The organism is Actinoplanes sp. NPDC023714, from assembly GCF_040639855.1.
Taxonomy (GTDB): domain Bacteria; phylum Actinomycetota; class Actinomycetes; order Mycobacteriales; family Micromonosporaceae; genus Actinoplanes.
Genome location: NZ_JBFAAR010000007.1, coordinates 1 through 57,671, shown reverse-complemented (window position 1 = coordinate 57,671; position 57,671 = coordinate 1). Strand labels below are relative to the sequence as shown.

Here is a 57,671-nt window from a genome sequence, read left to right as displayed (position 1 = left end):
GGCCAGCCTCATCGTCACCGAGCTGGTGGCGAACGCGGTCGACCACGCGCACACCATGATGGCGCTGCGGATCTCGCTGCGCAGCCGGTACCTGAACCTCGCGGTCCGCGACGGCCTCACCGATCCGCCGAAGCCGGAAGGGCCCGACCAGCCGCCGTCGGAGCGCGGCCGCGGACTGCTGCTGGTCGGCTCGGTCGCGTACTCATGGGGGTGGGTCCCCTCCGAGCACGGCAAGGTGGTCTGGGCGTCGCTGCGCCGCTGATTCTCACCAGTCGCGCTTTTTTCGCCGGTCGTGCTTTTCGACAGGGCGGGTGTGCGTCAGTTGCGCTTCAGGACATTCTCCAGGCCGGAGACCGCCAAGATCCGGGCAACGTACGGCTGGCAGCCGCTCACGCAGAACTCGACGCCCTTCACGCTCGCCGCCTGCACGGCGTCGACGAGCACCGACACACCGGCCGCGTCGACGAGCGGAACCCCCGCGAAGTCGACCACGACCGCCCCGGAACCGGCCCCGACCGCGTGCCGCAACCCCACCCGCAGCCGCTCGGCGGTGTCCCGGTCGACCTCGCCGCGGACCCGCACCACGAGCGCCGCGCCGTCCCGGTCCGTCGTCACCTGCATGCCGTTGTGCGCGGGGCGGTCGGCGCCCTCCCAGCGCGGCGGCGTGTCGCTGAGCATCGCCTCGCGCAGCCAGGACAGCGCCCGGCTGAGCAGCCGCGACACGTGCATCTGCGAGATGCCCAGCTCGGCGGCGATCTCCGCCTGGGTCCGGTTGCCGTAGAACCGCATGGCCAGCATCCGGCGCTCCCGGGCCGGCAGCCGCAGCAGCAGATCGGTCACGGTCAGTTTGTCGGTGACCGACTCCAGCTCGTCGTCCACCTCGCCGATCAGGTCGCCGAACTCCATCAGCCCGTCACCGGCGACCGGGGCGTTCAGCGAGGCCGGGGCGTACCCGGCGGCGGACTCGACGGCCTCCAGCACCGCGGCCTCGCTCACACCGAGCCGCTCGGCCAGCTCGGCCGTGGTCGGCGTGCGGGCCAGCGCGCTGGTCAGCACCATCGAGGCGTGCCCGACCTCGAGGCTGAGGTCCTGCACCCGGCGCGGCACGTGGACGCCCCACGTGCGGTCCCGGAAATGCCGCTTCAGCTCACCCGAAATGGTGATCACCGCGTAGGCCGTGAAGGAGCCGCGCTCGGGGTCGTACCGGTCGATCGCCTTCACCAGGCCGAGCCGGGCCACCTGCTCGAGATCCTCGAGGTACTCGCCCCGGCCCCGATATCGGCGGGCGAGCCGGCCGGCGAACGGCAGGCAGTAGCGGATCAGATCCTCGCGCAGCGCGTCGAGGGCGGCCGGGCCCGCTGCGGAACGTCGTTCCGCGAACGCCGCGGCGGCCGCGTCGAGATCCTCGAGGACGTTGTCAGCCGGCTCGCCGGCTACGTGGTGCGACGGCATGTCGAGCCCTTCCACGACCGGTTCGGTGCCCTCATCGGCATGGCGGTTGTCAACCGCACGCTAGTGCCCGGTACCTCCCTCCCCCAAACACCGTCATCCTGCGGCGCGCCTCGCGTCGTCCCCGCCGCCGTCCCCGCCGTCATCCCCACCGTCATCCCTGGCGGTTCCGGCGTGACGGCAGTCCGGAGGGGGCGGCGGCCGGGTCGTCGAGGGGGTTCGGCGTGCCTTGGCCCTGCTCCTGGCCTGGGCCTCGGCCCTGCTCCTGGCCTGCGCCTCGGCCCTGCTCCTGGCCTGCGCCTCGGCCCTGCTCCTGGCCCGTGCCCCGGCCTTGCTCCTGGCCGGCGGCTTGGGCCGTGGCGGGCGGCGCCGGGCGGGCGGCGCGGCCGGGCAGGCCGGACGGGGTGTCGTCCTGGTTCACCGGCGGGCCGGCGTCGGCGGGTTGCGGGCTCGCCGGCGCCGCGCTCGGCGGGTTGTGCTGGCCCATGTCGGGGGCCTGGAGCGGCGGGCGGGCGGCCGGGTTGTGCTGGCCCATGTCCGGAGCCTGCAGGGGCGGGCGCTTCCGGGCGGTGCCGGGCGAGCCGTTCGTGCCGGCGTTCTGCCCGAGGCCGCCGCCCGTGCTCTGCGCCAGGCCACCGCCGACGTTCTGCCCCAGGCCGCCGGCGTTCTGCCCGAGGCCGCCGCCGGTGTTGGCGCCGGGGCCGGCGTTCGTGCCGGTGCGGCCGATCGCGGGTGACTGGTTCTGGCCCATGTCGGGGGCCTGGAGAAGGGGGCGCTTCGGGGTGGCCTGGTTCTGGCCCTGCGAGGGGGTGGGGAGGCCGGAGGCCTCGGGGGCGGCGTTCGGCAGGCCTGATGCTGCCGTGGTGGCCGGAATGCCGGGAATGCCAGAAGCCGCAGGGATGGCCGGCGTGCCGGGGAGGCCAGCCTGCGCGCCTGGGAGGCCGGGTGCGCTGTGGGGCGTCGGGGTGGCGGGAAGGCCGGTGGTTCCGGAGATGGTCGGAAGTCCCGGAAGGACGGCCGGCGCGGAGGGCTGCTGGGCGGCACCGGTGATGGCGGCGGCGGAAGGCAGGAAGTCGGCCGGTTCGGCGGCCGGGGTGGTCGGGGCGGCCGGGGCGGCGGAATGGGTGCGAGCTTCGGTGGGGAGGCCGCGGGGTTCCGCCGGCAGGCCTATGCCGGGCTGGCCGGCGGGCGGGGTGGCGGCGGCGGGACGGGCCGAGCGGGGGAACCGCGGGGCGTCGAGAGGGCTGTTCTGCTGGCTGTAGAGCGGCGGCTGCTTCATCAGCTCGTCGAGGTCGTCGAGGGCTGGGGCGGCGGCCGGAGGGTTGCCGAAGGTCGGCTGCGGGGCCGGCGGGGCCGGCGCGGCCGGGATCGGGGCCGGCGCGGCCGGGATCGGGGCCGGCGCGGCCGGGATCGGGGCCGGCGCGGCCGGGATCGGGGCCGCCTGGATCGGAGCGGCATGGATCGGGGCGGCCTGGATCGGGGCGGCTTCGGGTGCCGGCTGGGCGAAGGGTGCGCTCGCCGGCTGCTGACCCAGGGGGGTGGCTGGCGGCTGCTGGCCGAAAGGAGCGGCTGCGGGCGGCTGGCCGAAGGAGGCCACTGCGGGCGGGCGGGTGAAGGCGGGGCTCGGCTCGGGATCGCCCAGCAGCATCGACGAGGGCCGGCTTATGGGCGGCGGGGCGGCTTCCGGCGAGGTGGGCTCGGGAGTGACGTCAGAGGTGGGAGCGACGCCTGGCATGGGAGGAGTCAGGCCTGACGAGGGAGGCTGCGGCGGCATGGGTGCCAGGCCCGAGGTGGGAGCCTGCGGCGGCATCGGAGCCAGGCCGGGCATGGGTGTCCCGGTCGGGACTCGGGGCAGGGAGAGGCCTGCGCTGAAGTGGCCTCCTGCCGTGGCCGGGCCCGCCGCTCCAGGAGCGGGTGCCTCGGCGGCCTGCGAGGACCGCGGGACCGCCGCCTGCGAGGGCTGCGGGACCGCCGCCTGCGGGGGCTGCGGGGCCGCCGCCTGCGGAGACCGCGGGGCCGCCGCCTGCTGGGCGGGGTGGGTCACGACCGTGCCGGAGGGTTCCACGTCGGCCAGGGACGGGCCGGGGAAGGGCTGGGCGGGCGGCGACTGCGGGCCGACGGCCGGGAACGGGTTGTCTGGCGGAGCCGCATGGCCCTGTTTGACGGTGGGGTGCGGGGCCTGGTCGCTCACCGGGGGCCAGGGGAGGTCGGGGGCGGTGCTTCCCCTCGTACCCAGGGAAGCGGAACCGTCTCCCGCAGCCGGTGTTCCGAAGGTCAGCGCCGCAGGCTGCTGGCCTGCGCCCGGGCCCGGATGCCATGGGGGTGTCGCCGGGTCCGGGACCGGCGGGACGATGCCGGTGGCGGATTCGGGCGGCGGCCAGGCGGCGGGTGAGGCCGGGGACGGGTGCTCTGGCGTGGGTGCGGGGATCTCCCAGGGCGGCACCACCGCGGCCGGGGAAGGGGTGGGCGAGGAAAGGGCGGGTGCGGCGAGCGCTGATGGGGTGGGTGCGGGCTGGGCGTGCTGCGGCTCGTGGGTCGGGCGGCTCGCGTCCAGGAGGCCGTCGGTCTCGGCCAGGCCCGCTGCCGCCAGGACCTCGGTGGCGGACTGGGCGATCCGGCAGGGCAGGCGCTCGCCGCAGGCCGGGCATGCGGTCGCGCCGGGGGCGCCGGTGTGCGCCTCGACCATCTCGCGCGCGGTCCGTGCCAGCACGCTCTCCGGTTTCACGTACGCGTCAGTCGCCGCCACTGGTCTCCGCCCCCCACGGGCCGGATACGCGCGGCCCTGTTCCAGTTCACCCCGGCGGGCGTACCGGGAGGGCGGGTTTCCGCAGATCGGCGCAAATCACAGCGAATGACGCGCGACAGGCGGTATGCAGAGGTGATACGGACCCGGCTATTCACTCACGGTGCCGATCCACGTTCTCTCCGTAACATGAAGACATATCCAGGAGGTGACCCCCCATGGACGACACCGAACTGCACCGTGAGCGAATCCTCCGGCACGTCAGCCCCATCATCACCGGCCGTTTCCTCGGCTTCCAGGCCTCGTACACCCGCGAGGTGAAGGTGGGGAAAGCCCTCGCGATCGCCGTCTTCGTGGCGGCCGGGATCGCCCAGATGATCGGCTCGCTGCTGCGGATGAAGCCCGCCCGGCGCTCCCTCAAGGAACTCCGCAAGGGCCCGGAGTTCCTGGTGACCCCGGTGCGGCTGCGCGACGACCTCGGGCAGACCTACGAGATCGAGATGCACGGGCAGCTGCCGCAGTCGGCGCTGCACCGCGGCGATCTCGTGCAGGTGCGCACCCAGCCGCAGGCCGATCCGACCCTGCCGGTGAAGCTGATGCAGGTGGTGAACCTGACGACGATGCAGCCGCTCACCCCGCGCATCCCCACCCGCTGGTCGCACCTCGGCCCGGCCATGCTGCTCCAGGCCGCCGCCGGCGCGGCGATCTTCGGCATGGTGCTGGCGATCGTCCTCAGGTGAGAACCGTGTCCTGATCGGGTAACGCTCCGCCCATGCACTCCGCGTCAACGTCAGCGAACACCTTGGCCATCTGGCGACAATGCACGGCCTTCATGATGAGTACGGCGATAGACAGCCGTCATCATGAATTCAAAGCCGTCGACGGCTGAAGGGTGGTGCGCTGTGGGCGAGAAAGTCGACCAGACCGAATTCTCCCGTGAGGACCGGACCCGCTACCGGCAGAAGATCCGCCGAAGTCTCGACGTGTTCGCGACGATGCTGCGCGAGGCACGCTTCGAGTTCGAACGCCCCCTCACCGGAATGGAGATCGAGCTCAACCTGATCGACGACAACGCCGATCCGGCGATGCGCAACGCCGAGGTTCTGGGCGCCATCGCCGACCCCGATTTCCAGACCGAGCTGGGCCAGTTCAACATCGAGATCAATCTGCCGCCGCGGCGGCTCGCCGGCGACGACTTCGCCGAGCTGGAGAAGGGTCTGCGGGCCAGCCTCAACCAGGCCGAGCGGCGCGCCCGGGCGGCCGGCGCGCACATGGTCACCATCGGGATCCTGCCGACGCTGCGGCGCGAGCACCTCACCGGCGAGGCGCTCACCACGAACCCGCGCTACCAGCTGCTCAACGAGCAGATCTTCGCGGCCCGGGGTGAGGACCTGGACATCCGCATCGACGGCGTGGACCGGCTGGCGGTCAGCACCGACACGATCGCGCCCGAGGCGGCGTGCACGAGCACCCAGTTCCACCTCCAGGTCAGTCCGGCGCAGTTCGCGGCGTACTGGAACGCGGCGCAGGCGATCGCCGGGGTGCAGCTCGCGCTCGGGGCGAACTCGCCGCTGCTGCTGGGCCGGGAGCTGTGGCGGGAGACCCGCATCCCGCTGTTCGAACAGGCCACCGACACCCGTTCGGAAGAGATTCAAGCCCAGGGGGTACGCCCTCGCGTCTGGTTCGGTGAACGCTGGATCACCAGCGTCTTCGACCTGTTCGAGGAGAACGTCCGCTACTTCCCGGCCCTCCTGCCGATCTGCGACATCGACGATCCGGCCGACATCCTGGAACGCGGCGAGATCCCCGAGCTCAGCGAGCTGCGGCTGCACAACGGCACGGTCTACCGGTGGAACCGGCCGATCTACGCGGTGGTCAACGGCCGCCCGCACCTGCGGGTGGAGAACCGGGTGCTGCCGGCCGGCCCGACGGTCGCCGACACCATGGCGAACGCCGCGTTCTACTACGGGCTGACCCGGACGCTCGCCGAGGCGGAACGCCCGCTCTGGACGCAGATGAGCTTCCGGGCCGCCGAGGAGAACTTCCACAACTGTGCCCGGCACGGCATCGACGCGAGCGTCTTCTGGCCCGGGCACGGCACGCTGCCGGTGACCGAGCTCGTGCTGCGCCGGCTGCTGCCGCAGGCCTCCGAAGGGCTGGACCGGTGGGGCGTCAACCCGGCGCAGCGGGACCGGCTCCTCGGCATCATCGAGCAGCGCTGCCTCAAGCACCGCAACGGCGCCTCCTGGCAGGTCGACACGCTGCACGGCCTCGAGGCGCAGGGCCACGACCGGCAGCGCGCCCTGCACGAGATGCTGGGCCGCTATCTGCCGCTCATGCACGAGAACATCCCCGTCCACGAGTGGCCGGTGACTAAGTAGCGGCCGGGTCCCGGCGGATCCACTCGCGGATCCGCCGGGCTGCCGCGCTCTCCCGGAGCCGGCGGAGGGTGAGCACCGGCCCGCCCTCCCGGGTCACTGTCACCAGGCTCGCGCCGGTCACCACGGTCAGCGCGCCGAGCATCGCCAGGTCGGCGGCCCGGACACCGGTCGAGGGAAGATCGCCGCTGCCACCGTCGTGGTCTCCGTCGCTGCCGTCGTCACTGCCGTCGTCTCCGCCATCGCCGCCGTCGTCTTCCCCGTCGTCACCGTCGTCGCTGTCCGCCGCGGCCATCCGCAGCGGCACCGAGACGGTGTTGTCGTCGGTGTAGCCGTCCACGTCGGTCGTGCTGACGGTGACCTTCATCGGGTAGACGCCGGCCTTCGGGGCCGTGCCGACCTTCAGCTTGATCCAGAGCTGGCTGCCGGACTCGGCGGCCGAGTCCGGCGCGTCGCAGACCACCGCGTTCGCGGCCTCGCCGGTAGCGGCCGCGCAGGTGGCCGCCACCATCTCGGCGAGCGCCGCCGTGCTGACCTCGGCGTCCGGGTCGATCAGCAGATCGGCGCCGGTCACGGTGACGCCGGCCGGCGGCACGATGGTGAACTGGACGTCCTGAGCCGTCTCGGTGCCGCTGTTGCCGTAGTCGACCACGACGCTGAGCACGCCGCCGGCCGGCGCGGTGACCGTGCCGCCGGTGTAGTCGAGGTCCAGGTCCACGTCGTACCGGCCGACGGTCATGTCCGGCACCGCGATGTCGTCCCCGCCGCCGCAGGCCAGGTCGAAGGCGGGTTCGCTGCGGGTGCCGGCGAGCGCCTGGTCGAGGCAGCCGCCGGTGAGCACGCTGCCCGGCTCGGCCCCGGGGTCGACCACGAGCGGCAGCGCGATCCGCGCGGTGCCGCCGGCCCGGAGGGAGACGGTGCACCGGACGGTCCGGCCGGTGGACCCCCCGGCACAGCCGGCGGGCAGCGTGCCGTGCGTGGTGCCGGCCGGGAGGACCACGGTGACCGGGTACGGGTCGGCCGCGTCCGGCCCGGCGTTGTGGAGCGTGATCGGCAGGACGGTGGTCTGCGCCTTGGCCGGCTTGAGGATCGACGGCGCGCCGAGGGCGACGCTCACGGCGTACCCGGAGGCGGTGGTGCTCGTCCCGGCCAGCAGGCCGGCCGCCGTGAGCACGTCGGCCGGCTGATCCGGGTCGGCCAGGGTGATCCCGGTGGCCCGCCAGGCGGCGGTGGCCGGGGCGGACGCGGCGACGCTCACGGCCAGCCGCAGGGTGCGTGCGGTCCGGGCGGCCAGATCGACCCCGGTGCAGGTGACCGCGTCCGCGGCGATCGGGCAGGCGGTGCCGTCCAGGGTCGCGCCGGTCACCGTGAAGCCGGCCGGCAGCGCCGTGAGCGGGACGGTGAGGGTCAGCCCGGTGAACGGCGTGGTCGCCGAGATCACCACGCTCGCGGTGCCGCTGCCGCCCGCCGCGATGGTCGCGCCGGTGAGGCTGATCGTGCCGTTCGCGCGCAGCGGCAGGTCCACGGTCGCCGGGTCGATCGCCACGTCGCCGGCGCCGCCGCAGGTGGTGTCGCCGTCGGCCGAGACGCAGCCGCCGTCCAGCCGGGCGCCCGGGGAGAGGCCGGCGTCCACCACGACCGGGAAGGTCCAGGTGACGGCGCCGCCGGGGTCCAGCGCGTACCGGCAGGAGAGCAGCCTGCTCGTCGACGGCGTGCAGTCCTGCGCGGCCGGCCCGCTGAGCGGCCCGAACGTGCTGTTCGCCGGGGCGGCCACGGCGACCGTGCCGTTCGGGGCGCTGGACGGCCCGGCGTTCGTGCCCTGCACCGTGAGCGTCCTGGTCTCGCCGGGTGTCACGGTGCCGCCGAGACCGCTGGCCCGCCAGGTCAGCGCGGACTCGCGAGGTCCCGCCACGATCAGCGGGGCGGCCCCGGCGGTGCTGTCCCCGGCGAGCGCCACGGTGACCGCCGACGGCGACCAGGCCGCGCCGGGGGCGAGGGTCCCGGCCAGCGCCACGGTGACCGCGACGTCGGTGTTCTGCCCGGCCGCAAGGATCACCCCGGTGCAGGTCACCGCGCTCGCGTCGCGGGTGCAGGCCGCCCCGGCCGGGCCGGTCACGCCGGTGACGGTCATCCCGGAGGGCAGCCCGGAGAGCGGGACGGTCACGGTCGTGCCGGTCAGCGTGACGGTGCTGGTGATCCGGACCAGGCCGGCGCCGCTGCGGCCCGGCGTGACCGTCGCGGGCGCCCCGCCCACCGTGACCCGCTCGGCGAGCGAGAGCGCCAGCAGCAGGAGCGGGATCGTCACGTCGGTGCCGGTGTCGCAGACGCCGTCGGTGTTCACGTCCACGCAGCCGCCGGTGATCGGGGTCCGCGGGTCGGCCGAGCCGGACACCAGGAACGGCAGCGGGATCTGCGTACGGGCGTTGCCGTTCACGTCGACGGCGCAGGTCATCCTGGCGCCGGCCGAGGAGACCGCGCAGGACGAGCCGGTGGTCGCGGCCGGCGTCGTGAACGTCGTGCCGGCCGGGGCCAGGAACGTGTACGGCACGGCGCGGGCCGCGGAGCTGCCGGTGTTCGTGACGGTCGCCGTCATCGTCCCGGCGTCGCCCGGCCGCAGCGCGCCGGCGGCCGGCACCGCCACGGCCACGGTGAGCGCCGTGTCGGCCGCCCCGACGCTCGCGACGCTGAGCGTGCGGGCCGTCTGGTCGCCGCCGTGGGTGACCGTCGCGGTCGGCGTCCAGGTGTCCCCCGGGGTCGCCGTGCCGGCCACCGCCGCGTTGAGCGTCACGGCCGCGGCGCCGCCGGTACGGACGTCGACGCCGGTGCAGCTGACCGTCCCGGTGGAGACCGTGCACGCGCCGCCGGCGACCTGGGCCTGCGCGATCGTCATGCCGGCCGGCAGGGTGCCGAGCGGGATGCTGACGGCGAGCCCGGTGCGGGCCGCCTTGGTGGCCTCCACCTGCACCGCGATCGTGCCGGTGCGCCCGGGCCGGATCACCGGCGGGTCCGCCGTGATCTTCACGTTCTGGGTGAGTGTCGGGGTCAGGTGGATGCCGGGCAGCGGGGTGTCGCCGCTGCCGCAGGCGCCGTCCCGGGAGGTGTCGATGCAGCCGCCGGTCAGCTCGGTGTCCGGGTCGGCGTTCGCCGGCACCAGCACCGGCACCACCCACGTCAGCGCGGGCGCGCCGGCCCCGAGCCGGACCGCGCAGTCGAGCTGGGTGGCGCCGACCCGGACGCAGTCGTCCTTCGCCGGGCTGTCCAGCTCGCCGATCGTGGTGCCGGCCGGCGCCTTGATCCGGGTGACCGTGCCGGCCGCGTCGGAGGGGCCGCCGTTGGTCACGCCGATCGTCATGGCCGCGGTGCCGCCGGAGGCCACCGTGCCGTCCGGCAGGACCGGGGCGAACCGCAGGTCGGACACCGGCGTCCCGGTACGCGCGAGCACCCCGGTGGCGGCCGAGGTGTCCCCCGCCGAGCTGGTCACGGTGACCGGCGACGGCGTCCAGGTCACCCCGGCGGCCAGCGAGGAGGCGGCCCGTACGCCGACCGTCACGAGGTCGACGGTGGCCTGCGGCACGCTGACCCCGGTGCAGACGATCGTCCCGGTCAGCGTGCAGGTGGACCCGGCCGGCCCGGTCGCGCTCGTCACGGTGAGGCCGGCCGGGATGCCGGCCAGCGGGATCGTCACGGTGAGCCCGGTCAGCAGCCGGTCGGCGGTCAGCCGCACCACGCCGGTGGCGGTGTCCCCCGGCGTGACCGCCGCGGCGGTCAGCGCGATCGCGGCCTGGCTGCTGAACGGCTTGCCCAGCCGGAACGTCGCGAGCCCGGCGTCGGCCGGGTCGCAGACGCCGTCGAACCCGGCGTCCACGCAGCCGCCGGCGCCGATCGCGGCGCCCGGCGCGGTGTTGGCCGGCACGTCCAGCGGCAGCCGGAACAGCCGGGCCTCGACGCCGAGGTCGGCCACGCAGGTGACCAGCGTGGCCGAGGCCTTGACGCACCAGGTCGAGGCGGGCGCGTCGAGCGTGCCGAACGTCGTGCCGGTCGGCGCGCGGAACGCCGCCCGGGCGCCGGGCATGGCCGACGGCCCCGGGTTGGTCATGGTCACCCGCAGCACGGCGGTGCCGCCGGGCAGGACGGTGCCGTCGGCCGGCATGACGACCGAGACCGCCAGGCCGGTGCCGTTGTCGGCGGCGGCCACCTCGGCGATCCGCTGCCGGATCGTCGCGCTCTCGGCGCCCCGCTCCAGCCTGATCGCCGGGGTCCAGACGCTGCCCGGCGCGGCGTCCGGGGCGGCCGCGACGGTCAGGTTCAGGGTGGCGTTGCCGCCGCCCGCGATGTCCACGTCGGAGCAGGTCACGACGTCGCCGCTGATCGTGCACGCGGCGCCGCCGACGTCCGCGCCGGTGATCGCGAGCCCGGGCGGGCGCCCGGTGCCGTCGATGGTGAGCACCATGTCGTCGCGGGTCACGCCGGCGGCCAGCTGCAGGGTCGCGGTGCCGGTGCGGCCCGGCGTGATCGGCGCGCCGGTGGCCGCGCCGGCCGTGACCGCGCTGCCGAGCGGCGTGCGCAGGGTGAAGCCGGGGATCGTCACGTCGGTGCCGGCGTCGCACCGGCCGTCGCCGCCGAGGTCGACGCAGCCGTCGCCGATCCCGCCGGTGGGCGCCGGATCCGGGATCACGATCGGGACGGTGAGCGGCGCCGAGCCGCCGGGCGCCACGGTCACGGTGCAGCTCAGGGCGGTCGTGGAGAGCGGCGTGCAGCCCGCCGGCAGCCCGGCGGCGGGGAACGTCGAGCCGGTCGGCGCGAACACGGTGACCGGAACGTTCGTGGCGGTGCCGCTGCCGGTCGCGGTGATCGTCGCGGTGATCGAGGTGGTGGTGCCGGGCAGCACCGTGTCGGTGGCCGGCACGACCGCTGTCGCGCCGAGCGTGTAGAGCGGGGCGCCGGTGCGGGCCAGTACGCCGCCACCGCCGACCCGGTCGTCGGCGTTCCTCGCGACCAGCGCGCCGGCCAGGCTCCACACCTGGTCGGCGGGGGTGCCGCCGGCCACCGTGACCGGGATGTCGAGGGTCACCCGGTACGGGCTGCCGCCGCTCAGCCGTACGCCGGTGCAGGTGATCGCGGTGGCGTCCGCGGTGCAGGAGCCGGCCTGGTCGAGGGTGGGCGTGCCGGTCGTCATCGAGGCCGGCTTCGCGCCGAGCGGCACCGTCACGGTCAGCGGGTCGGCGAGCGCCCGGGTCGACTCGATCACGACCTGGGCGGTGCCGGTGGACGCCGGCGACACGGTGGCCGGCACGGTCCGGACGCTGACCAGCCGGTCGAACGGCGTGGCCACGGTGATCGGCCCGATCAGGGTGTCCTCCGGCGTCTGGCAGCGGCCGTCGTCGTCGAGGTCGACGCAGCCGCCGGTGATCGGCCGGCCGGGCACCGCGCTGCCGTTCACGATCAGCGGGAACGCGATCGGTCCCAGGGTCCCGCCGGCGGCCACGGTGGCGGTGCAGGCGAGCCGGTCGGTGCCGAGGACCACCCGGCAGTTCGCCGGCGGGGTGCCGAAGCCCGCGCCGGCCGGCGGGATCATCTGGTACGCGACCGCGGTGGCGTCGGAGTCGCCGCCGTTCGTGAGGGTCACGGCGACGTCGCCGGAGCGGCCCGGCTCGATCGACGCGGGCACTGTCACGCCGGGCGCCAGCCGGACGTCGGCCGCCCCGATCACGGCGAGCCGCCGCGTCCCGGCGATGGTGTCGGTGCCGTTCCCGGCCGTCACCACCGGCTCCCAGACGGCGCCCGGGGCGGCCGAGGCCGTGGCGGTGAGCGGCAGGGTGATCGTCTTCGTGGCGCCCGCGGTCACGTCGATCCCGGTGCACTCGATCGGGTCGGTGCCGGTGCAGGTGGCCCCGGCCGGCGTGCCGGCGGTGAGGCCGGCCGGGAGGCCCCCGGTCGGGATGCTCACCGTGATGCCGGTGAGGCCGGCCCGCTCGGCCGTGACGGTGACCGTGGCGTCGCCGGAGCGGCCCGGGACCACGGTGGCCCGGCCGCCGGTGAGCGTGACGGTCCGGTCGAACGGCACCTTCAGCGTGATGTCCGGGATGGCCCGGTCGCCGGCCCCGCAGCCGGCCACGCCGTCCAGGTCGACGCAGCCGCCGCCGAGCGGGGTGAACGGGTCGGCGCCGGCCGGGACCACGAGCGGGAGGGTGAGCGCGCCGGTGGTCGCGCCGGCGGCGAGCGGCATCGTGCAGGTGACCAGGGTGTCGCCGGTACGCGCGCAGTTCGCCGGCATGGTGACGCCGAACGTGGTGCCGGCCGGCGCGCCGACCGTGAAGACGGCCGGGTTCGCGTCGGACGGCCCGCTGTTGGTGACCGTGACCGCGACGCCGGTGGAGCTGTTCAGGGTGACCGTCCCGGCGCCCGGCACGGTGACGGCGCCGGTCAGGACGCTGCGCGGCGCGCCGACCACGGCCAGGTCGCCGGACTCGGTCGCCGTCTCGGTGGAGGTGGCCGCCGTCAGCCCGGTCGCGGTCCAGGTGCCGGCCACGCCGCCGGCGGCCGACCGGACCCGCAGGGTGACCGCGATCGGCGTGCCGGGGGCGGGCACCGCGACGTTGCTGCAGACCACCGGCGGCCCGAGCACGCAGGTGGCGCCGCCGGGCGCGCTCGCCGCGATCACCGAGACGCCGGCGGGCAGCCCGGTCGCGGGCACGGTCACGGTCAGGTTCGGCTCGACGGCGCTCGACCCGATGGTGATCCGCGCGTCGTCCTGCTCGCCGGGCACGATCCGCGCCGGGCTGGTGGTGATGGTGAGCCGCTGCTGGAGCGGGGTGCCGACGGTGATGCCGGGCAGCGCCTTGTCCACGGTCACGGTGCAGCTGCTCGTCGCGTCGAGGTCCACGCAGCCGCCGGTGATCGCCTTGCCGGGCAGCACGTTCAGACCGATCTTCACGGGGAAGGCGAGGCTCGCCGAGGCGCCGACCGCGAGGTCGACCGCGCAGGTGGCCCTCGTGGCGTCCACGGCGAGGTCGCACGCCGCGTCGGTGGACGGGTCCAGGGCGCCGAACGTGGTGCCGGGCGGCGCGATCACGGTGATCGGCCGGCCGGTGGCCACCGACGGCCCGCTGTTGGTCAGGGTGACGGTGAGGGTGCCACCCCCGCCGGGCAGCGCGACCAGGCCGGTCAGCGCGACAGTGGTGTCCAGCGTCGACTGCGCCGGCGCGACCCGGGCCAGCTCCTGGTTCGCCGCCAGGGACTGCCCGCCGGCGGCGACCGTGATGCCGGTGGCGCTCCACCGGTCGCCGGGGTTCGCCGTCGCGGCCGCGGCCACGGTGATCCGCACGTCCGCGGTGGTGCCGGCCGGGATGCCGATCCCGGTGCACTCGACCCGGTTCGGGCCGGTCAGCACGGCGCAGCTCGAGCCGTTCGGCCCGGTCGCGTTGGTCACCGTGACGCCGGCCGGCAGCGCCGTGGCCGGGATCGTGACGGTCACGGCGGTCAGGTCGTTGTGGGTCGCGGCCACGTGCAGGGTCGCCGTCGCGGTCCGGCCGGGCACCACGTCGGCGCGGTCCGCGGTGACGCCGGCCTGGCGGGCGAACGGCACCCGCAGGTCGATGTCCGGGATCGGCCGGTCGGCGGCGCCGCAGCCGGGGATGCCGTTCACGTCCACGCAGCCGTCGGTCACCGGCGCGTCCGGGTCGGCGTTCGCGGAGATCACCAGCGGGATCGTGAGGTCGCCGGTCGACGCGTACCGGGCGAGGTTCTTCCCGCAGGTCAGCAGCGCCGCCGTGGTGACCTGGCAGACGTCCGAGGCCGGCGGGCTCAGTGCGCCGAACGAGGCGCCGGCCGGCGCGGTCACGTCGAACACCGCCGGGCTCGCCGCCGACGGTCCCTGGTTGGTGACGTTCACGGTGATCGACGTGGGATCGCCCGGCTCGACGGTGCCGGCGGCCGGCCCGGAGGCCGTCGCGGTCAGCGTGTGGTCGACGGTGCCGGTGCCGGCCACCGGCCCGGTTGCGGCGGCCGTCTCGCCGCCGGTCGCGATCGTGACGATCGGCGTCCACACCACGCCGGCGAGCGCGCCCGGGTCGGCGACGACCTGGATCGCGACGTCCTTCGGCGTGTTCCCGGCGAGGCTGATGTTCGCGCAGGTGATGGCGGCGGCGCCGATCGTGCACGGGGTGCCGTTCACCGCGGCGCCGGCGACCGTGAACGCGGCCGGCATCAGGTTCGTCGGGATCGTCGCGGTCACGCCGGTCTCGGCCTTGGCGGACCGCAGGGTGACCCGGCCGGTGCCGGTGTTGCCCGGGGTGATCACGGCCGCGCCGAAGGTCGTGGTGAGCCGGGTGGCGAGCGGGCTGCGCAGCACGATGTCCGGCAGCTTCGCGTCGCCGGCGCCGGAGCAGGCCGCATCGCCGTCGAGGCTCACGCACCCGCCGGTGACCGGGTCGTCCGGGTTCGCCAGCACCGAGACGGTCAGGGGCAGGGTGAGCGCCACCGGCGCGGCGCCGGCCGCGATGTCCACCGTGCAGGTGAGCCGGGTGTTCAGCACCGACGAGGCACAGGTCGCGCCGGACGGGGTCCCGAAGACCGTGCCGGGCGGCGCCACCACCGTGAACGTGCTCTGCCGCGCGTCGGACGGGCCCTGGTTGTAGACGTTCGCCGTGATCGACGTGGTCTGGCCCGGGCTCACCGTGTCGTCGGCCGGCCCGGTCGCGGTGACGCCGAGCGTGTACCGCGGCGACGGGGTGACCACCGTCCCGGCGACCGTGCCGGTGGAGTTGCCGGCGGACGCCGTGATCGGGGTGCCGGCCGGCACGGTCCACGGCGCGGTGACCGAGGACGCCAGGGTGACCGGGACCGACACGGTGACCGCCTTGCCGGCCGGGATCGTCACCCCGGTGCAGGTCACCGCGGCCGGGCCGGTGACGCAGGCGCCGCCGCCGCTCGTGGTGACCGTGCCGATCGTGTAGCCGGCCGGCGGCGCCGGGATGGTGATCGAGGCCGGGGTCGCCGCGGCGGCGCCCGCGTTCGTCACCTGGATCGTCGCGGTCGCGGCCGAGCCGCCCGGGATCGCGGTGGCCGGGGCGACGGTCAGGCCGCCGGCGAGGTTCACGTCCGGGCTGCCGATGCTGAGCAGCCGGCCCTGGCCGGTGACCGCGGTGCCGTTCATCGGCGCGCTGATCCCGGCCAGGTCCCAGGTGGCGCCGACGGCCGCCGACGCGGTCGCCGAGGTGCTCACGTCCACGGTCACGTCGCCGCCGGCCGGGACCGTCACGCCGGCGCACGTGATGGCCGTGGCGTCGACCTGGCAGGTGGTCCCGCCGGCGGCCGCGGACGTCACCGCGACGCCGGCCGGCCGGTTCGCGATCGGGATGACGATCGTGGTGCTCGCGTCCGACGGCCCCTGGTTGGCGACCTTCACGCCGGTGGTCACGGTCTTGCCGGCCGGCAGCGTCGCGGGCGTCATGGTGACCGTGCCGCCCGTGGTGGCCCGCGCCTTCGAGGTGACCAGCGCGCCGCTACCGGTGATCTCCATGTTCTGGTCCGGCGCCTCCGGGACCGGGGTGCTCGCGACCCTGATCGTGCCGGACCCCGGCGACCAGAACGGCGCCCCGCTCGGCGCCGACGCCTTGAGCCGGACCGGCAACGACACCTTCGCGCTGCCGCCGCCCGGCACGGTCACCCCGGAGCAGACGATCTCGTTGCTGTCCGCGGTGGAGCAGGTGCCTCCCCCGGTGACGGTCGGCGTGTCCAGCACGTAGTCGGCCGGCGGCTTCGGGATCCGGATCGTGGTGTTCGGCGCGCCGGCGTCGCCGATGTTGGTGACGGTCACGGTGGGGGTGCCGCTCTGGCCCGGGGCGAGCGCGACCGGGCCGGCGCTGACCGTGCCGAGCTTGATGGTGCCGGAGCAGACCGCCTCGGCCACCACGACGGTGCCGCCGGCGACCACGGCGAGGCCGCTGAGCAGGTTCACGTCGAGGGCGCGGACCGTGTAGTCGAACTTCCCGGTGCTCGTGTTCCAGGCCGCGGTCCGGCTGTCGATCGTCACGCCGAGCACGCCCGGCACGTTCAGCTTGAGGTTCACGTCCGGGCTGGCGATCGTGGCGCCGCCGACCTTGAGGTCCGCGATGCTGACGTCGGTGCTGATCCCGGACGCGTTCATGACGCACTGCGTACGGATCGCGCCGGTGCTGATGCCGGTGGCGCCGAGCAGGGTCAGCCCGGCGACGGTGGACTCGCCCCGGCCGCCGCCCGGGATGGCCGGGCCCGCCGTCGACGTGACCACGCCGCTGGACAGGACCGTGACGCCGAGCAGGCCGACGCTGGGCGCGAGCACCTGCGTGGACGCGGTGCCGCCGCCGTCCACCCAGGCGGGCGCCGTGTTCGGGCTCCGCAGCGAGGCGGTGACCAGGCCGCCCACGGCGGTGAGGTTCACCCGCAGCGCCTGGGCCGACGTGGTCAGGGTGCCGGCCGCCAGCCCGGTATCGGACCAGATACCGAGCGACAGCGTGAGGACGATGACGACCATGGCGGCGATCCGCCGGCGCGGATCCCTTCGGGGCGAAACCACGGAACGATTTTCAAACTGCGATCTGAAAAAAGTCCATTTTTTAGAAATGTTCGAATAAACGGCCTATCGGCGGCCTTGAAACGGTATGAGAATCACCTCCGCACCACCGGCGACAACCGTCACACCGAAAAATGACACGCAATTGCCACAGTCGCCGGTCCGACGATTCGTTTTTTCAGGATCAGCACGCTTCCCGGTCCCGCGGCGAGCAGTGCGGCGGCCTCGGCGACGGCTGATGTGCCGACCGCGTCCGCGACGGCGGCACTCGGCGAGGGAACCGTGATCCCGGCCAGTTCGGCGGCGGAGAATCCCCGCAGGTCCCAGCCGGACGACGACGCGAGCAGCCGCAGAGCCGGCGACCCCGCCCGCCGATCCAGGGTCGCGAGCACGCCGACCCGGGCGCGGGTCAGCCCGGCTTCGGCCAGAGCCACCGCCACCGCTTCCGACAGATCCGCGATGCCGGCGGAGGCCCGGCAACCGACCCCTACCGCGATCACCGAGCGGCGGCCCGGACGAAGCGCCCCGCCATCCCCGGGTTCCCGGCCCAGTGCAGGTGCAGGTAGGACGCGTGCAGGGCGGGACCGGCGAACCCCTCCGGATCGGCGCCGCGCCAGGCCCACGCCGCCCCGGCCGCCGGCGACAGCAGCACCCCGGAGCGTGGGTGCACGGTGGTGCGGTGGAACTCGTGCCCGGTCACCCGGGTCCCGGCCGGGGCGAGCGGGCTGTCGGCGAGGGCGACCGCGTCGCGGTATCCGAGGGTCAGCGACGGCGTCATCGCCGCCTCGGCGTCGATCACCCCGCACATCGGCTCGCCGTCCAGTGCGGAGCAGAGCCAGAGCAGGCCGGCGCACTCGGCCGCGATCGGGCCGCCGGCCTGCGCGAGGGCCGCGACCGAGGCCCGCAGCGGCGCGTTCGCCGACAGCTCGGACGCGTAGACCTCGGGGAATCCGCCGCCCACCACGAGGGCGCGGGCGCCGTCCGGCAGCTTCTCGTCCCGCAGGGGGTCCACCGTCACCACCTCGGCGCCCGCTCCGGCCAGCAACTCGGCTGTCTCGGCGTACGAGAAACTGAAAGCCGGACCACCGGCCAGCGCGACCAGGGGACGGCCCGGAACCGGATCCTGGCTCCGCGGGGTCCAGGCGGTCGCCGCCAGAGGCGGCGCCGACCGCGCGACAGCGGCCACCGCGTCCAGATCCACCGCCGAGGCGATCAGCGTGGCGAGAGCGTCCACCGAGGCCAGAGCCTCGGCACGGCGTTCCGCGGCGGGTACGAGACCCAGATGCCGGGACGGCGCCGCGACCGCTTCCGATCGGCGCAGCGCACCCAGCACCGGGGTGCCGACCTCCTCGCAGGCGTCCCGCAGGATCTGCTCGTGCCGGTCCGAGCCCACCCGGTTCAGGATCACGCCGGCCAGCCGGACCGTGCCGAAGCTGCGGAACCCGTGCACCAGCGCGGCCACCGACCGGCCCTGCGCGGCCGCGTCCACGACCAGGATCACCGGCGCCTGCAGCAGCTCCGCCACCTGCGCCGTGGAACCGGTCTCCCCCGCCCCGGTACGCCCGTCGTAGAGCCCCATGACGCCCTCGACGATCGCGATGTCGGCGCCCTGCGCACCGTGCGCGAACAGCGGCCCGATCAGTTCCTCGCCGACCAGCACCGGATCGAGGTTGCGACCCGGGCGGCCCGCCGCGAGAGCGTGGTAGCCGGGGTCGATGTAGTCCGGGCCCACCTTGAACGGCGCCGCGGTGAGCCCACGCCTCCGGAACGCCGCGAGCAGCCCGGTCGCCACGGTGGTCTTGCCGTGCCCGGAGGCGGGCGCGGCGATCACGACACGATTCACCATTCGATGCCCTGCTGTCCCTTGCGGCCCGCGTCCATCGGATGCTTCACCTTCGTCATCTCGGTGACCAGGTCCGCCGCCGCGACGAGATCCGGATGCGCGTCCCGTCCGGTGATCACGACGTGCTGCGTGCCGGGCCGGTCGTTCAGCGTCGCGATCACGTCCTGGACGTCCACCCAGCCCCACTTCATCGGGTACGTGAACTCGTCCAGCACATAGAACTTATAGGTCTCGTTCGCGAGGTCCCGCTTGATCTGCGCCCAGCCCTCGGCGGCCTCGGCGGCGTGGTCGCGCTCGGTGCCGGCCCGCTGGATCCAGGACCAGCCCTCCCCCATCTTGTGCCAGGTCACCGGCGTGCCGTTCACGCCGTCCAGGGCCTTCAGCGCCGACTCCTCGCCGACCTTCCACTTCTGCGACTTCACGAACTGGAACACGCCGATCGGCCACCCCGCACTCCACGCCCGCAGCGCCATCCCGAACGCCGCGGTGCTCTTGCCCTTGCCCGCGCCCGTGTGCACCGCGAACACCGCCTGCCGCCGGCGCTGGCGCGTGGTGAGCCCGTCGTCCGGAGTGACGGTCACTTTCCCTTGTGGCATTTTCAGACCCTTCTCGTGTACGGGAGGTCAGCGCCCGTCCCCACGCCCTTTAAGCCGTCCTAGGAAGATAGGATGCTTGCTGCGGGCTGGTGTTCGCTGCCTTGCCGTTGCCGCCGCCCGGCCTTGTCCGCCGCCCGGCTCTGTATCGCCGCCGGCTCTCTGTTCGCCGCGCCGCGTCCGCCGCCCGGCCCTGTCCGCCGCCCGGCCTTTTCCGGCGGCTCGCGGTCACGCCGCCCGGCGGTAGGCGCGGTCTGCCGTCGCCTGTGGACGGTTCTCCACCGCCGCCTGGAGCTGCTCCAGCGGCATGACGTCGGCTTTCAGCGCCGCGGCCAGCTTCACCGCGAGACCGAGGCGGATCGGACCGGACTCGCAGTCCACCACCACGGAGGCGACGCCGTTCAGGGCCGGGGCCATCAGCAGCGGGTCCGGGCCGCTCGTGGCCCGGCCGTCCGTCACCAGGATCAGCAGCGGACGGCGGCGCGGATCCCGGCGGCGCTCGGTGGCGATCGTGGAGGCCGCCGCGCGGAGGCCGGCCGCGAGCGGCGTACGCCCCCCGGTCCGCAACGCGGCCAGCCGCATGACGCCCACCTCGTGACTGGACGTGGGCGGCAGCACCACCTCGGCCTCCGCCCCCCGAAACGTGATCATGCCGATCCGGTCCCGCCGCTGGTAAGCGTCCCGCAGCAGCGACAGCACCGCCGTCTTGACGAGCGTCATGCGCTTGCGGGCCGCCATCGAGCCGGAGGCGTCCACGACGAACAGGACGAGGTTGGCCTCGCGTCCCACGTGGACGGCTTCCCGGAGATCCCGCGGAATCACGCGCAGGTCCCCCGCCGCGCCGGACTCCAGCGCCGACCTCTCGATCGCGGCTCGCAGGGTGGCGGGCAGGTGGGGTGCCCCGGCAAGCCTGCCGAGCGGCGGGCGGCTGCCGACCACCCTCCCCCGGCGGGCGAAGGCGGGGGAACGCCGGCCCGCGTGACCGCCCTCGCCACGGGCCGCGATCGTCAGGGTGCGGGTGCGGTAGGCCTGCCCGGCCGACGCGACGGCGCCCGCCGTGGACTGTCCAGGGGCGTCCGGCTGCGGGGTCTGCTGCGGGGAATCGTCCGGGGCCGGGCCGCGCGACTCCTGAGTCTCCGGGCGCCCGCCCGCTTGCGGAGCTGAGGACGCGTCCGGAGCGGGGCTTCCGCCCGTACCCGAAGGATCTGACCCGCCGCCGCCCGACGGACCTTGCGGCCCTCCGCCGTCAGGCGGGCCCTCCCCCTCAGGATCGTCGCCGCCCTCCGGATCGTCGTCGTCCTCCTGTGCCTGACGCTCGGCCTCGGCCAGGGCCTGCTCGAGCTTCTCCTCGTCGGTGCCGGGCGGGTCCAGCGGATCGGTACGGCGGCGGTGCGGGAGGGCCAGGCGCGCGGCGTCGGCGACATCCTCGGCGTTCACCACGTCGCGGCCCTTCCAGGCGGCGAGGGCGACCGCCGACCGGGCCACCACGATGTCGGCGCGCATGCCGTCGACGCCGTAGGCCAGGCACACCCGGGCGATCCGGTCCAGTTCGGCGTCGGGCAGCTTCACCGACGGCAGCAGGGCGCGGGCCTCGGCGATGCGGGCGGCGTAATCCCGCTCGGCGTCCCGGTAGCGGGCCGCGAAACCGTCCGGGTCGGCCTCGTACGCGAGACGCCGCCGGACCACCTCGGCGCGCTGGGCGGCGTTGCGGGGCGCGGCCACGTTCACCACCAGGCCGAACCGGTCGACCAGCTGCGGGCGGGGCTCGCCCTCCTCCGGGTTCATCGTGCCGACCAGCAGGAACCGGGCCGCGTGCTTGACCGACACCCCGTCCCGCTCGACGTGGGCCCGGCCCATCGCGGCCGCGTCCAGCAGCAGGTCCACCAGATGATCCGGGAGCAGGTTGACCTCGTCGACGTAGAGCACGCCCCGGTGCGCGGCGGCCAGCAGCCCCGGCTCGTAGGCCTTCACCCCGTCGCTGAGCGCCCGCTGAATGTCGAGGGTGCCGACGACCCGGTCCTCGGTGGCGCCGACCGGCAGTTCGACGAGGCTGGCCGGGCGCTCGCCGGCCGGGCTGTCGATCGCGTGCGGGCCGTCCGGGCAGTCCGGGTCGGGCGCGGCCGGGTCGCAGGCGAACCGGCAGCCGCGCACCGTCCGGATGCTCGGCAGCAGCCCGGCCAGCGCCCGTACGACGGTGCTCTTCGCGGTGCCCTTCTCGCCGCGCACCAGCACCCCGCCGACCGCCGGCGAGACGGCGGTGAGCAGCAGCGCCAGGCGCAGGTCATCGAGGCCGACGACGGCCGAGAACGGGTACGGAGTAGTCACGGGAGATCCCTTCCGGCGGGTGTCCACGCCCGCGCGACGGCCGAAACGAGCGGCCGGAGTCTCCTGACTCCCGGATCGACGTTCCCCGCGCGCCTTCCGGCCGTAGTCGCCGTGGCTGTCGTGGCGGTTCGCTCCCCGGTCACAGTGGCGGGACCGTCCCGGACTCGCACCGGGTTCCTCCGCTACCGCTCATGGTCACTCTTTCCTACGCCCGGGTGCGGCGTCAACGCGGGGTGTCCCTCATCAAGATCTTTTTAGGGTACGGACCTAAGCCGTCCACGACCGCAGGTCCGGCCGCCCCCGCCCGTCGACGCGGGCGCAGCGGGGGGTCGAGGCCGTGACGCGTCTTTCGCGTGAGGTGCGTGGTCACCCCTGACCCGTCCCGCCCTCCGCATCCCTCCCCGGCCGGCGTCGCCGCTGGTGCCGGGCGGTGTTCCGGCCGGTGCTCCGGGCGGTGTTCCGGGCGGGAGGGAAGGCCGGCGCGGGATGCCGAGGGCGGCAACCCGATGGGTGGGGAAGGATGTCAGACGGGTATTGACGCGGCGGGACGGCTCAGGGAGGCAGCACATGGACGTCGTGATCGGGATCGACACCGGGACCACCGCCACGAAGGGGGTGGCCACCGGTCCGGCCGGGGAGCTCAGGGCGCTGACCAGCGTGCACTATCCGCTGTCGGTGCCCGGGCCGGGACGGGCGGAGCTCGACCCCGAGCAGCTCGCCGCCGCCGCGATCAAGGCGCTCGTGGACGTCGCGAAGGAGTGCCGGGAGAACGGCGACCGGGTGATCGCGATCGGTCTGAGCGCGTTCCTGCACGCGCTCGTGCCGATGGCCGCGGACGGCCGGCCGCTCGGGCCGCTGATCACCTGGGCGGACAACCGGGCCGCGGAGCAGGCCGAGCGGATCGCGGACAAGAAGGCTCTGCAGGCCCGTACCGGCACGCCGGTCCATCCGATGTCGCCGCTCACGAAACTGGCCTGGTTCGCCGAGAACGAGCCGGGCACGCTGCGCGACACGCCACGCTGGGGTGGCGTGAAGGAGCTGGTGGTCGCCGCGCTCGCGGAGGCCCCGTTCGTCGTCGACCTCTCGGTCGCCTCCGGCACGGGCCTCTACGACATCCACTCACGGCAGTGGGACCCCGAGGCCGTGGAAACAGCGAGGGTACGCCGGGAGCAACTGGCTGAGGTCGTACCCACGACCACGTCGTTGCGGTTGAAGCGGGAGGTGGCGAGCGCGGCCGGGCTCGACGCCGGCGTGCCGCTGATCATCGGGGCGGCCGACGGGCCCCTTGCGAACCTCGGGGTGGGCGCCACCCCGGCCGGGATCGCCGCCGTCTCGCTCGGCACCAGCGGCGCCCTGCGCACCGTCGTCGACCGGCCGACCAGTGACGAGGCGGGGCGGCTGTTCTGCTACGCGCTGACCGAGGACCGCTGGGTGATCGGCGGGGCGGTGAACAACGCCGGCTCGGTGGTGCGCTGGGCCGGGGAGAGTTTCGCGGCCGGGTTCGAACGCCCCGGCGCCGAAGGCGAGGACGCCGACGAGCGGGACGCCGCGCTGCTGCTGGAGGCGGCCGGGGTGAAGGCCGGCAGCGACGGGCTGCTGTGCCTGCCGTACCTGCTGGGCGAGCGGGCGCCGTGGTGGCGTCCCGGGCTGCGCGGCGCCTACCTCGGCCTGCGCCGCGAGCACACCCGGCCACACCTGGTCCGTGCCGCCGTCGAGGGTGTCTGCCAGCAGCTGGCGCTGGTCCGGGACTCCTTCGACGCCGAAGGCAACACGCTCACCGAGATCCGGGCCACCGGCGGCGCGGTCGCGTCCGAACTGTGGACCGGCATCCTCGCGTCGGCGCTGGACCTGCCGGTAGCGGTCGCGGACACCCCGGAGGGCACCGCCCTGGGCGCCTGCCTGCTGGCCCGGCACGCGCTCGGCGAACTCCCCGACCTGGACGAGGCGGCAGCCCTCGTACCGATCAGCCGCCACACCCCACCGAACCCGGACGACGCCGCCTTCTACCGCAAGCTCCGACCCCTCGTCGAGCAGTCAGCCCTGGCGGTCCTCGACGTGGTGGCCGAGCTGGACAGGCTGGCCCCCGAACCCCTCCCCGGAACCGAAAAAGCAGTCCACTCCTAACCCCCGCGCCAGCGCCACCTCCCACCGCACCCCTCCCACCGCACCCCTCCCGCCGCCACCCCTCCCGCCGCGCTACCCCCACCGCACCCTCCCCCCGCGATCTTGTTGATCGGGGCAGCCCCGTTCCTGCACCAATCAACAAGATCGCGCAGGGGCGGGACGCGGAGGCGGGACGCCGGGCGGGGCGCGGGGGCGGCGCGGAGGTGGGTGACCGGGAAGCGCAAAGAGAAACGCCCTGCCGGGATCGACCGGCAGGGCGTTTGGAGAGAACTGTCAGCGCTGGTCCATCGCGACGAAGTCGCGCACCGGGGAGCCGGTGTAGATCTGGCGCGGACGGCCGATCTTGTTGGCCGGGTCGACCATCATCTCGCGCCACTGGGCGATCCAGCCGGGCAGGCGGCCGATCGCGAACAGCACCGTGAACATCTTGGTCGGGAAGCCCATGGCCTTGTAGATGAGGCCGGTGTAGAAGTCGACGTTCGGGTAGAGCTTGCGGGAGATGAAGTAGTCGTCCGAGAGGGCGATCTCCTCCAGCTTGAACGCGATCTCCAGCAGCGGGTCGGGCGTGTCGAGGGTGGAGAGGACCTCCTGGGCGGCCTTCTTCACGATCGCGGCGCGCGGGTCGTAGTTCTTGTAGACCCGGTGGCCGAAGCCCATGAGCTTGACGCCCTTTTCCTTGTTCTTCACTCGCGTGACGAACGAGTTGACGTCTCCGCCGTCCTTGCGGATCTGCTCCAGCATCTCGAGCACCGCCGCGTTGGCGCCGCCGTGCAGCGGGCCGGAGAGCGCGTTGATGCCGGCCGAGACCGAGGCGAACAGGTTCGCCTGCGCGGAGCCGACGAGGCGCACCGACGAGGTCGAGCAGTTCTGCTCGTGGTCGGCGTGCAGGATGAAGAGCATGTCGAGGATCTTCGCGACCTTCGGGTCCACGTCGTAGGGCAGCGTGGGCAGGCCGAAGGTGAGCCGGAGGAAGTTCTCGACGTAGTCGAGGGAGTTGTCCGGGTACGGCAGCGGATGGCCGATCGACTTCTTGTAGGCGTACGCCGCAATCGTCGGAAGTTTCGCCATCAGGCGGATTGCGGAGATATCGACCTGCTCCTCGTCGAGCGGGTCGAGCGAGTCCTGGTAGAAGGTCGAGAGCGCGGTCACGGCCGAGGAGAGCACCGACATCGGGTGCGCGTCCCGCGGGAAGCTGGAGAAGAACGTACGCATCTCCTCCTGCAGCAGCGTGTGCACGCGGATCTTGTCCGCGAAGTCCCGCAGCTGGGGCGCGGTCGGCAGCTCGCCGTTCATGAGCAGGTAGGACACCTCGAGGAAGGTGCTCTTCTCCGCCAGCTGCTCGATCGGGTAACCCCGATAGCGCAGAATGCCCTGGTCACCGTCGATGTACGTGATCGCCGACGTGGTCGACGCCGTGTTGACGAAACCCTGGTCGAGGGTGACGTAGCCGGTCTCCTTCAGAAGCGCACTGACGTCGATGCCGCCCGGCCCGTCGACGGCCTCGCGTACCGACATCGACAGCTGGCCACCCGGGTGGTCGAGCTTGACATCCGTCATGTATTTCCCTCACTTCACCGGCAGATGTCCCAAAGATTTTGCCGTTCACCGTAAACCCTCAACCTGAATGGGTCATCAGGTAGCCATCTGTTGAGGCATTGGTCACCAGTACGTATGGGCCGTTGCACCATAGACAATGGTCGGTATATTGCGGCTTTGTTACGGGAGGACCGATGCAAGATCCTGTCGTGGTAGGAGTCGACGCGTCCGCAGCCGGTCGCGCTGCGGTCCGGCTGGCCGCGCGGGAAGCCGTCTCCCGCGGGTCCACTCTGAAGATCATTCATGCTTTCACCTGGCATGAGCCCACCGGTTACGCCCCGGCTCGCGGAGCCGCCTCGCGTGTCGTGAAGGAAGCGGTCGCCTACGCCCAGCGTTCCACACCGGGCGTCGACGCGCGCGGACAACTGCGGGATGGGCCTCCGGGCCGGGTGCTCACCTTCTTCAGCCGCGCCGCGTCCCTGCTGGTGGTCGGCGGCGACGGGCTGGCCCGGCTCGGCTCCGGCTCGGTGGTGCAGGACCTGGTCCCGGACGCGTGGTGCCCGGTGCTGCTCGCGCGCGGGCCGCGGCCGCCGACCGGGCCGGTGGTGGCGGCCGTGGACGGGTCGGAGTTCTCGCTGCTGGCGCTCCGGTTCGCGATCCGGGAGGCGGAGTTGCGCGGCAGCCGGCTGATCGCGGTGCAGGTGACGCCGACCGGCGAGGCCTCGCCCGCCGTCGTGAAGATCGTCGAGGATTCGCCCGCCCGGCTGCGGGTGCTGGCCGGCCCGCCCGGGGCCACGCTGGTCCGGGCCACCCGGCGGGCCGGGCTGATCGTTCTCGGTCCGCGCGGGGAGGGCGGCGCCCGGCGCCTCGGTTCGGTGGCCTGCGAGGTGCTGCGATCCGGCAGCAGCCCGGCCGCTTTCGCGCACGCCGGGACTTCGGCAAACGCCGGTTGGTAAATCGCCCGGATTGCTACGGTTGGTCCACCATTGGACCCCGGGAGGATTGTCCGGTGCAACCCGCACTCCCGCCCGTGATCGTCCGCCGGCTCTGGCAGCTCATGGTCGTCGCCGGCGTCATCGCCACGGCTCTCTACGTGCTCTTCCCCGACACGCTGATCAGCAACGTCGCGTTCGTGGCCCTCGGCTTCGCCACGGTGTCGGCCTGCTTCCTCGGGCCGCGCCGCTGGGGCGCCGAGCCGCCGGTCGCCTGGCTGCTGATGGGCGCGGGGGCGCTGACCTTCCTGATCGGCGTGCTGATCCGGCCGACGGTCACCGAGCAGCCCATGCCGTGGCCGCTCGTCGCCGACGTGTTCAGCTTCAGCGGGTACGTCCTGCTCTCGATCTTCCTGGCGATGCTCCTGCGCCAGCGGCAGAGCCTGGACCGGCACGCCGTGCTGGACGGCATGATCGTCACGCTGGCCGTCGGCATGACCACCACGCTGACGCTCGCCATCCCGGCGGCGACCACGCCGGACCGGCCCGCGCTGCTCTCCGTCATCCAGGGCACGTACCCGCTCTTCGACGTGATCGTCCTGCTGCTGATCGTCAACCTGACCTTCACGGCGAAGTCCTGGCCGCTCAGCCTGATCGCGCTGATCGGCACGATGGCGATGATGTTCGCGGGCGACTTCGCGTACGCGGTCGCCGGCGTGAGCGGGAAGATCTACACCGACCCGATCTACAACGTGCCGTACCTGATCGCGTACACCGCCCTCGGCGTCGCGGCGCTGCACCCGTCGGTCGTCGAGATGAGCCGCGCCGCGAAGCCCCCGGTCCAGGAGTGGGGCTGGCAGCGCCTCGCCATGCTCACCCCGGCGCTGCTGCTTCCGCCGATCATGCTGCTGACCAACCGGACCAAGACCGCCGAGGCCCGGGTGCTGGTCGCCGTGATCACCGCGAGCATCGTGGGCCTGCTGCTGTTCCGGGCCACGTCCGCGGTGCAGGCCCAGGTCGCCGCGCAGCTGCGCTCCGAGCACCAGGCCACCCACGACCCGCTCACCTCGCTGCCGAACCGGGTCTCCATCTCGGCCGAGATCGAGCGGCTCGTCACGATCGTCGACCCGGAGGGGCACGACCGGGTCTGGGTCTACATGCTCGACCTGGACGGCTTCAAGTGGGTCAACGACTCCTGGGGCCACGACACCGGCGACCAGCTGGTCATCGAGGTGGGCCGGCGGCTGCGCCACGCGGTGGCCGCGAACATCCCGGTGGCCCGGGTCGGCGGCGACGAGTTCCTGCTCGCCTTCGTCGGCGAGAAGGGCGGCGCCCTGCACCTGGTCGACGACATCCGCGGCTGCTTCGCCCGGCCCTTCCCGGTCCGCGACACCGAGGTGGTGATCAGCGCGTCGATCGGCATCTCGCACGCGGCAGGGGACGCGGCCCGCGCGGCCGTCACCGCCGAGGCGCTGATGCGCGACGCCGACACCGCGATGTACCGCGCCAAGGGCGAGGGGCCGGGCCGCTCCTCCATCTTCGACACGTCGATGCACGACCAGGTACGGGAGCGGATCGAGCTGGAGGTGGCGCTGCGCCAGGCGCTCGCCGAGGGCCAGCTGCGCGTCCACTACCAGCCCCTGGTCCGGCTGGACACCGGCATCCCGATCGGCGCCGAGGCGCTGGTCCGCTGGGAGCACCCGGAGCGCGGCGCGATCCCGCCGATGACGTTCATCCCGATCGCCGAGGACGCCGGCCTGATCGGCAGCATCGGCACCTGGGTACGCCAGGAGGCGCTGCGCCAGCTCGGCGTCTGGCGCTCCGAGGGCGTCGTCGGCGACGACTTCTACCTCTCCATCAACGTCTCGCCGCGCCAGCTCAACGAGCCGGAGCTGCCGCTGATCGTCTCCGGCGAGATGCTGCGGTACGGCGTACCCGCGCACTGCGTGGCCCTGGAGATGACCGAATCGGTCATGGTGGACGGCTCCAGCGTGACCGCCCGGGTCCTCTTCGAGCTCCGCGAGCTCGGCGTGAAGCTGCTCATCGACGACTTCGGCACCGGCTTCTCGGCGCTCGGCTACCTGCGCCGCTTCCCGGTCACCGGCGTCAAGATCGACCGCTCGTTCGTGATCGGCCTCGGCGTGAACGTGGAGGACGACGAGATCGTCCGCGCCGTGGTGGCGATGAGCCACGCGCTCGGCCTCAGCGTGATCGCCGAGGGTGTGGAGACGCCGCTGCAGCGCGAGGCGCTCTGGGCGGTCGGCGTGGTGAACGGCCAGGGCTGGCTGTGGGGCGCGGCCGTGCCGGCGCAGGAGTTCGCCGAGCGGTGGCGGCGCAGCGCGCTCGCGGGCGCCCTTCCGGAGGCGCCCGCGATCACCGCTCTTCAGGAGTCCTACGGCCGGCACCGCCGAGCCGACCGCTGACCGGCTCCCACCAGGCCGCCGGGCCGAGCCAAGCCAGCGGGCCCAGCTAGGCCAGCGGCCCGAGCCAAGCCGCCGGACCGGGCCATGTCAGGCCCGCAGGCCACATCAAGCCGGCGAGCCACATCAAGCCGGCGGGCCCATCAAGGCAGGCGGGCCGGGCCGCGTCGCGGCCCGGCCTCTCAGCCGGTCCGCATGCCGCCGCGGCGCTCCGGGAGGCCGGCGCGGCGCTCGCGGAAGCCCGTCCGCCGCTCCTCGCGGACCGCGGTGCCGGGCGGCGGGAACTCGTACATCCAGAACGACTGGGCGTCGAGCCGGGTCGGCTGGGCCTGACCGGCGACCCGGCCGAGGATCATCGAGATCATCCGGGGCAGGGCGTTGCGCTCCTCGTTGAACGAGCAGATGTCGACGAACACCTTGCCGTCGACCTTGCCGATCGCGCCGTACATGGCCCGCAGCAGGCTGATGAAGACGCCGGTGCCCCGGGCGCCCGCCTTCGCGCCGACGAACACGACGTAGAAGAGCCGGCGCTGCTCGTACAGATCCGGCCAGTGGTACTCGAAGTACTCCGCCGAGATCAGCGATACGGCCTCCAGCTCGTTGGTCATCACGCCGAGGCCGACGATGGCGCCGTCGCCGTCCACCGCCACGTACTTGTCGGCCCGCTTGTCCGCCATCAGCTCGTCGAACTCGTGGCGGTACATCAGGTGCCGGTTGACCGCGAGGACCGCCAGATCGGCGAAGGTGTCCTGGTAGAACTCCCAGGCCTCGTCGAGCTGGCCGGCCGGTAGTTCCGGCAGCACTTGGACTTCCATGATCGCTCCCCCGTGATCAGTGAACCCTTTTCATGACAAACCTGTCAGGAGGACTGGCGCCGTGCGGCCAACTCGGGCATTATTCGCTGGCGGAAATCTGCTGTGTCCCACGTCACTCGGGGGTGGTCCCGTGCTCGTCCTGCTCCTGCTCGTGCTGATGACGGGTCTCGCCGCGGCCCTGATCAGCGCGACGCGCGGCCCGGTGGGCCCCCGCCGCCACTGAGTGGGGCATCCTGGGCGGATGCGCTTCGCCACGTGGAACGTCAACTCGGTCAAGGCCCGTCTGCCCCGCCTGCTCGACTGGCTCGCCACCACCGCGCCCGACGTCCTCTGCCTCCAGGAGACCAAGGTCGCCGACGGCGGGTTCCCGGCCGACGAGGTCGCCGCGCTCGGCTACGAGACCGCGCAGTACGGCCAGGGCCGCTGGAACGGCGTCGCCATCCTTTCCAAGGCCGGGATCGAGGACGTGCGCCGCGGCTTCGAGGGCGAGCCCGGCTATCCCGATCCGGAAGCCCGTGCCATCAGCGCCACCTGCGGTGGCATCCGCTTCACTTCGGTGTACGTGCCGAACGGCCGGACGCCGGACGACCCGCACTACGCCTACAAGCTGCAGTGGCTCGCCGCCCTGCGCGCCGCGCTCGTCCCCGACCTGGCCGCCGGGCCGGTCGTGGTGGCCGGCGACTACAACGTGGCGCCCACCGACGCCGACGTCTGGGACCCGGCCGTCTTCGTGAACTCCACCCACGTGACGCCGCCGGAGCGGGCCGCGCTCGCCGAGCTCCGGGCGCTCGGGCTCACCGACGTGCCGGCCCGGCCCCTCAAGGGTGATCATCCGTTCACCTATTGGGACTACCGCGCCGGGATGTTCCACATGAACAAGGGCATGCGTATCGATCTGGTCTACGCCAGTGCCGATGTCGCCGCACGGGTGGAGGATGCCCTGGTGGACCGCGAGGCGAGGAAGGGCAAGGGGCCTTCCGATCATGCCCCGATCGTGGTCGACATCAAGGACTGAACCGAGGAGCACGTAGGCTGGGGTCGATCCTGGCATCGCTCTGGGGTGCTTCGTAGCGGGGAGAGACAGGAGGCGAGGGATGACGGCGCTCACGCCGGCGGGGGCCGGCGAGCCACTGACGCGCACGATCCCGGTCGCGCCCGCACCGGCCCTGCTCCGGGCCGCCATGGAGGCCGCGACCGAGGCGATGGTGATCTGCGCGGCGGACGGCGACATCGTGGTGCTCGCGAACGCCGAGGCGCAGCGGCTGCTGCCCGCGCTCCGGCCCGGCGCGCCGGTCGCCGGGCCGCTGACCGGCGACGCGTCCTTCCGTGCGGAGCACGAGGGGCGCCGCCTCTACGGCGTCCGGCGCCCGCTCGACGACGACCACTACGCGTGGTTCGTCGGCGACCACACCGAGGCCGAGGAGCGGGCCGCCTCGCTCGAGCTGGAGCGCTCCCGGACCGCGTTCCTGGCCGAGGCCGGCCGGCGGCTCTCCGCGTCTCTGCACGTACGCCGCTGCACCCGGACCACCGCGGAGCTGGCGGTGGCCCACCTGGCCGACGCCGCGATCGTGGTGCTGCCGGTCAACGGCGGGCAGTGCTCGTGGATCCGCCTCTCCCCCGGCCACGCGCCCGAGGAGGGCACGCTCGCCGAGCGGAAGCTGGCCGAGGTGCCCGGTCTCGTCGAGGCCCTCGACGGCTTCCCGCCGATCCCGAGCCAGTGGCTCGACCCGGCGCTCGCGCCCGGCTGGCTCTTCCCGGCCGACCTCGGGCCGGTCGGCGCGCTGCTGGTCATCCCGCTGCCCGGCAACGCCGAGCCGGCCGGCGCGCTGATCCTGGCCCGCGGCGGCAACCAGGCGGCGTTCACGGCCGAGGACGAGATGCTCGCCCGGATCTTCGCGGCCCGGGCCGGCGCCGCGCTCTCGGCCGCCGTGCTCTACCAGGAACAGGTCGCCACCACCACGGTCCTGCAGGCCGACCTGCTGCCGCCCGAGCTGCCCCAGCCGGACGGCTTCGAGCTGGGCGCGTCCTACCAGGCCGCCCGCGACTCGCTGCGGATCGGCGGCGATTTCTACGACGTTCTCGGCCCGCCGACCGGCGGCAGCGACACCGTGATCGCGCTCGGCGACGTCTGCGGCACCGGACCGGAGGCCGCCGTGCTGACCGGCAAGGTCCGCCAGACGCTGCGCGCGCTCCGCCTCGTCGGCGTGGCCCCGGAGGACATGCTGCGGGTGCTCAACCAGGCCCTGCTCCAGTCCGGCCGGCGGCAGCGCTTCGTCACCCTGGTGATCGGCTCGGTCCAGCGGGTGGAGCACGGCCGGGTGCGGCTGCGGCTCGCCAGCGGCGGTCACCCGCCGCCGCTGGTCCTGCGTGCCGACGGTACGGTCGACGAGGTCCCCACCAAGGGAACCCTCATCGGCGTGCTCCCGCAGACCGTGGTCACCCCGGCGACGGTCGAGCTCGCGCCCGGTGAGCTGTGCCTGCTCTACAGCGACGGCCTCACCGAGGCGCGCGGCGGGCCGAGCGGCGACGAGCAGTTCGGCGAGGAGCGCCTGCGCCGCCAGCTCGCCGGCTGCCATGGCATGCCCGCGGCGGTCGCCGTCGAGCGGCTGCGCCAGCTCGTCTCCGACTGGGTGCACGGCGGGCCCCGCGACGACATCGCGATGCTCGCGGTGCGGGCGCACACCCGGCCGCCGCTCAGCCTGCGGGGCGGCGGGGCGCGGAACGCGTCGCCCTACCTGGTCGCCGCCCGGCGCGGCGACCGGCGGAGCAGCAGGGCGCGCTCGTGACCGTCTCCACCGATCTCCGGCTGACCGCGGCGGACCTCGACCGCTATCTCGACCTGGTCGGCGACGGCGACGAGCGCGAGGCGGTCGGCCTGGCGATGTCGCTGCTCGACGCCGGCGTGCCGGCCCAGCGGATCATCGTCGACCTGATCGGCGGCACCCAGGCCCGCGTCGGCGAGCTGTGGGCGTCGAACGAGTGGGGCGTCGCGAAGGAGCACTCGGCCACCGCGGTCAGCGAGCGGGTGCTGGCGGCCGTCGCGGCCCGGACCGACGTACCGGCCGGGCGCGGCCGGATCACGCTGGCCTGCGTCGACGGCGAGTGGCACGGCCTGCCCGCCCGGATGCTCGCCGAGCTGCTGCGCCTGGACGGCTGGCGGGTCGACTTCCTCGGCGCCAGCGTCCCCGGCCGGCACCTGATCACCCACCTGCACCAGACCGGGCCGGACGCGGTTGCGCTGAGCTGCATGATCCCGACCCGGCTCCCCCGGGCGCACGCCGCGATCACCGCGTGCCGGGCCGCCGGGGTGCCGGTGATCGCGGGCGGGCGCGGCTTCGGCCCGCACGGCCGCTATGCCCAGCTGCTCGGCGCGGACGCCTGGGCGGCCACCGGGGAGGAGGCCGTCACCCGGCTCGCGTCGGACTGGCCGCCCGAGTACGTCGCCGACGACCCCGGCACGTTCCTCGGCGACGAGGAATACACCCACCTGGTCCGCTCCCGCCCGCAGCTCATCGCCACGGCGATGGGCCGGCTGCCGGCGGTGTTCCCCGGGGCGCACCACTACGACCAGGCGCAGATCGACGCCACGGCGGAGGATCTCGGGCACGTCGCGGACTTCCTGGCCGCCGCCCTCTACGTGGGCGACGCCGAGATCTTCACCGGGTTCGTCGAGTGGACGGCCGAGGTGCTGCGGACCCGCGGGGTGCCGGTCGGCGCGCTCCGGGTCGGCCTGCGGCTCATCCGGGACCAGCTCGTGGACTTCCCGGCCGCGCTCCGGATGATCGACGAGGGCGTCGCGGCGATCGCCGATTAAATCGTTTGCGGGGTTCGCGCGGTCCGCATAGCGTGAGCGCCATGCTGTGATGGATTCCGGTCAGCCCCCGCGCCGCTCCGCTGAAGGAGCCGCGCCATTCCTCCTTGACCGGCCACAGCGCTCTCTTCTTCGGCGTCTCGTGCTGGTCTCTCCTTCATCGTTTGGGGCCGCTTTATGCCTGCTAGTCCTTTTTCTGTCCATGTGAACCTCGACGACCTCGCGCGCGACGACATCGCCGCCGCCCTGCGCCGCCCCGCCGCCGAGCAGGCGGACACCCGTTCCGCGCCCGCCTATCACGGGGCGGACGACTCCCGGCAGGCCGCGCGCGAGCGCTCCGGCCGGGACCGGTCCGGGCGGGCCGCCGGGTCCGGCGGCGGGCGGAGCTACGCCTTCCGCCGCAGCTGATCACACCTTTCACCACACCGGCCCGGCACACGATGTGTGCCGGGCCGGTCCGGCGGTACGCCGGCGCCCGAATCGCCGCCCTCTCGTACAGCCACGCCCGACTGGCTGTACGCCAGCGCTCGGTTCACGCCCGAATCGCCGCTCTCACGTACAGCCACGCCCGACTGGCTGTACGCCAGCGCTCGGTTCACGCCCGAATTGCCGCTCTCTCGTACAGCCACGCCCGACTGGCTGTACGCCAGCGCTCGGTTCACGCCCGAATTGCCGCTCTCACGTACAGCCGGGCTCTGCGGGGACGGGTCGTCAGCCGAGCTGCACGTAGATGTCGTCGATCTGGCCGTGGTACATGTCGCCGCCGGTCTGCAGGTTCGGCCCGCCGATGCGCAGCGGCATCGCGTTGTCCACGGCGAGCGTCGCCGGGATCGTCACGCGCGCGCCCGGAGTGCCGTCCACCGAGACGTTCAGGACCGTGCCGGAACGCTCGCACACCACCCGGTGCCAGCCGCCGTCCGCGATCGGCCGCGCCGAGGTGGCCGTGAACTTCTGCCCGCTGCCCCGGGCCACCATCACGCACTGGGCCCGGCCGGCCTTGCCGCTGATCTGCATCTTCCACTGGCTGCCGCTGTTCGCGACGCCCTTCTGCATCACGTTGGCGTTCCCGGAGAGCTGGGCCTGGGTGACCTTCACGGTCGCCGCCCACTTGAAGGCGCGCGTACCCGGGTCGAGCGTGGCGCTGTCGGCCGCCTCGAGCAGGGCCCGCGGGCAGGTGGTGGTTCCGGCCGCGCAGAGCGCCGGGAACGCGGCGAACCGCCCGGCCCCGGCCGTCGTGATCGCGATCTGGCCGTTGTTCGCGCCGCGGATCGTCAGCGGCCCGCCGCGCCCGGACAGGTCGGCGATCCGGCCGTCGGTGGCGCCGCCGTCGAAGTTGTAGCGGGCCACCAGCCCCGGCGCCGGCACCTCGGCCGGGGCAGCCGGAGCCGGCGCGGCCGAAACCGGCGCGGCCGGAGCCGGCGCGGCCGGAGCCGGCGCGGCCGGAGCCGGCGCGGCCGAAACCGGCGCGGCCGAAACCGGCGCGGCCGAAACCGGCGCGGCCGAAACCGGCGCGGCCGAAACCGGCGCGGCCAGAGCCGGGGCGGCGAATGCGGCCGGGGCCGCCAGAGCCGGGGCGGCCAGCAGAGCGGCGATCGTGTGCTTGAGCATTCTCATGCAAAGAAGATCGCTCATTCACCCCGAATGATGGCAAAACACCCCAGGGAAGTCGACCATACGGGTCACCAGAACCGGCCCCGCGGGTAAACGGAAACGGCCCCGCAGGAATGCCGCGGGGCCGCCGGAGCGAAGGATCTAGCGCAGGTCGGAGGAGACGGCCAGGAGGCAGACGCCCAGCAGGCGCTGCAGCGACCACTCGGCGCGCAGCCAGCCGGCCGCGTCGACCGGGGCCCGGCCGGCGGCCGGGAGGGTGCGTCCCATCCGGGCCGCGCCGGCCGCGATGGAGCGGGCGTACGCGGCGAGGCCGTCGGCGCCGGCGGTCCGGCCGGCGTCGGCGAGGGCGTCCCGGACCGCGGCGGCGTGCTGATCGATCGCGGCCAGGAGCGCGGGTGAGGCGAACGCGGCGGCCAGGCCGTCGACACCGATCCGGGCCATCAGATCGTCGAGGACGGCGTCGGCCGGGCGGGCGGCGGCGAGGTCGGCGAGCGGGGCGATGGCGAGGTTCTCGTTCGTCATGCCGGAGACGCTATAAGCCGGTGACCAGGAAGAACACCCCGGTAACCGAACGGCACCCGACCGCCACCGACCTTGCCACCGCCACCTCAGATCGGGAGCGCGTCCATGGCCTTGTAGATGCGTTTGTCCGAGATCGGGTAGGCGGTCCCGAGCGTCTGTGCGAAGTAGTTGATCCGCAGCTCCTCGATCATCCAGCGGATCTCGCGCAGCCCCTCCTCGGCCGGGCCGCCCGCGACGGCCTCGGCGCGCAGCTCGCGGTATTCCGACTCGATCTCGTGGATCTGCGTGGTGAGCTGGCGGTCGCGCCCGAGCCCGCCGCCGAGCCGGTCCAGGCGATAGACGATGCCGCGCAGGTAGCGCGGCATGTGGTGCAGCTGCCGCCAGCCGGTCTCGGTGACGAAACCCGGGTGGACCAGGCCTTTCAGCTGCTGCCGGATGTCCGCGAGGGCGGGCAGCAGGGCCGGGTCGCGCAGGGTCCGCACGCGCTGCTCGACGTCGTAGGCGGTGGCGAGGACCGCCTGGACCTGCGTCACGACGTTGGCGACGGCGTCGACGAGGTCCTGCCGGACGTGGTCGCGCAGCGACGCGAACTCGACGGACGACCAGACCGGGCCGCCGTGGTCGGCGACGAGGCGGTCGACGGCGGCGCCGGCGCAGTCGTCGAGGAGCTCGGCGATCGATCGGTAGGGGTTGCCGCGGGAGAGTTCCAGCTTCGCCTTGTTGTCGAGCCGGCCCTGCAGGTAGCGCGCGGCCGGCGGGAGCGTCAGCAGCAGGAGTCTGCGGGTGCCGGCCGCCATCGCGGTGCGCTGCTCGGATTCGGTCTCGAACACCCGCACGGCCACCGACTCACCCTCGTCGACGAGCGCCGGCCAGACGTTCACCTCGTACCCGCCGCGCACCTGGACGACCTTGCGCGGCAGCGCCCCGAAGTCGTTCGTGGTGATGCCGCGGCGCTCCAGGTTGCCGGCCGCCCGGGAGATGGTGGCCTGCACCTTCGGCGCGAGCCGGCGGCGCAGCACGTCGAGGTCGCGGCCCTCGGCGACCACCTCGCCGGCCTCGTTCACCACCCGGAAGTTCATCCGCAGGTGCTCGGGCACCTGGTCGGGGCGCCACGCGTCGGCCGGGACGATCGTGCCGGTGAGCCGGCGCAGCTCGTTGCCGATGGCGTCGGGCAGCGGGCCACGGCGGGCCGGTACGCGGTCGAGCACGGCCTCGGCCCAGTCCGGCACCGGCACGAACGCGGTGCGCAGCTGCTTCGGCAGGGCGCGGATCAGCGCGATCACGACGTCCTTCCGGAAGCCCGGCACCGACCAGCCGAAGTCGTCGGCGTCGACCTTGTTGATCAGGTCGAGCGGGATCTTCACGGTCACGCCGTCGGCGTGCGAGTCGGGGTTGAACTCGTAGTAGAGCGGGAGCTTCACCCCGCTCGCGAGCCAGCCGTCCGGGAACGCGTTCGGGTCGACCGTGTCGCGGCCCGCGTTGACGACGTCCTCCCGGGTGAACGTCAGCAATTCCGGATTCTCCCGGCGCGCCTTCTTCCACCAGCCGTCGAAATGGCGCGCCGACACGACGTCGGCCGGAATGCGCGCGTCGTACAGCGCGTAGACCGTCTCGTCGTCGACCGCGATGTCCCGGCGGCGGGCGCGGTTCTCGATGTCGGTGATCTGCTTCAGAAGACGAAGGTTGTCGGCGTAGAACTTGTGGTGCGTCTCCCAGTCGCCCTCGACCAGAGCGTGCCGGATGAACAGTTCCCGGGAGACGACCGGGTCGACCTTTCCGTACCCGACCCGGCGGCGCGGAACGATCGGGAGGCCGTAGAGCGTCACCTTCTCGAAGGCCATGACCGCGCCCATCTTCCGATCCCAGTGCGGCTCGGAATAGCTGCGCTTCACCAGGTGGGGAGCTAGTTTCTCGGCCCATTCCGGCTCGATCCGCGCGTTCACCCGGCCCCAGAGCCGGCTCGTCTCGACCAGCTCGGCGGACATCACCCAGCGCGGCTGCCGCTTGAACAGCGCCGATCCCGGGAAGATGGCGAATTTGGCGCCGCGCGCGCCGAGGTATTCCCGTTTCTCCGGATCCTTGAAGCCGATATGGCTGAGAAGACCCGCGAGCAGGGCGGTGTGCACCGGTTGCGGCGCGACTCCCGCTTCCCAGTCCTCCTTCAGAGAAAGACCCAGGGTACGGGCGACCTGCTTCAGCTGCGAGTAGATGTCCTGCCACTCCCGGACCCGCAGATAGTTCAGGAATTCGCTGCGGCAGAGCCGGCGGAACTGATTGCCGGAGAGCTCCTGCTGTTTCTCGCGCAGATAGCGCCAGAGGTTGAGGTAGCTGAAGAAGTCCGATTCCTTGTCGGTGAACCGGGCGTGTTTCTCGTCGGCCTGCTGCTGCTTGTCGGCCGGGCGCTCGCGCGGGTCCTGGATCGACAGCGCCGCCGCGATGACCATGACCTCGGCGAGCACCTCCTGCCGGTCCGCCTCGATGACCATGCGGGCCAGCCGCGGGTCGACCGGGAGCTGGGCGAGCTGGCGGCCCATCGGGGTGAGCTTGCGTTCGGCGAGCGCGCCGAGCTCCTCGAGCAGCTTGATGCCGTCGGTGATGTTGCGCCGGTCCGGCGGGTCGATGAACGGGAACTTCGCGAGGTCGCCGAGTCCCAGGTTGGTCATCTGCAGGATGACGCTCGCGAGGTTCGTCCGCAGGATCTCCGGCTCGGTGAACTCCGGGCGCTGCTCGAAGTCCTCCTCCGAGTAGAGCCGGATGCAGATGCCGTCCGAGGTCCGCCCGCAGCGGCCCTTGCGCTGGTTGGCCGACGCCTGGGACACCGGCTCGATCGGCAGCCGCTGCACCTTGAGCCGGTGCGAGTACCGGCTGATCCGGGCCGTCCCCGGGTCGATCACGTAGCGGATGCCGGGCACCGTCAGCGAGGTCTCGGCCACGTTGGTGGCGAGCACGACCCGGCGGCCGGTGTGCCGCTCGAAGACCCGGTGCTGCTCGGCCGCGGAGAGCCGGCCGTAGAGCGGGACGATCTCGGTGCCGCGCAGGTCGCGCTTGGTCAGCGCGTCGGCGGTGTCCCGGATCTCCCGCTCACCGGAGAGGAAGACCAGGATGTCGCCGTCGCGGGGCAGCTCGTCGACGGCGTCGGAGATGCCGTCGATCAGGTCCTGCGGCTCCTCCACGTCGTCCTCGGTCACCGTGATCAGTGGCCGGTAGCGGACCTCGACCGGGTAGGTCCGGCCGGACACCTCGATGACCGGCGCCGGCTTGCCCGCGGCGTCGGTGAAGTGCTCGGCGAAGCGCTGCGTCTCGATCGTCGCCGAGGTGATGACGAGCTTGAGGTCGGGCCGCTTCGGCAGCAGCTCGCGCAGGTAGCCGAGGATGAAGTCGATGTTGAGGCTGCGCTCGTGCGCCTCGTCGATGATGAGCGTGTCGTACCGGCGGAGCATCCGGTCGTTCTGGATCTCGGCGAGCAGGATGCCGTCGGTCATCACCTTGATCATGGTGTCGTCGCTCACCTGGTCGGTGAACCGCACCTTGTAGCCCACGGTGTTGCCGAGCGGCCGGTCCAGCTCCTCGGCGATGCGCTCGGCCACGGTCCGGGCCGCGATCCGCCGCGGCTGGGTGTGGCCGATCTGCCCGCGCACGCCCCGGCCCAGCTCCAGGCAGATCTTCGGGATCTGGGTGGTCTTGCCGGACCCGGTCTCGCCGGCGATCACCACGACCTGGTGGTCGCGGATCGCCGCGGCGATGTCGTCCTTGCGGGCGCTGACCGGCAGCGCTTCCGGGTAGGTGACCCTCGGGACCCCGGCGAGCTTGGCCTCCAGCCGCAGCCGGGCCTGGTCCACCTCGGCGGCGATCTCGGCGAGCGCGGCGGAGCGGGCGGCGTCGTCGCGGATCCGCCGGGTCCCCTCCAGCCGGCGTCCTAGGCGGTGTTCGTCACGGGGCAGGAGCTCGGAGATCCGGGAGCGCAGATCGGCGGCAGGTGAAATCGACATGGCGCAGCAAGAATAGGCGGAACGGGCGCGGAACGCCTGGTGATTAACACCGCCTTCGGGTACGTCAGGGACGGCCGGTCTGCGGGTACTCGTACAGCCATTCCTCCATCGTTCCGCCGGCGGCCGCGGCGAACATGGCCTTCGAGAGCTCCGGGTCGAGTTCCACGGCCGTGCCCGCGGATGTCTTGAGGCTCGCGGTCCGGGCCGGAACCGTCCGGTAGTCGATGTCCGTGGCGCGGATGTCGCGGACCGCGAAGGCGAGGTCCCGCAGGTTCAGGTCCTCGTCGACGGTGAGCGAGTCGGCCGCGATGCCGAGCAGGGTGTCCAGCTCGAGCGGGTTCTTGAGCGCGCCGCTCGACTCCACCTTGGCGATCGTCGCCTGGACCACGAGCTGCTGGTTCTTCATCCGGCCGAAGTCGCCGCCCTCGACGCCGTAGCGCTGGCGGACGAAGTCGAGCGCGGTGCCGCCGTCCATGTCGTGGCAGCCCGGCTGCCAGACCCTGCCGGTGTGCAGCGAGGTCACCTTCGACTCGACGCAGACGTTCACGCCGTCCACGGCGTCGACCATCTCGCGGATGCTGGCGAAGTCGGCGATCACCGCCCCGTCCAGCGGGACGCCGGTGAGCGCGGTGACGGTCTCGACGGTCAGCGGAGCGCCACCGAAGGCGTACGCGGAGTTGATCTTATTCTTGCCGCCCTTCCAGCCGCCACCCGGCGGGACGTAGACGTAGCTGTCCCGCGGGATCGAGATGAAGGTCGCGTGGTTCCGCTCCTTGTTGATGTGGAGCAGGATGATCGTGTCCGACCGCTCGCCGATCGGGCTGGTCCCGCCGTTCTCCTCGGCGCGCGAGTCGGAGCCGAGCAGCAGCAGGTTGAGCGGGCCGGACTGCCAGTTCTCCTCGGACCGGGCGACCGCCTCGGCCGGCCGGGAGGGCATCAGCGCGGCGCGCTCGACCTTCGCGTCGTACCGGTGGTAGAGGAACCACCCGGCGCCGGCGATCCCGGTCACCATCACCAGGACCAGCGCCGTCAGGACGACGAGCGCCTTCTTCCAGCCGGGCATCGCGCCGAACCACCCCGTGCGGGGCGCCGGCTCGACCTCGCTCCCCTCGGCGGGCGCATCACTGACAACATCGGTCCCAGAATCCACGCTGACACCCAACAGGCCGGACTCCCGGCTGGTCAAGCCAAGGTCATCAACCGTTTGGACGTTTCCTCGGGGCGTCCTGGCTCGGTATCCCAGTCGGCGGACGCCACACATTCCAGGCGATGGATGCCGAACGAGAGACGAGGTCAACGGTGATCGTAGTCGCGGAGGACCACGAGGACATCCGGTACGTGCTCAAGCGTTCGCTGGAACGCGCGGGGCACCGGGTGGTCGCGGCGGCGGACGGCGCCGAGGCGCTCGAAGCGGTCCGGGAGCACCGGCCGGACCTCGTCGTCACGGACGTGGACATGCCGCACATGACCGGCCTCGACCTGTGCCGGGCGATCCGGGCCGACGACGCGCTGCGGCACATCCCGATCGTGGTGGCGAGCGGTTCGCTGCTGCCCGGCGACTCGCGGGCCTCGGAGGCGGGCGCGTCGGCGACGCTGCTGAAGCCGTTCGTGCCGGCCCAGCTGCTCGCCCTGATCTCGACGCTGCTCCCGCCCCAACCGTCCCGATCTTGATGATTCCCGCAAACCCGGCCCCGCCGAAAGCACCAAGATCGGCGGAAAACGGGGCGCTCAGTCCTGGCGCTGGCGCTCCTGGCGGGGCGCCCGCGCCGGCTGGTCCTCGGCGGGCTGCGGCTCGATCCCCGGGAAGCCGAGGCCCGGCAGCCGGGCCGCCTCGAGGATCGCGGCCCGCTCGGCGAGCGCCCGTTCCAGCGCCTTCTGTACGCGTTCCTGCTCGTCGTCGTCGGGCATGGGTGCCTCCTCCAGCGTGAAATGGAACCGGGTGCCGCCGCCCGGGTTGTCCGCCACCCCGATCTCGCCGCCGTGCCGTTCCACGATCCGGCGGCAGATGGCCAGCCCGAGGCCGGTTCCGGCGTATCCGGCGGCTTCCTCCGTACGGTGAAAGGTCTCGAATATCCGGGACTTGTCGGCGTCCGGGATGCCGATGCCGGTGTCCGCCACCTCGATCCGCGCCCAGCCCTCCGGGGCCGGCGCGGCGACCACCTCGACCGACGGGATCGCGCCCGGCCGGACGTACTTGAACGCGTTGCCCACCAGGTTGTCCAGCAGGTGCCGGAGCATCCCGGCGTCGGCGCGCACCCACGGCAGCGGGCCGATCGACCAGGTGGCCTCCCGGTGCGCCACCCGCTCGTCGATGACGTCGCGGACCAGGGCCCCGAGGTCGACCGGGGCGAGCTTGAGCGGGGCGTCGCGCGCGGTGGTGTACGCCAGCAGCGTCTCGATCATGTCGTCCATCCGGTCGGTGGACTGCACGATCCGGGCGATCCGCTCGCGCACCGGATGGTCCGGCGGCAGCTCGTCGAGGGCCACCTCGGCGTGCCCGCGGGTGAGCGCGAGCGGCGCCTTCAGGTCGTGGGCCACCACGCCGGCGAAGACCTGGAGGTCGGTCTCGTAGCGCCGCAGCTCGGTGATGTCCCGGAAGACCACGACCGCGCCGGGCAGCCCGGCGCTCGGGTCGAGGGGCCGGCCGTCGACGCTGATGAGCACGCCCTCCGGCCGCACGGCGTTGCGGATGACGAGCTCCACGCCGTCCGAGGACTCGCCGCGCAGCGCCCGGATGAGCGGCATCTCGCCGACCGGCATCGGGGTCCTGCCGTCGGGCCGGTAGACGCCGTAGTGCTGCTGCCACTCCTCCGGATGGTGGTTCGACACGGTGGTGCCCATGAGCCGCTTGCCGGCCGGGTTCTCCACCAGCATGTGACCGGTCTCGTCGACCACGGTGACGCCGTCGCCGATGGTGTCCAGCACCGCGGCGAGCACGCCGGCCTGCCGCCGGCTCGCGGCCTCCGCCTCGCGCAGCTCCCGGGTGGCGACCTCGACCTGGGCGCGGGCCCGGGCGCGGCCGGTGGCGAGCACCTGGACGAGCCCGGCCAGCAGCCCGCTGAGCAGGGCGCCGCCGCCGAGGACGAGGCCGGGCGCCTGGCCGCCGGCGCCGGGCAGCCGGCCGATGTCGGCCCGGGTCACCAGCGTCCACTGCCGGTCGCCGACGACGAACCGGGACTGCCGGACGAGGTCCGGCTCGCCCGGCACCGACCGGTCGGCGATGGTGACCTCGCGGCCGTCGCTGCCGGTCGCGATGAGGGTGCCGGAGAGCTGGCCCTGGCTGATCGTGTCGATCACCCCGGAGACGAAGCTGCGCCCGCGCAGGCCGAGCACCATCCAGCCCTTGAACTCCGGGGTGTTGGCGCGCGTCCAGATCGGCGCGGCGAAGACGAACGACTGCTGCTGCGCGGAGACCGGCTTGCGCCGGTCACGCAGGAGGACGTACGTGTCGGACACCGCCGTCGCGTGGATCCGGCGGGACTCGTCGAGCGCCGCCGTCAGCTCGGCCGCGCCGGCCAGGTCGGTGCCGCCGACCGTCCCCTCGGAGCCGGTGAGCGGCCGCACGAAGACCGCGAAGTAGTGCTCGTCCCGGCCGCTGCTCGCGTGCAGGGTGAGCCCGGCCGCGCCGCGTTCCCGCCAGCGACGCTGGGCGGCGGCGAGGTCCCCGGTGCGGACCGGGGCGACGTACGCCACGGCGGCCGCGCCGATGAGCTTCGCGTCGTCCAGGGGCGCCGAGGCGGCGTCGAAGTCGTCCCAGGTCAGCTCGTCCTGGGTGGCCGCACCGGCGGCGAGGGTCTCGAGCAGGGCGCGGTACCGCGCGATCTCGGTCTGCACGGCGGCGAGGGCCATGGCGTGGCGCTGGTCCATCACCCGCTCGGCCTTGTCCTGCTGGGCCGCGCGCAGGCCGCCGACGGCCAGCACGGTGACCAGAAGTCCCGTGAGCAGCACCCCGGTGGCGAGGAGCGGGCCGGCCGCCCGGCGCTCCCCGTGCATGCGTCGCCCCACCGTGAAGAGCGTAAAACCTGAAATGCCCCCGTTGGCCGGGTTCGGCCAACGGGGGCGGGTGGTCGGGCTACTTCCAGGTGTCGTACCGGTAGAGGTCGTAGGTCTTCATGATGCCGGTGACCTTGGAGACGTACTTCGGGTCGGTGGCGTAGCCGGCCTTCCACACCTGCTCGATGAACTTGTCGGCGTTCCGGGTGTAGCCGAAGGCCGGGGCGTACCGCTTGTTGTTCTTCAGGAAGTGGCCGTGGTCGCGGAACGACCGGGCCATCGACGAGTAGGTGCGGAACGCGTCGGAGATCTCGAAGCACCGGCCGGTGGTCTTGCTGCACTCGGTGGTCTTGTAGACGTGGCAGCCGGTGGCGTGCGGGCCGTAGTAGGTGGCCTGGCACTTGATGCCGAAGTAGTTCCTGTCGACCGAGGACAGGCCGCTCCTGCCCCAGCCGGACTCGAGGATGGCCTGCGCGATCGTCACCGACGGCGGCACGCCGTACTCGCGCCAGCCCTGCTGCGCGCCGGGCACGGCCGCCTTGATGAACTGCGCCGGCGTCAGCGCGGGCGCCGGCGCCGCGACCGGGGCGCACGCCGTCTTCACGATGCCGGACAGCATGTAGGCGTGGGCGATGTACCGCCCGTCGGAGAGCCGGTCCCACTGCGTGCTCGTGCGGACCGTCCCGGCCACGCTCGGGCCGGTGGCGGCACAGGCGATCTTGACGATCGTGTTGTTCGCGAGAGAACCGGCGGCGGCGTAGCCCGTTCCCGGACCGGAGCGGGTGTTGACCGGGCCGTCGGCCGTCCGCACGGTGCCCGTCACGTACACAAGGGGTGTGGTCTTGCTCTTGGGGGTCTTCGGGGTTGCGCATCCCGGGATCCTGGCGCTGGTGCGCACGTAGCTGTGCGAGATGTAGCTGCCGTCGGTGAGCCTGTCCCAGACCTTGGTGGTGCGGACCTTGCCCCGCACGGTCGTCCCGTTCACGGCGCAGGCGATCGAGACCTTCCTGCCGTCCTTGATCGTGCCGACGATCTTCGCGGCGGTGCTGGGCGCCGAGCGCGCCTTCAGCTGGCCGGCGACGTCGACGGTCGCGGAGACCCCGGCCGCGTAGGCCGTGCCGGGGGCCGCGGCCAGGCCGGTCCCGGCGGCAAGCACCAGCGCGGCGCCGGTGAGCAGTCGTCGGGTCGTGTGCCTCATGGAAAACGTCTCCTTCGTTACGGGCGGCGTCCGTAACAAGGTCCCGGCCGGCGGTTGCGCCGGCGGAGCCCGGAGAGGTGCGGGTGGGTTGCCGATTCCCACGAGTGGGAAAGCCGTGTCCGCCCACATTTACCTTTGGAGGTCGACTTGACGGCCCTGGCTCCGAAGCCGGTTCGCACCGTCGCCGCGCCGCCCGTCCGGAGTCTCCGGACCACGGCCAGCCCGCTGCTCGTGACCGTGTTCGCGGCGATAGGCGCCGCGGCGGTCTACTTCCTGTTCATCCGGACCGCGCTGGGCCAGGCCGTGGACACCGCGGTGATGGACGGCGGTGACGTCGACCACCCGCAGGTCACCGACGTGCTCGAGCGGGCCCTCCAGTACACGCACCTCACGCTGCTCGCGCTGGTCTGCGTGCTGGCCGCCGCGTTCGGCGTGATCCGGCGCCGCCTCGACCTGTCGATCGGCGCGGCCTTCATCGTGGTCGCCTCGAACGTGACGGCGCAGCTGCTCAAGGCCCGCCTCGACCGCCCCGACCTGGACGGCACGGCGATGCCGAACTCGTTCCCGAGCGGGCACGTCACGGCGGCCGCCTCGGTCGTCTTCGTCCTCGTGCTGGTCTTCCCGCGGGCGCTGCGCGGCATGATCGGGCTGGCCGGCGCCGCCTACGTCGCGATCGTCGCGATCGCCACGGTCTGGGCCGAGTGGCACCGGCCCAGCGACGCCGTCGCCGCCCTGCTGATCGTCCTCGCCTGCGGCGGCCTCGTCGTCACCGTGATCCGCTTCCGGCGCGGCGGCGCGCTCCGCCCGCTCCAGCTGCCGAACATGCTGGTCATGGCGATCCTCGCGGTGACCGGCGCGGTGACCGCGGCGGCGGCGCTGCTCGGCCTGCTCGCCGTGGCGCTGGCCGAGCGCGGCTCGCCCGGCTTCGTCTCCGGGCAGTTCGCGTTCCTGACCGGCAGCGCGGGCATCGTCGCCTGCGTGGCCGGGACGTTCATCATCTGGGTGCGGCAGACGGCGGACGAGCCGCCCGCCGCCGTTTCCTCTTCCCGGCTCTCTTCTCGGCTTCCTGGAGGCTCTGCCACATGACCACTCCGTCGCACGACCCGGCTGCTTCCCCCGCCGCTCCCGGCGCCGTTCCGCCCGGCCCCGCCGGCGCCGTTCCGCCCGGCTCCGGCGGCGCTGTTCCGCCCGGCCCGTCCGGTGTTCCGGCTCTCCCCGCGCAGACCGGCGGCGCTCCCGGGCCGGCCGGCCCGACCGTCGTGGTCGGCACCTACCCGGAGTACGCGCTCGCCCAGCAGGCGGTCGACCACCTGTCGGACAACAAGTTCCCGGTCCAGCGCGTCTCGATCGTCGGCACCGACCTGCGCCTCGTCGAGACCGTGCTGGGCCGGCTCACCACCGGCCGGGCGGCCGCCGCCGGCGCGGCCAGCGGCGCCTGGTTCGGCCTCTTCATCGGCCTGCTCTTCGGCATCTTCAGCGACTCCAGCTGGTTCGGCGTCATCCTCACCACGGTGATCGTCGGCGCGATCTGGGGCGCCATCTTCGGAGCGATCGCCCACGCCGCCACCGGCGGCCGCCGCGACTTCTCGTCGCGCAGCTCGCTGCAGGCGGCCCAGTACGCCGTCATCGCCGACGCCGAGGTGGCCGACGAGGCGCGGACCCTGCTCGTCCAGCTGAACTGGCGGGCCAGCGGCGCCCAGTGACGTTGCGGTGTCAGGGCGGGGCCCCGCGGAGACGACTCCGCGGGGCCCCGTTCGCTGTTCCGCCTTCACCCGGCTGCAGCCCATCGTCGCCACGACCCATCGAACCCAAGGGTCGCAGGACAGCCGGGCCGCAGGGGGGTCGGGCGCCGAGCCCCCCGGTCAGGCCAGGCGGGCCGGGAAACCGCCGGTGGCGATCGGGCCCCAGGATTCGATCGTCACGCGGATCAGGCATTTGCCCTGGTCGCGCATGGCCTGACGGTATTCGTCCCAGTCCGAGTGCTCGCCGGAGATCACGCGGAAGTATTCGACCAGGGGCTCGACGGCCTCGGGCAGGTCGATCACCTCGGCCACGCCGTCGACCTGGACCCAGGGGCCGTTCCACTCGTCGGAGAGGATGCAGAGGGTCACGCGAGGGTCGCGGCGGATGTTCGCCACCTTGGCCCGCTCCGGGTAGCTGGAGATGACGATCCGGCCCTCGGTGTCGACGCCGCAGGTGTTCGGCGAGGACTGGGGGCGGCCGTCCTTGCGGGTGGTCATCAGGATCGCGTGGTGCCGGGGCCGGAGGAACTCCAGCAGCTCGGCCCGTTCGACACGGTTGTTCGTCGCGATGGTGCGCGCCATTCTCCTCGTACCCCTCAGTCGCGGGCGGCCTGGGCCGCCGCATCCACCTGGACCGCACCCGGGTCCTGCGGGCCGGGGCCCGCCGCCGCCTGCTCGGCGCTGACCGCCGCGCCGATGATGCCGGCGTTGTTGAGCAGGGTGGCCGCGACCATCGGGGTGCGGATGTCGATGAGCGGGAAGAACTTCTCGGACTTCTTGCTCACGCCGCCGCCGATGATGAACAGCCGCGGGGCGAGCAGCATCTCGACGTGGCGCAGGTATTTCTCCACCCGGGGCGCCCAGTGCTCCCAGGAGAGCTCCTTCTGCTCGCGGATCCGGTCGGAGGCGAGCAGCTCGGCGTCCTTGCCGTCGATCTCCAGGTGGCCGAGCTCGGTGTTCGGGATGAGCACGCCGTCGAGGAAGAGCGCGGTGCCGATGCCGGTGCCGAGGGTGACCATCATGATCAGGCCGGACTGGTCGCGGCCGGCGCCGAACGCCACCTCGGCCGCGCCCGCCGCGTCGGCGTCGTTGAGCACGGTGACCGGCTTGCCGAGGCGCTCGGCGAACAGCCGGGCGGCCGGGGCGTCGAGCCAGCTGGAGTCGACGTTCGCCGCGGTGCGGGTCACGCCGTCGACCACCACGCCGGGGAAGGTGACGCCGACGCTGTCGTAGTCACCGAACTTGTCGGCGACCTCGAACACCGCGTCGACCACGCTCTCCACGGTCGCCGGCTGCGGGGTGGGCACGCGGAACCGCTCTTCGAGCAGCTCGCCATGCACCGTGTCGACCGGGGCGCCCTTCACACCGGAGCCGCCGATGTCGATGCCGAGGATGGTCATCCGATGAATCCGTTCTGTCACGCGAGGAAATCCGGGGAGAAGCTGCATGCTGTCTACCACGCCGGGACGACACCAAAACTCGTGGTCACCGGACCCGGAGCGCCGGACACTCTAGGATGAATTCGCTCCGCTATCCCCGTATTCACGCACTGTCACTCATACTTTCGGCTGGGCATGCCTAGCCTTCTCGGATAGCGTTGCACTTCAGAACGGTCGCCGCTCGCGGGCACGGCTCTCTGCCCGTTGCGATGGAGGACCTGTCATGACGCTTCTGGACACCGCGCCCACCGAGATGCTCGCGGCCATGTCGGCCGCGTCCGGGGCGCAGCGGGCCCGGCTCCGGGCCCAGGCGATCGAGGCCTGGATCCCGCTCGCGCGCCACCTGGCCCACCGGTACTCGGGCCGCGGCGAGCCTACCGACGACCTCATCCAGACTGCCACGGTCGGCCTGATCAAGGCGGTCGACAAGTTCGACCCGGAGCGCGGCGTCGACTTCGCCGGCTACGCCATACCGACCATCATCGGCGAGATCAAGCGGCACTTCCGGGACCGGACCTGGTCGGTACGGGTCCCCCGCCGCCTCCAGGAGCTGCGGCTCGCGATCACCGAGGCGAACAGCACGCTCACCCACTCCCTCGGCCGCTCGCCGACCGTGCCGGACATCGCGGCGCACCTCGGGATCAGCGAGGAGGACGTGCTGGAGGGCCTGGAGGGCGCGCGTGCCTACAACGCGACGAGCCTGTCCACGCCGATCTCCGCCGACGGCAACACCGAGCTCGGTGACACGCTCGGCGCCGAGGACCACGAGTACGAGATCGCCGAGACCAGGGTCGCCCTCGGCCCGGCGCTGGCGACGCTCGACGAGCGGGAGCAGAAGATCCTGACGCTCCGCTTCTACGGCAACCTGACCCAGTCGCAGATCGCCGACCAGATCGGCATCTCCCAGATGCACGTCTCCCGGCTGCTCACCAAGGCCCTCACGAAGCTGCGCCGGCACCTGGACGGCGAGATCTAGAACGAGAAGAACGAAAGCAAGGCCGGCACCCCCAGGAGGACGGGAGGGGTGCCGGCCTTACTCGTTTCGGGAAAGAACAGGTCAGACCGTCAGCGGCGCCCGGTCCTGCTCGGCGTCGAGCAGGTAGAGCAGCGAGTCGCGGTGCATGGCCGCGATCGGCTCGAGCAGGTCGGGGTGGCGCAGCAGCGAGGCGGCCTCGCGGTCGCGGGCGTCGGGCTGCAGCAGCCGGCGGAACTCGTTCGGCAGGCCGCCGGCGCGGCGGGCGTGCGGGCGCGGGCGCGGCTCCGGGACGACCGGCAGCGCGGCGATCACCGAGTCGACGCCGCGGCGGGCCAGCATCGGGTCGGCGAGCAGGCAGGCCGCCCAGCTGACGACGACCTCGTCGACCCAGGTGCGCCAGCCCTCGCCGTCGGCGAACTCGTCCTCGGGCTCGCTGCCGGCCTTCCAGTCGAGGATGGCCGAGCCGCCCGGGCCGGCGATGGCGACCAGCGCGGCGTCGACCTCGGTCGGGTAGCGGAGCCACGCGGCGACCGTGATGGCCTGCCGGGCCTGGAGTTCGGCGAGCGTGTGCGAGACCGTGTTGGACTCCCCACCGGGGTAGGCGCGGGCCAGCCAGTGCGTGCTGGCAGCGATCACCGGGGACAGAGCGGTCGACGGTCCGGCCACTGGGTAACTCCTCGATCTCGGGCGCCTGCCGGGTCCGGCTGGCGTCACGAGTAAGGTCGGGCCGGCACGGACGGTCTTGAGCGGGGATCCTCGATGGCAACGCACGGCAACCGACGCGCTCCCCCGGAGCGCCGGGAGCGCCAGGAGCGCCGGGAACCCGGGGCCCGGGCGCGGGGAGATCCGGGTGGGCGACGCACGCGCCGTTTTCGGAGGAGGAGCAACCCCGGGGGTACGACGTGATCGTGGCGGACGTGTTCGACGGCCCGCCACGCCGCTCCCGGTGGCGACGACCGGATTCGCGGCGCCGGCCGCCGTGGTGCGCGGGAGGCGGGCGGGGAACGTGGTGCTGACGGCGGGCGCCGTTCCGGCCGTGGCGGCGGAGCGTGACGAGCCTCTGTTGCGTACAGGTGAACTTGTCGTGTTTTCCGGCGGCGCGCGGCCGCGTCTGGATGCGCCGCGGCAGGGGTGTTCCGGTAGGTTCTTCACAAGCGGCGATCGGCCGTTTCAAAACCTCCACTCCGGAGAAGTTCATAGGACTGACGGCGGTGGGTTTTCCGGTCGCCGAGTCCTCCTGAGCCCCTCTGACTACGGTGGAGATCATGACCGGTCGCTTCCCCATCGAAGACGTGACGCCGGCTGTTTCCGGTGGCCGCTACCCCTCGAAGGCGGTGGTCGGCGAACTGGTTCCGGTCTCCGCGGTGTCCTATCGCGAAGGTCACCACGCGCTCGGCGTGAACGTGGTATGGCGCGGCCCGGACGGCGAGACCAAGCCCTTCACGCGCATGACGCCCGGCGAGCCGGGCCTCGACCAGTGGCACGCCACGATCCGCCCGGACACGGTCGGCCGCTGGACGTTCACGGTCGAGGCGTTCGACGATCCGTACCGCACCTGGCGCAACGCGGTCACCAAGAAGATCGGCGCCGGGCAGGGCCTGGAGGACCTGGCGAACGACATCGCCGAGGGCGCCGAGATCCTCGACCTGGCCGTGAAGGTCGTGCCGCCGGAGGACGAGGAGCGGGTCCGCGAGGCGGCCGCCGCCCTCCGCGACGAGCAGCGCTCGCTCTTCGCCCGGGTCACCCCCGGCATCGAGCTGGAGGAACTGCTCTGGCACAACCCGGTGCGGCTGCTCGTCACGACGACCCGGTCGTTCGCCATCTGGGTCGACCGCAAGCGCGCCCTCTACTCGTCGTGGTACGAGTTCTTCCCGCGCTCCGAGGGCGCCGAGATCGGGCCGGACGCCACGCCGATCAAGCACGGCACGTTCCGGACCGCCGCCGAGCGCCTGCCGGCCGTCGCGGCGATGGGCTTCAACGTGGTCTACCTGCCGCCGATCCACCCGATCGGCAAGATCAACCGCAAGGGCCGGAACAACACGCTGGTGGCCCGCCCCGAGGACGTCGGCTCGCCGTGGGCGATCGGCTCGGACGAGGGCGGCCACGACGCGATCCACCCGGAGCTCGGCACGCTCGACGACTTCCGGTATTTCCGGGAGAGGACCGAGGAGCTCGGCATGGAGGTCGCGCTCGACCTCGCCCTGCAGGCCGCGCCCGACCACCCGTGGGTCAAGCAGTACCCGCAGTTCTTCACGACCCGCGCCGACGGCACCATCGCCTACGCCGAGAACCCGCCCAAGAAGTACCAGGACATCTACCCGATCAACTGGGACAACGACTACCGCACGCTGCGCGACGAGGTCTACCGCGTGGTGATGCACTGGGTGGACAACGGCGTGAAGATCTTCCGCGTCGACAACCCGCACACCAAGGCGGTCAACTTCTGGCAGTGGCTGATCCCCAAGGTCAAGGAGTCCGACCCGGACGTCCTGTTCCTGGCCGAGGCGTTCACCCGGCCGGCCATGATGAACGGGCTCGGCAAGATCGGCTTCACGCAGTCCTACACGTACTTCACCTGGCGCACCACGGCCTGGGAGATGCGTGAGTACATGGAACAGCTGCTCACCTCCGTCGACTGGATGCGGCCGAACTTCTGGCCGAACACCCCCGACATCCTGCACGAGTCCCTGCAGCACGGCGGCCCGCCGATGTTCAAGATCCGCGCTGTCCTGGCGTCGATGCTCACGCCGAGCTGGGGTCTGTACTCCGGCTACGAGCTGTTCGAGCACGTCAACCGGCCCGGCGCGGAGGAGTACATCGACAACGAGAAGTTCGAGCTGAAGCCGCGGGACTGGGCCGGGGCCGAGCGGGCCGGTCGTTCGCTCGCGCCCTACCTGACCCGTCTCAACACCATCCGGGACGAGAACCCCGCCCTGCACTGGCTGCGCAACCTGCGCTTCCACGAGATCGACAACGGCGCGCTGCTGTGCTTCTCGAAGCGGGACGCGGACACCGGCAACACCGTCCTGGTGATCTGCTCGTTCGACTCCAGCAACGTGCAGTGGGGCAACACGACGCTCGACATGTCCGCTCTCGGTCTGGAGTGGCACGACCGCTTCACCGTGGTCGACCAGATCACCGGGGCGACGTACGAGTGGGGTCAACACAATGCTGTCCGGATCGATCCCTTCGTCGAGCCGGCACACATCTTCGTCGTGCAGACGGGGTAGGGGGAACACGATGGAGTTGACGAGCGAGCACGATCCGGTCGAGGGAAGCCACACCGAGGACGGTGTGGTCGAGCACCCGACCGCCGACGACTTCGGCCACGCCCGGGCGCTGCCGGCCGACCGCACCTGGTTCCAGCGGGCCGTCTTCTACGAGGTCCTGGTCCGCGCGTTCTACGACTCGGGCTCGGACGGCGGCGGCGACCTGCGCGGCCTGATCGAACGGCTCGACTACCTGCAGTGGCTCGGCGTGGACTGCCTCTGGCTGCCGCCGTTCTACGACTCGCCGCTGCGCGACGGCGGCTACGACATCCGCGACTTCTACAAGGTGCTGCCCGAGTTCGGCACGGTCGAGGACTTCGTGGCCCTGCTCGACGCGGCACACAAGCGCGGCATCCGGGTCATCACCGACCTGGTCATGAACCACACCTCGGACTCGCACCCGTGGTTCCAGGCCTCCCGGCACGACCCCGACGGCCCGTACGGCGACTTCTACGTCTGGAACGACACCAGCGAGAAGTACTCCGACGCCCGGATCATCTTCGTCGACACCGAGGAGTCGAACTGGACGTTCGACCCGGTCCGGCGGCAGTTCTACTGGCACCGGTTCTTCTCGCACCAGCCCGACCTCAACTACGAGAACCCGGCCGTGCAGGAGGCGATGCTCGACGTCCTGCGCTTCTGGCTGGACCTCGGCATCGACGGCTTCCGGCTGGACGCGGTCCCCTACCTCTTCGAGGAGGAGGGCACCAACTGCGAGAACCTGCCGGCCACCCACGCGTTCCTGAAGCACTGCCGCAAGGTGATCGACGACGAGTTCCCGGGCCGGGTGCTGCTGGCCGAGGCGAACCAGTGGCCGGCCGACGTGGTGGAGTACTTCGGCGACCCGCGCAGCGGCGGCGACGAGTGCCACATGGCGTTCCACTTCCCGCTCATGCCGCGCATCTTCATGGCGGTCCGCCGCGAGTCCCGCTTCCCGATCTCGGAGATCCTGGCGCAGACCCCGGCCATCCCGGACAACTGCCAGTGGGGCATCTTCCTGCGGAACCACGATGAGCTGACGCTCGAGATGGTCACCGACGAAGAGCGCGACTACATGTACTCCGAGTACGCCAAGGACCCGCGGATGAAGGCGAACGTCGGCATCCGCCGGCGGCTCGCCCCGCTGCTGGAGAACGACCGCAACCAGATCGAGCTGTTCACCGCGCTGCTGCTGTCGCTGCCCGGCTCGCCGGTGCTGTACTACGGCGACGAGATCGGCATGGGCGACAACATCTGGCTCGGTGACCGCGACGGCGTGCGCACCCCGATGCAGTGGACCCCGGACCGCAACGCCGGCTTCTCCACGGCCACCCCGGGCCGCCTCTACCTGCCGGTCAACCAGGACCCGGTCTACGGCTACCAGGCGGTCAACGTGGAGGCCCAGCGGGACAGCTCCACCTCGCTGCTGAACTGGACCCGGACCATGCTGGCGGTCCGCCGCCGGCACGAGGCGTTCGCCGTCGGCACGTTCCGCGAGCTGGGCGGCTCCAACCCGTCGGTGCTGGCCTACCTGCGCGAGTACGGCGACGACGTGGTCCTCTGCGTGAACAACCTGTCCCGCTTCCCGCAGCCGATCGAGCTGAACCTCCAGCACTGGAACGGGTACACCCCGGTCGAGCTCACCGGGCACGTCAACTTCCCCCGGATCGGCCAGTTGCCGTACCTTCTGACGCTTCCGGGACACGGCTTCTACTGGTTCCAGTTGTGCGGGTCGGAGGAGAAGCAATGACGCTGCCTTTCGCCGAGTGGTTACCGAAACAACGCTGGTACGCGGGGCGTAGCCGGGTGCTCGCCTCCATCAAGGAGGCGTCCGCGACGCCCCTGGGCGAGGGCCTCGAGCTGGTCCTCGTCGACGTGGAGTACACCGACGGCAGCTCCGAGCGGTACCAGATCATGGTGGGCTGGGGCGACGGCCCGCTGCCGGAGTACAGCGCGATCGCCACGATCGGCACAGCCGACGACGGCCGGGTCGGCTACGACGCGCTCTACGATCCGCGGGCGACCCGGCACCTGCTCGGGCTGGTCGACCGGTCGGCCACGGCCGGCGACGTGACGTTCGAGAAGGAGCCCGGTGTCGAGCTGCCGCTCGAGGCCTGGCCGCGGGTCTTCGACGCCGAGCAGAGCAACACGAGCGTGGTGTTCGACGAGGACGCCATCCTCAAGCTGTTCCGCCGGGTCACCTGCGGCGTCAACCCCGACATCGAGCTGAACCGGGTGCTCGGCCGGGCCGGGAACCCGCACGTGGCGCGGCTGCTCGGCTCGCTGCAGTCGGCCGACGAGTCCGGGTCCTGCTCACTCGGCATGGTCACCGAGTACGCCACGAACTCGGCCGAGGGCTGGGCCATGGCGACCGCCTCGGCGCGCGACCTGTTCGCCGACGCCGAGTTCGGGGCCGACCAGGCCGGCGGCGACTTCCAGGGCGAGTCGTACCGGCTCGGCGAAGCCGTCGCCTCGGTGCACCGGACCCTCGCCGAGGAACTCGGCACCGGCCCGGCGCCGTTCCCGCTCGACGCGTTCCTGGCCCGGCTCCGCACCGCCGCGAACGCGGTGCCCGAGCTGCAGCAGCACGTCCCGGCGATCACCGACCGGTTCACCGCGCTCACCGGCGAGCAGGTGACCGTGCAGCGGGTGCACGGCGACCTGCACCTCGGCCAGGTGCTGCGCACCCCCGCGGCCTGGCTGCTCATCGACTTCGAGGGCGAGCCGGGCCAGCCGCTCGACGAGCGCCGGATGCCCGACTCGCCGCTGCGCGACGTCGCCGGGGTGCTGCGCTCCTACGAGTACGCGGCGTACCAGCTCCTCGTCGAGCAGGACGAGGACGACGACCACCTGGCCGCGCGGGCCCGGGAGTGGGTGGACCGGAACCGGGACGCCTTCTGCGACGGGTACGCCCACGTGGCCGGCGCCGACCCGCGCGACCAGAGCGCGCTGCTGTCGGCGTACGAGCTGGACAAGGCGGTCTACGAGGCCGCGTACGAAGCCCGGCACCGGCCGGGATGGCTGCGAATCCCCCTGCGGTCCATCTCCCGGCTCGTCGGATGACACCGTCTCCGGAGGATGAAACCAGCATGATCGGCCACACCACGTCCAAACTCGCCGCCGACCAGCGGGCCATGAACAGCGTGGTCGCCGGGGACACCCACGATCCGCACGCCATCCTCGGCGCCCACCCGCACGGCGGGCACACCGTGATCCGTACGCTGCGCAAGGGCGCGTCGTCCGTGGCGGTCCTGCACGACGGCGAGCGCACCGAGATGACGAAGGTGCACGAGGACGGCATCTTCGCGGCCGAGCTGGCCGGCACGGTCCTCGACTACCGGCTCGACGTCGACGGCACCCAGTGCGACGACCCGTACCGGCACCTGCCCACCCTCGGCGAGCTCGACCTGCACCTGATCGGCGAGGGCCGGCACGAGAAGCTGTGGAAGGTGCTCGGCGCGCAGCCGCGGGGCTCGGGCGTGGCGTTCGCGGTCTGGGCGCCGGGCGCGCGGGGCGTGCAGGTGATCGGCGACTTCGCCGGCTGGGGTCCGTACGACGGCTGGCCGATGCGCTCGCTCGGCTCCAGCGGCGTCTGGGAGCTGTACGTGCCGTCCGCGCACGTCGGCACCAAGTACAAGTTCAAGGTCCTGGGCCGGGACGGCGTCTGGCGCGAGCACGCCGACCCGCTGGCCCAGCACACCGAGGTGCCGCCGGCCACCGCGTCGGTGGTGTTCCAGTCCGGCTACCAGTGGCACGACGAGCAGTGGATGCGCGAGCGGGCCCGCAAGTCGTGGCACCAGGAGCCGATCAGCTGCTACGAGGTGCACCTCGGCTCGTGGCGGCCCGGGCTCACCTACGTCGAGCTGGCCGACCAGCTCGTCGAGTACGTCCTCGAGATGGGCTTCACGCACGTCGAGCTGATGCCGGTCATGGAGCACCCGTTCGGCGGCTCCTGGGGTTACCAGGTCACCGGCTACTACGCCCCGACCGCCCGCTTCGGCACGCCCGACGAGTTCCGGTTCCTGGTGGACAGGCTGCACCAGGCCGGCATCGGCGTGATCCTCGACTGGGTGCCGGCGCACTTCCCGAAGGACGAGTGGGCCCTCGCCCGCTTCGACGGGACCCCGCTGTACGAGCACGGCGACTGGCGGCGCGGCGAGCAGCCCGACTGGGGCACGTACGTCTTCGACTTCGGCCGCAAGGAGGTCCGCAACTTCCTGGTGGCGAACGCCCTCTACTGGTGCGAGGAGTTCCACGCCGACGGCCTGCGGGTCGACGCGGTCGCCTCGATGCTCTACCTGGACTACTCGCGCAAGGAGGGCGAGTGGACCCCGAACCAGTACGGCGGCCGGGAGAACCTGGACGCGATCAGCTTCCTCCAGGAGATGAACGCGACCGTCTACAAGCACCACCCCGGCGTCATGACGATCGCCGAGGAGTCCACCGCGTGGCCGGGCGTCACCCGCCCCACCCACCTGGGCGGTCTCGGCTTCGGCTTCAAGTGGAACATGGGCTGGATGAACGACACCCTGTCGTACATCGAGCACGAGCCGATCCACCGGCAGTGGCACCACCACCAGATGACGTTCGCGACGGTCTACGCCTGGAGCGAGAACTACATCCTGCCGATCAGCCACGACGAGGTGGTGCACGGCAAGGGCTCGCTCACCGGCAAGATGCCCGGCGACACCTGGCAGAAGCTCGCCAACACCCGCGCCCTGCTCGGTTTCATGTGGGCGTTCACCGGCAAGCAGCTGCTCTTCATGGGCGCCGAGATGGGCGACGAGCGGGAGTGGAACGAGAGCGGCGGCCTGCACTGGGACCTCCTCGAGGACCCGCAGCGGGCCGGCGTGAAGACGCTCGTGAGCGACCTGAACCGGGTCTACCGGGAGACGCCCGCGCTCTGGACGCAGGACACCAGCCCGGCCGGCTTCCGCTGGATCACCAGCGAGGACTCGCAGCACAACACGTTCTCGTTCGTCCGCTTCACCCCGAACGGCGACACCGTGGCCTGCATCGTCAACTTCGCCGCGGTCCCGCACGAGGGATACCGCATCGGCCTGCCGCGGGCCGGCCGCTGGACCGAGGTCATCAACACCGACAGCGAGGTCTACGGCGGCTCCGGGGTGGGCAACCTCGGCGAGGTCCAGGCCGAGCACCTCCCCTGGCACGGCTTCGACGCCTCGGTGGCCCTCCGCATCCCGCCGCTCGGCGCCCTCTGGCTCCGCTACGAGGGCTGATCACTCCCGGACAGGGGGACGGGCACCACGCTCGTCCCCTGCCTTTCACCATCAAGATCAAATTCCGGTCGCAGCGGGGTGGGTGGTGCGGACCGCTGCTCATTGGTGGACCCTTGTTGTTGCCCGGCCCGTCGGGGGCCGGGTGGCATCTGGGCCGTCGGGTCACCGCCCACCGTTGCTGCCCCCTGGTGT

The 57,671-nt window shown here is 72.8% G+C and carries 36 protein-coding genes and 1 riboswitch (1 of these 37 running past the window's edge); of the genes, 18 read left to right on the top strand and 18 right to left on the bottom strand.

Annotated elements, in window-relative coordinates; all coding sequences use genetic code 11:
• Nucleotides 1-262 carry the final stretch of an ATP-binding protein gene (locus AB0G10_RS28285; protein ID WP_360928074.1) on the top strand. It extends 464 nt beyond the left edge of the window, so 262 of the gene's 726 nt are visible here — the last part of the coding sequence; the start codon falls outside the window, past its left edge; it ends in the stop codon at nucleotides 260-262.
• A 56-nt stretch (nucleotides 263-318) separates the two neighbouring features.
• On the opposite strand, the gene AB0G10_RS28280 is transcribed toward AB0G10_RS28285, so the two are convergent.
• Complete coding sequence (locus tag AB0G10_RS28280; RefSeq protein WP_360928990.1) at nucleotides 319-1,452, bottom strand: SigB/SigF/SigG family RNA polymerase sigma factor; 1,134 nt, start codon at nucleotides 1,450-1,452, stop codon at nucleotides 319-321.
• 151 nt (nucleotides 1,453-1,603) lie between these two features.
• On the bottom strand, nucleotides 1,604-4,195 hold the full coding sequence (locus tag AB0G10_RS28275; protein WP_360928072.1) for a hypothetical protein: 2,592 nt from the start codon (nucleotides 4,193-4,195) through the stop codon (nucleotides 1,604-1,606).
• Nucleotides 4,196-4,410: 215 nt separating this feature from the next.
• On the opposite strand from AB0G10_RS28275, the gene AB0G10_RS28270 reads away from it, so the two are divergent.
• Together AB0G10_RS28270 and AB0G10_RS28265 are read left to right on the top strand one after the other, a co-directional pair.
• On the top strand, nucleotides 4,411-4,932 hold the full coding sequence (locus AB0G10_RS28270) for a hypothetical protein (RefSeq protein ID WP_360928069.1): 522 nt from the start codon (nucleotides 4,411-4,413) through the stop codon (nucleotides 4,930-4,932).
• Nucleotides 4,933-5,094: 162 nt separating this feature from the next.
• A complete protein-coding gene (locus AB0G10_RS28265; protein WP_360928066.1) occupies nucleotides 5,095-6,573 on the top strand; it encodes a glutamate--cysteine ligase in 1,479 nt (492 codons plus the stop codon).
• Here the strand turns inward: AB0G10_RS28265 and AB0G10_RS28260 are convergent.
• The 5 genes from AB0G10_RS28260 to AB0G10_RS28240 form a co-directional block, all read right to left on the bottom strand.
• Nucleotides 6,566-17,125 carry a hypothetical protein gene (locus AB0G10_RS28260; RefSeq protein WP_360928064.1) on the bottom strand — a complete coding sequence of 3,520 codons (10,560 nt, stop codon included), beginning with the start codon at nucleotides 17,123-17,125 and terminating at the stop codon, nucleotides 6,566-6,568. The two genes, AB0G10_RS28265 and AB0G10_RS28260, sit on opposite strands and share 8 nt — an antisense overlap.
• 119 nt (nucleotides 17,126-17,244) lie before the next feature.
• Nucleotides 17,245-17,622 carry a cobalamin biosynthesis protein gene (locus tag AB0G10_RS28255; protein ID WP_360928061.1) on the bottom strand — a complete coding sequence of 126 codons (378 nt, stop codon included), beginning with the start codon at nucleotides 17,620-17,622 and terminating at the stop codon, nucleotides 17,245-17,247.
• On the bottom strand, nucleotides 17,619-18,968 hold the full coding sequence (locus AB0G10_RS28250; RefSeq protein WP_360928058.1) for a cobyrinate a,c-diamide synthase: 1,350 nt from the start codon (nucleotides 18,966-18,968) through the stop codon (nucleotides 17,619-17,621). Before AB0G10_RS28250 ends, AB0G10_RS28255 begins: the two co-directional genes overlap by 4 nt.
• On the bottom strand, nucleotides 18,962-19,561 hold the full coding sequence (cobO, locus tag AB0G10_RS28245; RefSeq protein WP_360928056.1) for a cob(I)yrinic acid a,c-diamide adenosyltransferase: 600 nt from the start codon (nucleotides 19,559-19,561) through the stop codon (nucleotides 18,962-18,964). The genes AB0G10_RS28250 and cobO overlap by 7 nt, the downstream gene beginning before the upstream one ends.
• 225 nt (nucleotides 19,562-19,786) lie before the next feature.
• Nucleotides 19,787-21,883, bottom strand: coding sequence for a VWA domain-containing protein (locus AB0G10_RS28240; protein WP_360928053.1), 2,097 nt, complete (start codon nucleotides 21,881-21,883; stop codon nucleotides 19,787-19,789).
• Nucleotides 21,884-21,939: 56 nt separating this feature from the next.
• A riboswitch (cobalamin riboswitch) is annotated at nucleotides 21,940-22,063 on the bottom strand.
• A gap of 387 nt (nucleotides 22,064-22,450) precedes the next feature.
• Between AB0G10_RS28240 and AB0G10_RS28235 the strand changes: the two genes are divergently transcribed.
• A complete protein-coding gene (locus tag AB0G10_RS28235; protein ID WP_360928050.1) occupies nucleotides 22,451-24,007 on the top strand; it encodes a gluconokinase in 1,557 nt (518 codons plus the stop codon).
• A 273-nt stretch (nucleotides 24,008-24,280) separates the two neighbouring features.
• Here the strand turns inward: AB0G10_RS28235 and AB0G10_RS28230 are convergent, their stop codons facing one another.
• Complete coding sequence (locus AB0G10_RS28230) at nucleotides 24,281-25,564, bottom strand: citrate synthase (RefSeq protein WP_360928047.1); 1,284 nt, start codon at nucleotides 25,562-25,564, stop codon at nucleotides 24,281-24,283.
• 173 nt (nucleotides 25,565-25,737) lie between these two features.
• On the opposite strand from AB0G10_RS28230, the gene AB0G10_RS28225 reads away from it, so the two are divergent.
• Entirely contained in the window at nucleotides 25,738-26,499 is a 762-nt protein-coding gene (locus AB0G10_RS28225) for a universal stress protein (RefSeq protein ID WP_360928044.1), read from the top strand.
• 53 nt (nucleotides 26,500-26,552) lie between these two features.
• Complete coding sequence (locus AB0G10_RS28220) at nucleotides 26,553-28,898, top strand: EAL domain-containing protein (protein ID WP_360928041.1); 2,346 nt, start codon at nucleotides 26,553-26,555, stop codon at nucleotides 28,896-28,898.
• A 179-nt stretch (nucleotides 28,899-29,077) separates the two neighbouring features.
• On the opposite strand, the gene AB0G10_RS28215 is transcribed toward AB0G10_RS28220, so the two are convergent.
• Entirely contained in the window at nucleotides 29,078-29,710 is a 633-nt protein-coding gene (locus AB0G10_RS28215; RefSeq protein ID WP_360928038.1) for a hypothetical protein, read from the bottom strand.
• A 241-nt stretch (nucleotides 29,711-29,951) separates the two neighbouring features.
• Between AB0G10_RS28215 and AB0G10_RS28210 the strand changes: the two genes are divergently transcribed.
• From AB0G10_RS28210 to AB0G10_RS28195, 4 genes are all read left to right on the top strand, one after another.
• Nucleotides 29,952-30,725, top strand: a complete 774-nt coding sequence (locus tag AB0G10_RS28210; RefSeq protein WP_360928035.1) for an exodeoxyribonuclease III — start codon at nucleotides 29,952-29,954, stop codon at nucleotides 30,723-30,725.
• Nucleotides 30,726-30,804: 79 nt separating this feature from the next.
• Entirely contained in the window at nucleotides 30,805-32,496 is a 1,692-nt protein-coding gene (locus AB0G10_RS28205) for a PP2C family protein-serine/threonine phosphatase (RefSeq protein ID WP_360928032.1), read from the top strand.
• Nucleotides 32,493-33,524: a cobalamin-dependent protein gene (locus AB0G10_RS28200; RefSeq protein WP_360928029.1), complete on the top strand. Its 1,032-nt coding sequence runs from the start codon at nucleotides 32,493-32,495 to the stop codon at nucleotides 33,522-33,524. Before AB0G10_RS28205 ends, AB0G10_RS28200 begins: the two co-directional genes overlap by 4 nt.
• A gap of 201 nt (nucleotides 33,525-33,725) precedes the next feature.
• Nucleotides 33,726-33,929, top strand: coding sequence for a hypothetical protein (locus tag AB0G10_RS28195; protein WP_360928026.1), 204 nt, complete (start codon nucleotides 33,726-33,728; stop codon nucleotides 33,927-33,929).
• A gap of 303 nt (nucleotides 33,930-34,232) precedes the next feature.
• Here AB0G10_RS28195 and AB0G10_RS28190 read toward each other — a convergent pair whose 3' ends face one another.
• From AB0G10_RS28190 to AB0G10_RS28175, 4 genes are all read right to left on the bottom strand, one after another.
• Nucleotides 34,233-35,135, bottom strand: a complete 903-nt coding sequence (locus AB0G10_RS28190; RefSeq protein WP_360928023.1) for a LamG-like jellyroll fold domain-containing protein — start codon at nucleotides 35,133-35,135, stop codon at nucleotides 34,233-34,235.
• A gap of 138 nt (nucleotides 35,136-35,273) precedes the next feature.
• On the bottom strand, nucleotides 35,274-35,654 hold the full coding sequence (locus AB0G10_RS28185) for a DUF6401 family natural product biosynthesis protein (protein WP_360928020.1): 381 nt from the start codon (nucleotides 35,652-35,654) through the stop codon (nucleotides 35,274-35,276).
• 86 nt (nucleotides 35,655-35,740) lie between these two features.
• Nucleotides 35,741-39,643, bottom strand: a complete 3,903-nt coding sequence (hrpA, locus tag AB0G10_RS28180) for an ATP-dependent RNA helicase HrpA (protein WP_360928017.1) — start codon at nucleotides 39,641-39,643, stop codon at nucleotides 35,741-35,743.
• Nucleotides 39,644-39,707: 64 nt separating this feature from the next.
• Entirely contained in the window at nucleotides 39,708-40,793 is a 1,086-nt protein-coding gene (locus tag AB0G10_RS28175) for an LCP family protein (protein ID WP_360928015.1), read from the bottom strand.
• 149 nt (nucleotides 40,794-40,942) lie between these two features.
• Here AB0G10_RS28175 and AB0G10_RS28170 point away from each other — a divergent pair, with 149 nt between their 5' ends.
• The gene (locus AB0G10_RS28170; protein WP_360928012.1) at nucleotides 40,943-41,314 is read left to right on the top strand and encodes a response regulator; all 372 of its coding nucleotides are present in this window, start codon (nucleotides 40,943-40,945) and stop codon (nucleotides 41,312-41,314) included.
• 57 nt (nucleotides 41,315-41,371) lie between these two features.
• On the opposite strand, the gene AB0G10_RS28165 is transcribed toward AB0G10_RS28170, so the two are convergent.
• Together AB0G10_RS28165 and gsmA are read right to left on the bottom strand one after the other, a co-directional pair.
• On the bottom strand, nucleotides 41,372-43,648 hold the full coding sequence (locus AB0G10_RS28165) for an ATP-binding protein (protein ID WP_360928009.1): 2,277 nt from the start codon (nucleotides 43,646-43,648) through the stop codon (nucleotides 41,372-41,374).
• Nucleotides 43,649-43,715: 67 nt separating this feature from the next.
• Nucleotides 43,716-44,834, bottom strand: a complete 1,119-nt coding sequence (gsmA, locus tag AB0G10_RS28160; protein ID WP_360928006.1) for a sporangiospore maturation cell wall hydrolase GsmA — start codon at nucleotides 44,832-44,834, stop codon at nucleotides 43,716-43,718.
• Nucleotides 44,835-44,981: 147 nt separating this feature from the next.
• Between gsmA and AB0G10_RS28155 the strand changes: the two genes are divergently transcribed.
• Nucleotides 44,982-45,920 carry a phosphatase PAP2 family protein gene (locus tag AB0G10_RS28155; RefSeq protein WP_360928003.1) on the top strand — a complete coding sequence of 313 codons (939 nt, stop codon included), beginning with the start codon at nucleotides 44,982-44,984 and terminating at the stop codon, nucleotides 45,918-45,920.
• Complete coding sequence (locus AB0G10_RS28150; RefSeq protein ID WP_360928000.1) at nucleotides 45,917-46,537, top strand: general stress protein; 621 nt, start codon at nucleotides 45,917-45,919, stop codon at nucleotides 46,535-46,537. Before AB0G10_RS28155 ends, AB0G10_RS28150 begins: the two co-directional genes overlap by 4 nt.
• 159 nt (nucleotides 46,538-46,696) lie before the next feature.
• Here AB0G10_RS28150 and AB0G10_RS28145 read toward each other — a convergent pair whose 3' ends face one another.
• A complete protein-coding gene (locus tag AB0G10_RS28145; protein WP_360927997.1) occupies nucleotides 46,697-47,158 on the bottom strand; it encodes a PPOX class F420-dependent oxidoreductase in 462 nt (153 codons plus the stop codon).
• 14 nt (nucleotides 47,159-47,172) lie between these two features.
• Nucleotides 47,173-47,976 (bottom strand): polyphosphate--glucose phosphotransferase, encoded by an 804-nt coding sequence (ppgK, locus tag AB0G10_RS28140; RefSeq protein WP_360927994.1) that lies wholly within the window; start codon nucleotides 47,974-47,976, stop codon nucleotides 47,173-47,175.
• 262 nt (nucleotides 47,977-48,238) lie between these two features.
• Here ppgK and AB0G10_RS28135 point away from each other — a divergent pair, with 262 nt between their 5' ends.
• Nucleotides 48,239-48,991 (top strand): RNA polymerase sigma factor SigF, encoded by a 753-nt coding sequence (locus AB0G10_RS28135; RefSeq protein WP_360927991.1) that lies wholly within the window; start codon nucleotides 48,239-48,241, stop codon nucleotides 48,989-48,991.
• Nucleotides 48,992-49,072: 81 nt separating this feature from the next.
• On the opposite strand, the gene AB0G10_RS28130 is transcribed toward AB0G10_RS28135, so the two are convergent.
• Nucleotides 49,073-49,657, bottom strand: a complete 585-nt coding sequence (locus AB0G10_RS28130; RefSeq protein WP_360927988.1) for a hypothetical protein — start codon at nucleotides 49,655-49,657, stop codon at nucleotides 49,073-49,075.
• A 599-nt stretch (nucleotides 49,658-50,256) separates the two neighbouring features.
• Here AB0G10_RS28130 and AB0G10_RS28125 point away from each other — a divergent pair.
• Genes AB0G10_RS28125 through glgB form a run of 4 tightly spaced genes read left to right on the top strand, consistent with a single transcriptional unit; the run spans nucleotide 50,257 to nucleotide 57,479 of the window.
• Nucleotides 50,257-52,221 (top strand): alpha-1,4-glucan--maltose-1-phosphate maltosyltransferase, encoded by a 1,965-nt coding sequence (locus tag AB0G10_RS28125; RefSeq protein ID WP_360927985.1) that lies wholly within the window; start codon nucleotides 50,257-50,259, stop codon nucleotides 52,219-52,221.
• Between the two features lie 10 nt (nucleotides 52,222-52,231).
• Nucleotides 52,232-53,989 (top strand): maltose alpha-D-glucosyltransferase, encoded by a 1,758-nt coding sequence (gene treS, locus AB0G10_RS28120; protein WP_360927982.1) that lies wholly within the window; start codon nucleotides 52,232-52,234, stop codon nucleotides 53,987-53,989.
• Entirely contained in the window at nucleotides 53,986-55,302 is a 1,317-nt protein-coding gene (locus AB0G10_RS28115; RefSeq protein WP_360927979.1) for a maltokinase, read from the top strand. Before treS ends, AB0G10_RS28115 begins: the two co-directional genes overlap by 4 nt.
• A gap of 26 nt (nucleotides 55,303-55,328) precedes the next feature.
• The gene (glgB, locus tag AB0G10_RS28110) at nucleotides 55,329-57,479 is read left to right on the top strand and encodes a 1,4-alpha-glucan branching protein GlgB (RefSeq protein WP_360927976.1); all 2,151 of its coding nucleotides are present in this window, start codon (nucleotides 55,329-55,331) and stop codon (nucleotides 57,477-57,479) included.
• Nucleotides 57,480-57,671 lie beyond the last annotated feature (192 nt).

What these genes read in the sequence shown, in the direction of transcription:
- AB0G10_RS28280 (WP_360928990.1), bottom strand. Translation starts at nt 1,452, where the DNA reads ATGCCGTCGCACCACGTAGCCGGCGAGCCGGCTGACAACGTCCTCGAG.
- AB0G10_RS28270 (WP_360928069.1), top strand. Translation starts at nt 4,411, where the DNA reads ATGGACGACACCGAACTGCACCGTGAGCGAATCCTCCGGCACGTCAGC.
- AB0G10_RS28250 (WP_360928058.1), bottom strand. Translation starts at nt 18,968, where the DNA reads ATGGTGAATCGTGTCGTGATCGCCGCGCCCGCCTCCGGGCACGGCAAG.
- cobO (WP_360928056.1), bottom strand. Translation starts at nt 19,561, where the DNA reads ATGCCACAAGGGAAAGTGACCGTCACTCCGGACGACGGGCTCACCACG.
- AB0G10_RS28235 (WP_360928050.1), top strand. Translation starts at nt 22,451, where the DNA reads ATGGACGTCGTGATCGGGATCGACACCGGGACCACCGCCACGAAGGGG.
- AB0G10_RS28230 (WP_360928047.1), bottom strand. Translation starts at nt 25,564, where the DNA reads ATGACGGATGTCAAGCTCGACCACCCGGGTGGCCAGCTGTCGATGTCG.
- AB0G10_RS28225 (WP_360928044.1), top strand. Translation starts at nt 25,738, where the DNA reads ATGCAAGATCCTGTCGTGGTAGGAGTCGACGCGTCCGCAGCCGGTCGC.
- AB0G10_RS28215 (WP_360928038.1), bottom strand. Translation starts at nt 29,710, where the DNA reads ATGGAAGTCCAAGTGCTGCCGGAACTACCGGCCGGCCAGCTCGACGAG.
- AB0G10_RS28210 (WP_360928035.1), top strand. Translation starts at nt 29,952, where the DNA reads ATGCGCTTCGCCACGTGGAACGTCAACTCGGTCAAGGCCCGTCTGCCC.
- AB0G10_RS28205 (WP_360928032.1), top strand. Translation starts at nt 30,805, where the DNA reads ATGACGGCGCTCACGCCGGCGGGGGCCGGCGAGCCACTGACGCGCACG.
- AB0G10_RS28190 (WP_360928023.1), bottom strand. Translation starts at nt 35,135, where the DNA reads ATGAGAATGCTCAAGCACACGATCGCCGCTCTGCTGGCCGCCCCGGCT.
- AB0G10_RS28185 (WP_360928020.1), bottom strand. Translation starts at nt 35,654, where the DNA reads ATGACGAACGAGAACCTCGCCATCGCCCCGCTCGCCGACCTCGCCGCC.
- hrpA (WP_360928017.1), bottom strand. Translation starts at nt 39,643, where the DNA reads ATGTCGATTTCACCTGCCGCCGATCTGCGCTCCCGGATCTCCGAGCTC.
- gsmA (WP_360928006.1), bottom strand. Translation starts at nt 44,834, where the DNA reads ATGAGGCACACGACCCGACGACTGCTCACCGGCGCCGCGCTGGTGCTT.
- AB0G10_RS28150 (WP_360928000.1), top strand. Translation starts at nt 45,917, where the DNA reads ATGACCACTCCGTCGCACGACCCGGCTGCTTCCCCCGCCGCTCCCGGC.
- AB0G10_RS28145 (WP_360927997.1), bottom strand. Translation starts at nt 47,158, where the DNA reads ATGGCGCGCACCATCGCGACGAACAACCGTGTCGAACGGGCCGAGCTG.
- ppgK (WP_360927994.1), bottom strand. Translation starts at nt 47,976, where the DNA reads ATGACCATCCTCGGCATCGACATCGGCGGCTCCGGTGTGAAGGGCGCC.
- AB0G10_RS28135 (WP_360927991.1), top strand. Translation starts at nt 48,239, where the DNA reads ATGACGCTTCTGGACACCGCGCCCACCGAGATGCTCGCGGCCATGTCG.
- AB0G10_RS28125 (WP_360927985.1), top strand. Translation starts at nt 50,257, where the DNA reads ATGACCGGTCGCTTCCCCATCGAAGACGTGACGCCGGCTGTTTCCGGT.
- treS (WP_360927982.1), top strand. Translation starts at nt 52,232, where the DNA reads ATGGAGTTGACGAGCGAGCACGATCCGGTCGAGGGAAGCCACACCGAG.
- AB0G10_RS28115 (WP_360927979.1), top strand. Translation starts at nt 53,986, where the DNA reads ATGACGCTGCCTTTCGCCGAGTGGTTACCGAAACAACGCTGGTACGCG.
- glgB (WP_360927976.1), top strand. Translation starts at nt 55,329, where the DNA reads ATGATCGGCCACACCACGTCCAAACTCGCCGCCGACCAGCGGGCCATG.